Source organism: Myxococcus sp. AM011, assembly GCF_013372595.1.
Taxonomy (GTDB): Bacteria; Myxococcota; Myxococcia; order Myxococcales; family Myxococcaceae; genus Myxococcus; species Myxococcus eversor.
Genome location: NZ_JABXEM010000038.1, coordinates 1 through 54010, shown reverse-complemented (window position 1 = coordinate 54010; position 54010 = coordinate 1). Strand labels below are relative to the sequence as shown.

The 54010-nt window shown below is 69.4% G+C and carries 48 protein-coding genes and 1 pseudogene; 23 read left to right on the top strand and 26 right to left on the bottom strand.

The features are described 5' to 3' along the window. Nucleotides 1–269, bottom strand: a pseudogene (locus tag HUW62_RS10740) (hypothetical protein); the annotation flags it as partial. Further along, entirely contained in the window at nucleotides 266–1555 is a 1290-nt protein-coding gene (locus HUW62_RS10735) for an ABC transporter substrate-binding protein (protein ID WP_176434357.1), read from the bottom strand. The gene HUW62_RS10735 and the pseudogene HUW62_RS10740, both read right to left, overlap by 4 nt. Nucleotides 1556–1789: 234 nt before the next feature. Between HUW62_RS10735 and HUW62_RS10730 the strand changes: the two genes are divergently transcribed. The 4 genes from HUW62_RS10730 to HUW62_RS10715 all read left to right on the top strand — a co-directional run bounded on the left by HUW62_RS10730 (nucleotide 1790) and on the right by HUW62_RS10715 (nucleotide 5906). Next, nucleotides 1790–2209, top strand: a complete 420-nt coding sequence (locus HUW62_RS10730) for an STAS/SEC14 domain-containing protein (protein WP_163865927.1) — start codon at nucleotides 1790–1792, stop codon at nucleotides 2207–2209. Nucleotides 2210–2360: 151 nt separating this feature from the next. Beyond that, nucleotides 2361–2771 carry an STAS/SEC14 domain-containing protein gene (locus HUW62_RS10725; RefSeq protein ID WP_163865926.1) on the top strand — a complete coding sequence of 137 codons (411 nt, stop codon included), beginning with the start codon at nucleotides 2361–2363 and terminating at the stop codon, nucleotides 2769–2771. Nucleotides 2772–3209: 438 nt separating this feature from the next. Further along, nucleotides 3210–4514 carry a cytochrome P450 gene (locus HUW62_RS10720; protein ID WP_163865925.1) on the top strand — a complete coding sequence of 435 codons (1305 nt, stop codon included), beginning with the start codon at nucleotides 3210–3212 and terminating at the stop codon, nucleotides 4512–4514. A 411-nt stretch (nucleotides 4515–4925) separates the two neighbouring features. Next, nucleotides 4926–5906, top strand: a complete 981-nt coding sequence (locus HUW62_RS10715; protein ID WP_255203352.1) for a fatty acid desaturase family protein — start codon at nucleotides 4926–4928, stop codon at nucleotides 5904–5906. A 106-nt stretch (nucleotides 5907–6012) separates the two neighbouring features. On the opposite strand, the gene HUW62_RS10710 is transcribed toward HUW62_RS10715, so the two are convergent. Beyond that, the gene (locus tag HUW62_RS10710; protein WP_240356419.1) at nucleotides 6013–6822 is read right to left on the bottom strand and encodes a DUF4846 domain-containing protein; all 810 of its coding nucleotides are present in this window, start codon (nucleotides 6820–6822) and stop codon (nucleotides 6013–6015) included. A 388-nt stretch (nucleotides 6823–7210) separates the two neighbouring features. Between HUW62_RS10710 and HUW62_RS10705 the strand changes: the two genes are divergently transcribed. Next, a complete protein-coding gene (locus HUW62_RS10705; protein ID WP_163866225.1) occupies nucleotides 7211–7804 on the top strand; it encodes a CDP-alcohol phosphatidyltransferase family protein in 594 nt (197 codons plus the stop codon). A gap of 17 nt (nucleotides 7805–7821) precedes the next feature. On the opposite strand, the gene HUW62_RS10700 is transcribed toward HUW62_RS10705, so the two are convergent. Next, complete coding sequence (locus HUW62_RS10700) at nucleotides 7822–8040, bottom strand: hypothetical protein (RefSeq protein WP_163865922.1); 219 nt, start codon at nucleotides 8038–8040, stop codon at nucleotides 7822–7824. 66 nt (nucleotides 8041–8106) lie between these two features. Then, nucleotides 8107–8751, bottom strand: a complete 645-nt coding sequence (locus HUW62_RS10695; protein WP_255203351.1) for a hypothetical protein — start codon at nucleotides 8749–8751, stop codon at nucleotides 8107–8109. 221 nt (nucleotides 8752–8972) lie between these two features. Here HUW62_RS10695 and HUW62_RS10690 point away from each other — a divergent pair, with 221 nt between their 5' ends. Continuing rightward, a complete protein-coding gene (locus tag HUW62_RS10690; protein WP_163865920.1) occupies nucleotides 8973–10301 on the top strand; it encodes a thioredoxin domain-containing protein in 1329 nt (442 codons plus the stop codon). Between the two features lie 21 nt (nucleotides 10302–10322). Here the strand turns inward: HUW62_RS10690 and HUW62_RS10685 are convergent, their stop codons facing one another. The 5 genes from HUW62_RS10685 to HUW62_RS10665 all read right to left on the bottom strand — a co-directional run bounded on the left by HUW62_RS10685 (nucleotide 10323) and on the right by HUW62_RS10665 (nucleotide 19353). Continuing rightward, nucleotides 10323–11537 (bottom strand): murein transglycosylase A, encoded by a 1215-nt coding sequence (locus tag HUW62_RS10685; protein WP_176434354.1) that lies wholly within the window; start codon nucleotides 11535–11537, stop codon nucleotides 10323–10325. A gap of 112 nt (nucleotides 11538–11649) precedes the next feature. Next, the gene (locus tag HUW62_RS10680) at nucleotides 11650–13017 is read right to left on the bottom strand and encodes an amidohydrolase family protein (protein ID WP_176434353.1); all 1368 of its coding nucleotides are present in this window, start codon (nucleotides 13015–13017) and stop codon (nucleotides 11650–11652) included. Nucleotides 13018–13321: 304 nt separating this feature from the next. Continuing rightward, nucleotides 13322–14413 (bottom strand): isopenicillin N synthase family oxygenase, encoded by a 1092-nt coding sequence (locus HUW62_RS10675; protein ID WP_163865917.1) that lies wholly within the window; start codon nucleotides 14411–14413, stop codon nucleotides 13322–13324. A 131-nt stretch (nucleotides 14414–14544) separates the two neighbouring features. Beyond that, nucleotides 14545–18282, bottom strand: a complete 3738-nt coding sequence (locus tag HUW62_RS10670; protein ID WP_255203350.1) for an ATP-binding protein — start codon at nucleotides 18280–18282, stop codon at nucleotides 14545–14547. Nucleotides 18283–18531: 249 nt separating this feature from the next. Further along, nucleotides 18532–19353 carry an NAD(P)-dependent oxidoreductase gene (locus HUW62_RS10665; protein ID WP_163865915.1) on the bottom strand — a complete coding sequence of 274 codons (822 nt, stop codon included), beginning with the start codon at nucleotides 19351–19353 and terminating at the stop codon, nucleotides 18532–18534. Between the two features lie 132 nt (nucleotides 19354–19485). On the opposite strand from HUW62_RS10665, the gene HUW62_RS10660 reads away from it, so the two are divergent. Then, nucleotides 19486–20442, top strand: coding sequence for a protocatechuate 3,4-dioxygenase (locus HUW62_RS10660; RefSeq protein ID WP_240356379.1), 957 nt, complete (start codon nucleotides 19486–19488; stop codon nucleotides 20440–20442). Between the two features lie 23 nt (nucleotides 20443–20465). On the opposite strand, the gene HUW62_RS10655 is transcribed toward HUW62_RS10660, so the two are convergent. After that, nucleotides 20466–21356, bottom strand: a complete 891-nt coding sequence (locus HUW62_RS10655; RefSeq protein ID WP_163865914.1) for a LysR family transcriptional regulator — start codon at nucleotides 21354–21356, stop codon at nucleotides 20466–20468. Nucleotides 21357–21421: 65 nt separating this feature from the next. Between HUW62_RS10655 and HUW62_RS10650 the strand changes: the two genes are divergently transcribed. Next, a complete protein-coding gene (locus tag HUW62_RS10650; protein ID WP_163865913.1) occupies nucleotides 21422–22378 on the top strand; it encodes an MBL fold metallo-hydrolase in 957 nt (318 codons plus the stop codon). Nucleotides 22379–22446: 68 nt separating this feature from the next. Here HUW62_RS10650 and HUW62_RS10645 read toward each other — a convergent pair whose 3' ends face one another. After that, the gene (locus tag HUW62_RS10645) at nucleotides 22447–23457 is read right to left on the bottom strand and encodes a PHB depolymerase family esterase (RefSeq protein WP_240356378.1); all 1011 of its coding nucleotides are present in this window, start codon (nucleotides 23455–23457) and stop codon (nucleotides 22447–22449) included. Nucleotides 23458–23500: 43 nt separating this feature from the next. Further along, nucleotides 23501–24316: an alpha/beta fold hydrolase gene (locus tag HUW62_RS10640; protein WP_176434351.1), complete on the bottom strand. Its 816-nt coding sequence runs from the start codon at nucleotides 24314–24316 to the stop codon at nucleotides 23501–23503. A gap of 71 nt (nucleotides 24317–24387) precedes the next feature. Here HUW62_RS10640 and HUW62_RS10635 point away from each other — a divergent pair, with 71 nt between their 5' ends. Then, nucleotides 24388–25032, top strand: coding sequence for a TetR/AcrR family transcriptional regulator (locus HUW62_RS10635; protein WP_163865911.1), 645 nt, complete (start codon nucleotides 24388–24390; stop codon nucleotides 25030–25032). Nucleotides 25033–25170: 138 nt separating this feature from the next. Here HUW62_RS10635 and HUW62_RS10630 read toward each other — a convergent pair whose 3' ends face one another. The 5 genes from HUW62_RS10630 to HUW62_RS10610 form a co-directional block, all read right to left on the bottom strand. Further along, on the bottom strand, nucleotides 25171–26775 hold the full coding sequence (locus tag HUW62_RS10630) for a M56 and MltD domain-containing protein (RefSeq protein ID WP_176434350.1): 1605 nt from the start codon (nucleotides 26773–26775) through the stop codon (nucleotides 25171–25173). Next, a complete protein-coding gene (locus tag HUW62_RS10625) occupies nucleotides 26772–27170 on the bottom strand; it encodes a BlaI/MecI/CopY family transcriptional regulator (protein ID WP_163865909.1) in 399 nt (132 codons plus the stop codon). Before HUW62_RS10625 ends, HUW62_RS10630 begins: the two co-directional genes overlap by 4 nt. A gap of 64 nt (nucleotides 27171–27234) precedes the next feature. Beyond that, nucleotides 27235–27579: a protealysin inhibitor emfourin gene (locus tag HUW62_RS10620; protein ID WP_163865908.1), complete on the bottom strand. Its 345-nt coding sequence runs from the start codon at nucleotides 27577–27579 to the stop codon at nucleotides 27235–27237. 3 nt (nucleotides 27580–27582) lie between these two features. Next, entirely contained in the window at nucleotides 27583–28713 is a 1131-nt protein-coding gene (locus tag HUW62_RS10615) for a M4 family metallopeptidase (protein WP_163865907.1), read from the bottom strand. A 182-nt stretch (nucleotides 28714–28895) separates the two neighbouring features. Next, complete coding sequence (locus tag HUW62_RS10610; protein WP_163865906.1) at nucleotides 28896–30482, bottom strand: bifunctional 3-(3-hydroxy-phenyl)propionate/3-hydroxycinnamic acid hydroxylase; 1587 nt, start codon at nucleotides 30480–30482, stop codon at nucleotides 28896–28898. Nucleotides 30483–30732: 250 nt separating this feature from the next. Here HUW62_RS10610 and HUW62_RS10605 point away from each other — a divergent pair, with 250 nt between their 5' ends. Beyond that, nucleotides 30733–32805 (top strand): BTAD domain-containing putative transcriptional regulator, encoded by a 2073-nt coding sequence (locus tag HUW62_RS10605; protein WP_176434349.1) that lies wholly within the window; start codon nucleotides 30733–30735, stop codon nucleotides 32803–32805. On the opposite strand, the gene HUW62_RS10600 is transcribed toward HUW62_RS10605, so the two are convergent. Further along, nucleotides 32806–33789: a LysR family transcriptional regulator gene (locus tag HUW62_RS10600; RefSeq protein WP_176434348.1), complete on the bottom strand. Its 984-nt coding sequence runs from the start codon at nucleotides 33787–33789 to the stop codon at nucleotides 32806–32808. Between the two features lie 103 nt (nucleotides 33790–33892). Here HUW62_RS10600 and HUW62_RS10595 point away from each other — a divergent pair, with 103 nt between their 5' ends. Both HUW62_RS10595 and HUW62_RS10590 read left to right on the top strand, forming a co-directional pair. Beyond that, nucleotides 33893–34939, top strand: coding sequence for an NAD(P)-dependent alcohol dehydrogenase (locus HUW62_RS10595; protein WP_176434347.1), 1047 nt, complete (start codon nucleotides 33893–33895; stop codon nucleotides 34937–34939). Between the two features lie 141 nt (nucleotides 34940–35080). Then, on the top strand, nucleotides 35081–35371 hold the full coding sequence (locus HUW62_RS10590; RefSeq protein WP_176434346.1) for a FruA-associating protein, FapA: 291 nt from the start codon (nucleotides 35081–35083) through the stop codon (nucleotides 35369–35371). A gap of 54 nt (nucleotides 35372–35425) precedes the next feature. On the opposite strand, the gene HUW62_RS10585 is transcribed toward HUW62_RS10590, so the two are convergent. Beyond that, a complete protein-coding gene (locus HUW62_RS10585; protein WP_176434345.1) occupies nucleotides 35426–36652 on the bottom strand; it encodes an acyltransferase in 1227 nt (408 codons plus the stop codon). A gap of 150 nt (nucleotides 36653–36802) precedes the next feature. Between HUW62_RS10585 and HUW62_RS10580 the strand changes: the two genes are divergently transcribed. Then, a complete protein-coding gene (locus HUW62_RS10580; protein ID WP_163865900.1) occupies nucleotides 36803–37420 on the top strand; it encodes an RNA polymerase sigma factor in 618 nt (205 codons plus the stop codon). Next, nucleotides 37417–37920 carry a zf-HC2 domain-containing protein gene (locus tag HUW62_RS10575; protein ID WP_163865899.1) on the top strand — a complete coding sequence of 168 codons (504 nt, stop codon included), beginning with the start codon at nucleotides 37417–37419 and terminating at the stop codon, nucleotides 37918–37920. Before HUW62_RS10580 ends, HUW62_RS10575 begins: the two co-directional genes overlap by 4 nt. A 9-nt stretch (nucleotides 37921–37929) precedes the next feature. Here HUW62_RS10575 and HUW62_RS10570 read toward each other — a convergent pair whose 3' ends face one another. Both HUW62_RS10570 and glpD read right to left on the bottom strand, forming a co-directional pair. After that, complete coding sequence (locus HUW62_RS10570) at nucleotides 37930–39711, bottom strand: S8 family serine peptidase (RefSeq protein ID WP_176434344.1); 1782 nt, start codon at nucleotides 39709–39711, stop codon at nucleotides 37930–37932. Between the two features lie 227 nt (nucleotides 39712–39938). After that, nucleotides 39939–41636 carry a glycerol-3-phosphate dehydrogenase gene (gene glpD / locus HUW62_RS10565; protein ID WP_163865897.1) on the bottom strand — a complete coding sequence of 566 codons (1698 nt, stop codon included), beginning with the start codon at nucleotides 41634–41636 and terminating at the stop codon, nucleotides 39939–39941. Between the two features lie 1042 nt (nucleotides 41637–42678). Between glpD and HUW62_RS10560 the strand changes: the two genes are divergently transcribed. The 4 genes from HUW62_RS10560 (at nucleotide 42679) to HUW62_RS10545 (ending at nucleotide 47086) form a co-directional block, all read left to right on the top strand. Further along, the gene (locus HUW62_RS10560; protein ID WP_176434343.1) at nucleotides 42679–43098 is read left to right on the top strand and encodes a hypothetical protein; all 420 of its coding nucleotides are present in this window, start codon (nucleotides 42679–42681) and stop codon (nucleotides 43096–43098) included. Nucleotides 43099–43311: 213 nt separating this feature from the next. Beyond that, nucleotides 43312–45483, top strand: coding sequence for a TonB-dependent receptor (locus HUW62_RS10555; RefSeq protein ID WP_217911248.1), 2172 nt, complete (start codon nucleotides 43312–43314; stop codon nucleotides 45481–45483). After that, complete coding sequence (locus HUW62_RS10550; protein ID WP_163865896.1) at nucleotides 45480–46250, top strand: hypothetical protein; 771 nt, start codon at nucleotides 45480–45482, stop codon at nucleotides 46248–46250. The genes HUW62_RS10555 and HUW62_RS10550 overlap by 4 nt, the downstream gene beginning before the upstream one ends. Continuing rightward, the gene (locus HUW62_RS10545; protein ID WP_163865895.1) at nucleotides 46247–47086 is read left to right on the top strand and encodes a hypothetical protein; all 840 of its coding nucleotides are present in this window, start codon (nucleotides 46247–46249) and stop codon (nucleotides 47084–47086) included. The genes HUW62_RS10550 and HUW62_RS10545 overlap by 4 nt, the downstream gene beginning before the upstream one ends. 75 nt (nucleotides 47087–47161) lie before the next feature. Here HUW62_RS10545 and HUW62_RS10540 read toward each other — a convergent pair whose 3' ends face one another. Then, nucleotides 47162–47368 (bottom strand): hypothetical protein, encoded by a 207-nt coding sequence (locus HUW62_RS10540; RefSeq protein ID WP_163865894.1) that lies wholly within the window; start codon nucleotides 47366–47368, stop codon nucleotides 47162–47164. 217 nt (nucleotides 47369–47585) lie between these two features. Between HUW62_RS10540 and HUW62_RS10535 the strand changes: the two genes are divergently transcribed. After that, nucleotides 47586–48008 (top strand): hypothetical protein, encoded by a 423-nt coding sequence (locus HUW62_RS10535; RefSeq protein ID WP_163865893.1) that lies wholly within the window; start codon nucleotides 47586–47588, stop codon nucleotides 48006–48008. 4 nt (nucleotides 48009–48012) lie between these two features. Here HUW62_RS10535 and HUW62_RS10530 read toward each other — a convergent pair whose 3' ends face one another. Next, nucleotides 48013–49860, bottom strand: coding sequence for an ATP-binding protein (locus HUW62_RS10530; protein WP_176434342.1), 1848 nt, complete (start codon nucleotides 49858–49860; stop codon nucleotides 48013–48015). A 332-nt stretch (nucleotides 49861–50192) separates the two neighbouring features. Between HUW62_RS10530 and HUW62_RS10525 the strand changes: the two genes are divergently transcribed. Together HUW62_RS10525 and HUW62_RS10520 are read left to right on the top strand one after the other, a co-directional pair. Then, nucleotides 50193–50537: a hypothetical protein gene (locus HUW62_RS10525; protein ID WP_163865891.1), complete on the top strand. Its 345-nt coding sequence runs from the start codon at nucleotides 50193–50195 to the stop codon at nucleotides 50535–50537. Between the two features lie 39 nt (nucleotides 50538–50576). After that, nucleotides 50577–51578: a tetratricopeptide repeat protein gene (locus HUW62_RS10520; protein ID WP_163865890.1), complete on the top strand. Its 1002-nt coding sequence runs from the start codon at nucleotides 50577–50579 to the stop codon at nucleotides 51576–51578. 139 nt (nucleotides 51579–51717) lie between these two features. On the opposite strand, the gene HUW62_RS10515 is transcribed toward HUW62_RS10520, so the two are convergent. Further along, the gene (locus HUW62_RS10515) at nucleotides 51718–52017 is read right to left on the bottom strand and encodes a hypothetical protein (protein ID WP_163865889.1); all 300 of its coding nucleotides are present in this window, start codon (nucleotides 52015–52017) and stop codon (nucleotides 51718–51720) included. Between the two features lie 64 nt (nucleotides 52018–52081). Between HUW62_RS10515 and HUW62_RS10510 the strand changes: the two genes are divergently transcribed. Next, nucleotides 52082–52282 (top strand): SlyX family protein, encoded by a 201-nt coding sequence (locus HUW62_RS10510; protein ID WP_163865888.1) that lies wholly within the window; start codon nucleotides 52082–52084, stop codon nucleotides 52280–52282. A gap of 4 nt (nucleotides 52283–52286) precedes the next feature. Here HUW62_RS10510 and HUW62_RS10505 read toward each other — a convergent pair whose 3' ends face one another. Continuing rightward, on the bottom strand, nucleotides 52287–52733 hold the full coding sequence (locus tag HUW62_RS10505) for a hypothetical protein (protein WP_176434341.1): 447 nt from the start codon (nucleotides 52731–52733) through the stop codon (nucleotides 52287–52289). Between the two features lie 259 nt (nucleotides 52734–52992). Between HUW62_RS10505 and HUW62_RS10500 the strand changes: the two genes are divergently transcribed. Further along, complete coding sequence (locus HUW62_RS10500) at nucleotides 52993–53964, top strand: quinone oxidoreductase (protein ID WP_176434340.1); 972 nt, start codon at nucleotides 52993–52995, stop codon at nucleotides 53962–53964. Nucleotides 53965–54010: the final 46 nt, after the last annotated feature.

The window sequence follows — 54010 nt, the reverse complement described above, 5'->3', positions numbered from 1 at the left end:
GACCAGAACCGCGCGTCCCCGAGCAGGTACGCGTAGTTCCCCAACCCCACGAAGCGCCGCTCACCGAAGACGAGAATGAAGCGGTGCAGGCTCAGCCACACCGCCGCGAGAATCGGATACAGCGCCACCGCCGCGAGCACCAGCACCGCGGGCGCCACCAACCAGTACGCCTGTCTCCGCTCCCGCTCCAGCGAGCCTCGCGCGCGCCCCGGGCCCACCGGCCCTGGCACCTGAGACGTCATCGCGTCGTCTCCGCCCCCCGCGCTCATCGCCCCTCCCCCATCAAATGGTCCACCTGCTTCTGCGCGCGCCTCAGCGACTCCTCGGGCGAGCGCAGGCCCGCCACCGCCGCGGAGAACTCGCTCTGCAACACATCTGAAATCAGGTTGTAGTACGGCGTCACCGGCCTCGGCTTCGCGCGCTCCGCCATCTCCCGCAGGCCCGCGATGAACGGCGAGCTCTGTTTCAACCTCGCATCGTCGTACACCGCCGCCCTGGGCGGATTGCGCGCGTAGTGCACCGCCAGCACCAGGTTCGCCTCCGGCGACGTCAGATGCGCGATGAGCTTCGCCGCCAGCTTCCGCCGCTCCGGCGACACATGCGCATTCACGGCGAGTTGATACCCGCCCAGCGTTCCAAATCCCGGCTCGCCACTCACCGTGGGCAGCGGCGCCATCCCCACCTTGCCGCGAATGGGCGAGCCCTCCTTCTGCGCCTCGCTCCACGCATACGGCCAGTTGCGCATGAACACCGCGCGCCCCTCCTGGAAGATGCGCCGCGCCTCCTCCTCCCCAAACCCCATCACCGTCTCGGGCGACACCCCACTCACCAGCAACCCGCGCAGATACGCGAGCGCCTCGCGCGCCGCCTCCGTCTCCAGCAACACGCGCCCGTTCTCCCCCATCGCGTGTCCGCCGTGCCCCCACAGCGCTTCAAAGACATTGCAGCTCAAGCCCTCGTACTGGCGGCCCTGCCACACATACCCCTGGATGCCCGGCACCTTCGCCTTCGCGTCCAACGCGAAGCGCACCAGCTCCGCGTACGTGCGCGGCGCATGGGGCACCAGGTCCGTGCGGTAGTACAGGACGCCCACGTCCAGGTACCAGGGCACCGCGTACGTCCGCCCCTCCACGACGACGGCCTCCACCGGCCCCGGCAGGAACTCCTCGCGCAGCCGCTCCGGCGGGAACTCCGCCGACAGGTCCGCTATCCACCCCGCCCGCGCGAACTCCGGCACCCACACCACGTCCGCCACCAGCACGTCGAAGTCCTTCGCCCCACCCTCCAACGACGTGAGGAAGAACTGGTGCGCCAGGTCCGACGAGTTCGGCAGCGCCTCGGTGACCAGCTTCACCCCGGGGTTGGCCTTCTCGAAGCCCGCGAGCAGCTCCCGGAAGGGCTCCGGAGGTCCCCACAGCGGCTGATACTTCAGCACCAGCCGCGTGGCCCCCGCGCCGTCACGCCCATCCTCCGAGCCCGAGCCGCCACTCCGCCGGCACCCCACCGACAGCACGCAGACACCCAACACGAGCACGACGAAGAACGAGCGGACCATGGGTGCCGGCAGTCTCCAGCCCCCCACCCCACCGTCAACCCACGCTTCGGCCCACGGTTCTCACCCCAACACCCTGTTTCTCCTCGCGGCCAGCCCACACCGGGCAATTCGGGCCCATCTGGAGAAAAACGTCCCTCTGGAACTCCAGGGACCAAACCCAGTGCGTCCGTTTGCCTTCACCCCAGGAACGAGCGTTATCCTTCTGACAGGCAGGACTTCTGGGTGGGGGATGCAATGGCGGAGAAGCCTCGGGAGTGGAAGTACGGCGCGCATCGGGTTCGCATCGAGCCGCCAGACATCGCGGTGGCGACCTTCGAGGGTCCCATCACCATGGACGACGTGAAGCGCACCTCCGAAATCTACAAGGAGGTCTACGACATCCTCGGCCCCTACTACATCCTCGCGGAAATCGGCCGCTCCCAGATTGAGGCCGCCGGCCGCCGCTACCTCTCCGAGAACAACCGCTCCGAGTGGTTCAAGGGCTGCGTCTACGTCGGCGCCGACATCGTCCAGCAGACCTTCGGCAAGGCCATCTCCCTCGCCATGCTCTTCACCGGCAAGTCCAGCTTCGAGACCACCTTCGTCAAGACGCTCGACGACGCCCGCGCCTGGGTCCTCCAGAACCGCGCCCGCTCCCAACGCAAGGCCGGCTGAGACGCGTCTCACCGTCGTGTGAAGTCCGACCCCCTCTGTCTCCTTCCAGACCCGGGCCCCGCTGAAAGTCCTGGTTTGGGAGGGAAGACTGGATTCTCGCTCCCGGTGGCCCTGGGCGGTATGCTCGCGCGGTCAGCCCAAGGGAGCGCCCATGCAGCAACAGGAATGGAAGTTCGGTGCCCACCAGATTCGCCACGAGGCCCCAGACCTGGTGGTCGCCGTGTTCAGCGGCATGCTGAACCTGGAGGACATGAAGCGGGCCGTTGAAATCTACGGCGACGTCGCCAAGAGCGGCGGCTATTACATGATTGCCGATATCGGCAACTCGCAGCTCCAGGCCGAAGCGCGCCGGTACCTCTCCGACAACAGCAAGGCGGAGTGGTTCAAGGGCTGCGTCTATGTCGGCGCGGACATGGTCCAGCAGACCTTCGGCAAGGTCATCTCGCTGGGCATGTTCCTGACGGGCAAGTCGGAGTTCAAGACGGAGTTCGTCAAGACGATGCCCGAGGCCCACGCCTGGGTGGAGCAGCAGCGCCGCGCCAACGTCCGCAAGAGCGGCTGAAGCGGCCTCACTCCCGCCGTCGTCGCCATCCGCTTCACCCATCGCGGTGGCCCCTCCGGGGGCCCCGCCGCCTCTCCTGTCCCGCCCCGCATGTAACCGGGTTGAGCCCTTCCGAGGCGCTCCCCGCACGCAAAGTGTCCACTGGATTTCCCAGAGTCCGAGTCGATGCGACATTTGCGCCTTCGGCCAACCCCCTGAAATCACGCCCCTCCAGCCGACGCTGAGCCGCTCCAGTGACGCACAAGGCCAGTTTCACTGAAAAAATCGCACCCTACTGGTGCGATAACTGGAAATTGAGGTATAGGCGGTCATTCTGGAGCCCCCATCGCGCCCGGTTTTCCAAGTCGGGCTCCGGAACCGGCTGTGCCCCATGCCTCAACCAACCCTTGTCCGAGCAGTGAGCTGGGGGGGCCCGCGCTCGAACTGCCGAGTGAGTCCATGCCCGTAACGGTTCAGAAGCAGGAAGAGACCGGTGTTCCGGCCCATGCCCCCGCGGCGCCTCGCTGCCCTCACCTGGGCGCGCAGTACAACCCCTTCGCGGGACCCCACGTCGACAATCCCCACCCCTTCTTCGAGAAGCTGCGCAAGGAGGAGCCGGTCAGCTTCAACCCGATGCTGAACATGTGGTTGGTGAGCCGCAACGACGACATCCTCCAGGTCCTCAAGGACACGGCGCGCTTCTCCAACCGCGACATGCTGTTCAGCGGGACGACGCTGACGGAGGAGGCGAAGGCCATCCTCGGCGAGGGCTTCCCGCTGGCCCACGTGCTCTTGGGCATGGACCCGCCGGACCACACCCGGCTGCGCAGGCTGATGAACCGGGGCTTCACCGCGCAGCGCATCGCCGGCATGGCGCCGTTCATCGAGAAGCTGGCGCGAGAGATGGTGGGCAGCTTCGCCCAGGACGGCCACGCGGACCTGGTGGAGCAGCTGGCGTACCCGCTGCCCGCCCACGTCATCCTCGGCGTCATGGGCGTGCCGCAGGAGGACGTCTGGAAGATCAAGCGCTGGAGCGCGGACTGGCAGCAGCTCACCTTCGAGCACGTGCCGCCGGAGAAGCAGCCGGAGCTGGCTCGAGGCGTGATTGAGTTCCAGAAGTACTGCGTCCAGCTCATCGAGGCGCGCCGCGAGGAGCCCCAGGAGGACCTCACCAGCTACCTCGTCGAAGTCGAGGCGAACGGCGAGGCGCTGACGGTGCACGAGCTGGTGATGGCCATTGGCGCGTCCTTCCTGTCCGCCGGCCACGAGTCCACCACGGCGATGATGGCGAACACCTGGAAGCTCGCGCTGGAGCACGGCATGTGGAAGCGCCTGCGCGACAACCGGGAGCTCGTCCCCAAGTTCATCGAGGAGGGCTGCCGCTACGACTCCGTCCAGCACGCGATGATTCGCACCGCCCTGGAGGACGTGGAGGTGGGCGGCATCAAGCTCCCCGCGGGCTCACGGCTCCTCATGCTGTACGCCGCCGGCAGCCGGGACGAGTCGCTCTGCCCGCACTCCAACAAGCTCGACGTGGACCGCGAGAAGCCGCCCCAGCACCTCACCTACGGCCGTGGCACGCACTTCTGCCTGGGCGCGCCCCTGGCCCGGCTCCAGGCCCAAATCACCACCAACATCCTCCTGGACGCCCTGGAGGACCCGCGCATGGTGCAGGGACAGGACCATGGCACCTGGCAGAGCATCGTCCTGCGCCAGATGCGCCACCTGAAGGTCGAGTGGACGCCGTCCACGCCCAAGCCTTAGTCGCGGGTACGGCATTCGGCGCTTCCCGCGCACCCACATCCATGTCATGAGCCGGGCCCTGGAGACCTTCATCGTCTCCAGGGCCCTTCGCATGTCTGGGGCCTGACTTCAGTGGACCCGACCCGCCCACAGGCGGTCCACTCGCACCCGGCTTCCGGCAAAAGTCGGAGTCAGTGTCGACACCCATGGGGTTTCGGCGGACTTCACTTGGCTGTTTGAAACGGGCGTGCGTACGTTACGGAGAGAAATTTCTTGCCATACTGGCCGTTTTCGCGAGAAAGAGTCCTTGATTACCCCGCTTGCTCGTAAAGACGAAGGAGCCCCCTCATGTACGCCGAAGTCGTTGACGAAGCGGATGTGCAGTTTGCGCGACGCGTCGACAGGCAGGCCCTGGCAAAAAAGACCCGGGAGATGTCCCAGGTGAACAATGTGCGGGCGCTGTGCGCGCTCGGCACTCAGTGGCTCGTCATTGTCGCCGCGTTTGCCGCGGTGGTGTGGGTGGACCGGTGGTGGGCGTGGCCGATCGCCGCCCTGGTCATCGCCACGCGGCAGCACGCGATGCTCGCGCTGATGCACGAGGCCGCGCACTACCACTTCCTGTCGAACCGGAAGGTGGGCGACGTGGTGGCGGACTTGCTGTGCGCCTTCCCGCTGAACATGACGACGGCGGGCTACCGGCACCAGCACATGGAGCACCACCGGTATGTGAATACGGACAAGGACCCGTACTGGGCCTCCATGCAGCAGGACCCGTCCTGGCACTTCCCGCGCACGCCGGTGAAGGCGGCGGCGGTGTTCCTGGGCGATGCGCTGGGCCTGTACGCGCCGAGCCACCTCAAGGTGGTGATGCCCTGGACGTACTGGGGTCGGCTCCTGGGTGGCGCGAAGCCCAAGGTGTCCGCCGCCGAGCACGTGCGCTACGTCCTCTACGTCTCCGCGCTCATCACCGTGCTGGTGACGACGGGCGCGTGGCTGCACTGGCTGCTCCTGTGGGTGCTGCCGACGACGACGGTGATGATGGCCTTCTTCCGGATGCGCGCGCTGGGCGAGCACCCGCTGGACGCCGAAATCAAGGGCGACGAGACGCGCGAGACGCGCGACGTGAAGGGCACGCTGCTGGAGAACTTCTTCGTGGCGCCGCTCAACTGCAACTACCACCTCACGCACCACGCCTTCCCCTCCGTGCCCTTCTACAACCTGCCCGTCATGCACGAGGAGCTGGACAAGGCGGGCATGCTCGAGGACGGCGTGAATCGCTTCGACACGTACCTGGGCAAGCACAACAGCCTGGTGCAGTACCTCACGCGCAAGCCCGAGGGCTCCAGCGAAGAGACGCTGGCCACCACCACGCCGCCGCCGTCGCAGGGCGTGCGGATGCCGCTGCACTCGTAGGGAAGCAACGACGCGCGCATCGCCCTGGCGAGCGAGGCGTCGGTACCTGTCAGTCACGTCGGGGTGGGGGCCCCGAGGCGGATTGACGAAGGACCGACGGAACGCCTCACGGGAAGCGGCGCAGCGACGTCCACGGGAAGGGCTTCCAGAAGGGCGTCGTCACCGCGTCTGAGTCGAGCGGGAACCAGGGCCCCACGGAAGTGTCTCCCGAGGAGAGGACATGGAAGTCCTGGGCGGGCATGAAGCCTTGACCCAGCAGTGCCACGCGGCGGCCCCCCGCGTCGGCCGCCAGGTCCAACACCAGCACCGTGTGCCCCGGGCTGCCGCCCAGCACGAAGAAGTCCCCGGGACGCAGAGCGTCTCGCGCGGGATGATTCCTGGCGCCCTCCAGCGACAACGTGCCCGCGTAGGTGAAGACCAGGTCCAGATACGAACGGAACGCCGCGCGTGAGCTGTCCGCCGCCGCGCTCCGCGCCCACGTCACCTTCGAGCCGTTGATCCGCGCCCTGTCACCTTCCGCGTACTTCGGCCACGAGGCCAGGTGTCCGCTGGTGAAGCGGTAGGCGATGAGCTCGCGCTGCTTGCTGGACCACAGCCACTCCGCATGCAGCCGGATGATGGAGTCCGCGCACTGCTGCAGGTTGGCCGAGCCGATATCCAGCTCCGCCACCGCCGCCAGCCGCGCATCGTCTCCGGGCAACACCTCTCCGCCCCGGAAGTGCAGCACGGGCGTACCTTCCGCGCGCAGGGGAAGGCCGCGCAGCCACGCGCCGAACGAGCCCGCCTCCAGCGTCACCCGCGTGTAGCCCTCCGGCGCGGGGATGGCGGCGTCCAGTGGACGGACCTGGGCGTCCTTCGACAACCAGGCGTAGCGCGCCAGCTCCTCGCGCGTGGCGGCGCGAGGCTCCACGGGCACCGCCTGCTCGGGAGCCCGTGAGGCCGCCGTCGCGAGCACCGTGCCCCGCAGGCGAGTCTCCAGCGGGGCAGCGCCCGAGACGCCCGACCACAGCAGCGCCAGCAGGCAGGCCCGACCTGGCCAGGTGGAACCGGTGCGCGGTGGAGAGGACGGCTGGAGGGAGGGGCACTCGGGCGCAATCACGACGGGGAGACTCCAGGCAGGTGGGAGCGGCGCTCCGGATGGGAGGATTGTCGCCGCCCGAAGGTTCCCTCGTGGAGTCCATTTCAGGAAAGGCGCGCGCGCATGGTCGCCTGCCCTGCCGACGCGGCGATGACCGACGACTCGACGACACCCCGTCCCCCGCGGCAGGTGCGTGATGACGGCCGAGCATTACCTTCCAGAGAAGATGCGCCGCCAGGCGAGCCTCGTGCTGCTCAACATCCTGTCGCTGTCCCGCCTGCCCATGGCGGTGGCCTTCATCGTCGAGTCCGACGTGAGGGTGCGCGCGGCGCTCGTCATGCTGGCGGCCTTCTCCGACTTTCTCGATGGCTGGATTGCGCGACACAAGGGCCTGGCCACGCGACTGGGCGCGCTCATCGACCCGGTGGCGGACCGCGCCTTCATGGTGACGGCCATTGTCGTCTGCTACCTCGACGGCCTCATCGCCCTGCCGGAGGTGCTGCTGCTGATGGTGCGGGACATCGGCACCGCGGTGGGCTTCATCGTCACCCGGCTGGTGCCGAAGCTGCGGCAAGCGGAGCTCAAGGCGCGGATGCTCGGCAAGGTGGTCACCACGCTGCAACTGGTGACGCTGCTGTGCGTGCTGTTGTTTCCCCCCGCCGTGCGCCCGCTCGTCGCGCTCATCGCCGTGCTGTCGCTCGCGTCGGTGGTGGACTACACGCTCGCGGTGTTGCGGTCTCGAAAGGTGCCCCGGAGCGCCGAGCGGCGCCCGGATGAACACGGGCCGCGAGGCACGCCCGTGCCCACGGCCCGCGAGTAATCGATTCGGTGTGAGCTTCAGCCCGGCGGCGGCGCGGAGTCCTGCGACTCCGAGAGCCCCAGGGCCCTGTCTCGCTCGGAAGATGCGGCGGCGCGCTCGCCCTCACTCATCTCCGCCCAGACATCATCCAGGTCGTCCAGCAGCGCATCCTCCTCCGGTGAGCCACCTTCTGGATGCCGCGCACGCACATTCTCGAACTTGCGCAGCAACGCGCGGTATCGGTCAAAGGCCGTCATGACGGGAACCTCCCTTCGAGCGACGACGAACCTGAACGGGAGCGACTGACGCGCCGCTCCCACGCCTCACCTGTTCGGGTCCTCCTTCCGGACCACCGAGATTTCCACCGTCTCGTGCTCACCCACCATGTCCACCACCGCGTTGACCCTGTCTCCCGGGTCCAAATCCCTCAAGGCAATGCTCTTGCCGTTCCTCAACACGCGGGTGCGCGGAGTCACGTCCAATGTCAGCGCCTCGCCGTCGTCCTGCGCGAGGACGAGTTCGGGAGGCTCCACCGAGCGCACCGTCCCCGTGAAGGTGGCCAGCACCACCGCCGTCCCCGTGGGCGCGGGGACGTTGGTGCCCGCGGGCGGCACATCGTTCTCCACCTGCCGTGCCCCTGTCCCGGCCGTGCCCGAGCCTCCCGTGCCGCGCGCCTGGGCCTCCGAGCCGTTCGGCTCCCGCTGAGCCTGGGTGCCATTCCCCGCGCCGCCCGTGCCCCGCTGGGCCTGAGCGTTCACCTGCGCACGCAGCTTCGCGACGTCCTGCTGGAGCTGTCGCACCTCCGCGCGCAGGCCGGACACGCTGTTCCACAGCTCGGACACCTCGGCGGGTGTCGGCGTCTGCGCGGGCGCCTTCGCCGCTTTCGGCGCCTCCTGCTCCGACTGGGCCTTCGCCGTGCAGCCCTGCGCGCACAGCATCAGCGGCAGGCTCGCGACCACGACCGCCATCCAGGCAACCTTCCCTCGCATGTGTCACGGCCTCCCTTCGTCTTCACAAAGGTGGGGCCTGCCCGCTCACGGACAACCGGCACGGCGGCGGGCAAGCGCCCCAGGAGCAGGCCAGCGGGCCAGCGCTGGACGGCTCGCCTTTTCGGGCCTCCCGAAAATCACCCTGAAACTTTCCGAGGCCTGGCCGCACTCCGTCCGGTCATCATTTCCAGGAGTCGTGTGTGAGCAAGCCATCCGTCTGGGTGAGCCTCGTGGTGGGGCTCGTGTTGGGTTTCGTGGGAGGCCGCACGACGTCGGCGCCCGCGACCGCCGCCGCCGTCGCCAGGGGTGCCTCCGCCCCCGCCGCCGCGGCTCAGCCTCCCGCGCGCCAGCGCCCGCCCATCTCTCCCGTCGTCTACAAGGTGCCGGTGGATGGCTCGCTCATCCACGGCGAGGAGACGGCGCTCGTCACGCTGGTGGAGTTCTCCGACTACGAGTGCCCCTTCTGCGCTCGCGGCCACGCGACGGTGAAGCAGCTCCAGAAGCAGTATGGCGACAAGCTGCGCGTGGTGATGAAGCACCACCCGCTGGAGGACATGCACCCGCGCGCCAAGCCCGCCGCGCTCGCGGCCCTGGCGGCCGGAGAGCAGGGGAAGTTCTGGGAGTACCACGACGTGCTCTTCGCGAACCCGCGGGCCCAGTCCGACTCGGACCTGGAGCGCTACGCGAAGGAGCTGGGGCTGGACGTCGCGCGCTGGAAGCAGGACCTGGCGGCCCCGAAGCTGGCCGACCGCATCCGCCAGGATGACGCGCTGGCGAGGCAGCTCGGCGCCAACGGGACGCCGGGCTTCTTCGTCAACGGCCGATTCATCAACGGCGCCCAGCCGCTGGAGGTCTTCACCCAGGTGGTGGACGAGGAGCTGAACAAGGCGGAGGCGCTGGTGAAGGGCGGCGTGCCGAAGACGGAGGTCTACGCGCGCACCATCGAACGCGGCGTGGACCGTCCGCCCGCGCCTCCCGCGCCGGCGGAGCTGCCCCGGCAGCAGGTGGAGGTGGGCACGGCGCCCTCGCGCGGCCCCGCCAACGCGCCCGTCACCGTCATCGCGTGGTCTGACTTCGAGTGCCCCTTCTGCTCCCGCGCGGTGCCCACGCTGAAGACGCTGGAGAAGGAGTACGAGGGCAAGCTGCGCCTGGCCTTCAAGCACCAGCCGCTGCCCAACCATCCGCACGCGAAGCTGGCCGCCGCCGCGTCACTCGCCGCGCACGAGCAGGGGAAGTTCTGGGAGTTCCATGACCTGCTCTTCGCCAACCAGCGGCAGTTGGACCGGGAGTCGATGGAGGGCTATGCGAAGCAGGTCGGCCTGGATGTGACGCGCTTCAAGCAGGCGCTCGACTCCGGGAAGTTCGACGCGCGCATCGACGAGGACTCGAAGGAGGGCACGCGCGTGGGCGCGGGAGGCACTCCCACGTTCTTCGTCAACGGGCGCCCCGTCGTCGGCGCGATGCCCGTGGACCACTTCCGTCGCATCATCGACGAGGAGCTGAAGAAGGCGGGCGTGGCCCAGCGCTGAGCCACGCCTTCGAGCCTCGCGTCACCGGGCGGCTTCGGCCACCGGGACGCGAGGCTTGGGGACGAGGAAGAGCAGCCGGCCCTTCTGCTTCATCATGCCGGCGGCCAGCTCCGCCTCGGGGCCTCGGCCCCAGAAGACATCCACGCGCCCCGCGCCCTTGATGGCCCCGCCCGTGTCCTGGTTGAACACGAAGCGCGACAGCGGCCTCCACTGCACGGAGCCATCCGCCATCTTCACCGGGTGGTCCGTGTGGATGAAGGCCAGGCCGCCCTTGGGGAACAGGCGCGCGTCCGTGGCGATGGAGCGCCCCGGCGTCACCTCGCGACCCAGCGAGCCCACCGCCGCGCCAGGCAGGAAGCGGAAGAAGACATAGGACTCGTTGTAGTCCAGCACGCGGTCCTGCTCGGTGGGGTTCGCGGCCAGCCATGCGCGCAGCGCCTGCATGGACATCTGCTCGCGGGGGATGACGCCCTCCTGGATGAGCAGCGCGCCGATGCTCCGGTAGGGCCGGCCATTCGACGCGGCGTAGCCCACGCGCCGCTCGCCGCCGTCATTGAGCCGCAGCGTGCCGCTGCCCTGGACCTCCATGAAGAAGAGCGACACCGGGTCCTTCACCCACGCCAGCTCCAGCTTGCGCGGACTCAGCTTGCCGCCGCGAATCTCCGCGCGGTTCCAGTAGGGCACCACCTTCTTGCCCTCCAGTCGTCCGAAGACGCGCTCCGAGGCGAAGCGCTCCGCGAAGGGCTCCAGCGGCACCTCGATGAGGTCATCCGGCGCGGAGAGCACGGGGACGCGGTACTCGTCGGTCCGCGTCAGGCTCCCTTCGAGCACGGGCTCGTAGTAGCCCGTGAAGAGCACCGTGCCGTCCTCGCCTCCGGCGGACTCGAGCAGCTCGAAGTCCTCCATCACCGCCTTCGACACGTCCAGGGACGACATGCCGTCGGTGAGTCGCCCGCGCAGCCGCTCCAGCGCGGACACCAGCGCTCCGGCTGTCACCTCGCGCGGACCGTAGACGAAGCGGTGGTCCACCGGCCGCGTGCGCAGCCAGATGAGGCTCTGGTCCAACGCGACTCGCAGCGACGCGGACGCGCCGTCGTCCACGAGCTGCACATTGCTGGAGAGCTCCACCAGCGCGTCCTGCGGACGGGTGACCGCCGGACGTGGCGCGTGCGCGCAGGAGACGCCAACGAAGAGGAGGACCGTGAGGAAGACGCGTCGAGCGGACCGGGTAGGCATGGCCCCTCGTACCTACTCCAGCCTCCGCCCTCGCGACAGCTTCAGCGCGGCGGTGCCGGGACATGCCGTGCTCCCCGTGCCGTCACCACCGCCCTTGGCCCTCGCGACAGCTTCAGCGCGGCGGTGCCGCCACCGGGGCCCGCTGCGCTTCCCTCGCGTCCACCACCACCTGGCCGTCCTTCATCACGAAGCGCACCTGTCGCAGCGCCTTGAGGTCCTTCAACGGGTCGCCCTTCACCGCCACCAGGTCCGCGAGCTTGCCCGCCTCCAGCGTGCCCACCTGGTCCTGCATGCGCAGCAGCTCCGCCGCGTTCGCCGTCATGGAGCGCAGCACATCCACCGGAGGGACTCCCGCTTCACCGGAGGCACTGAGCGCGCGCACCGTGGTCTCGCCCCGCGTCATCCCTGGCACGGCGAAGTACATGTCCGAGCCCGCCGCCAGTCGCACGCCCGCGGCCAACGCTCGACGGGTCCGCTCATATCCCTTCACCGCGAGCTTCCGGCAGCGCTCCGCCATGGCACGCCGCGTCTCCGCGTCACCCAATTCAGGGGGGAACTCGTCACAGACCTCCAGCGGCCCCACGGTGGGCACCAGGAAGATGCGCTTGCGCACCATCGGCGTCAGCACGTCATCCGGCATCGAGTACCCATGCTCGATGGAGTCCACGCCCGCCTCCACCGCCGCGCGGATGCTTTCGTCCTTCGTCGTGTGCGCGGCGACCGGGCGCTTCATGCGGTGCGCCTCCTCGACGATGACCTTCAGCTCCTCCACCGAGAGGAAGTTGTAGCCGTTGTCGACGATGACCTTGATGCAGTCCGCGCCGTCATACACGGCCTGACGCACGGCACGCCGCGCCTCGTCCACGCCCGTCACCGTCACGTATTCCTGCTCGATGAGCCCCTGCACCGGCTGCTGAATCACCCCGAACTGGCCTCCGTGCGCCGCGAGCGCGCGCGTGCACGCGGAGATGCGCGGCCCCTCCACCCAGCCTCGCTGGATGGCATTGCGCAGCGCCAGGTCGCCATTCACTCCGGAGTTGCCCACGTCGCGCACCGTGGTGACGCCCGCCTCCAGCAGCTCACGCCCCATCTTCGCGCCCAGCAAGGCCCGCTCGGCCGTGCTCATCCGCGCGATGATCAACTCCATGCTCGACCCCTCTCCGCCGTTCCCCATCTCGACGTTCAGGAGCAGGTGCGAATGGGTGTCGATGAGCCCCGGCATCAGGGTGACGTCTCCCAAATCCAGCACCCGCGTGCCCTCGGGAATGGCCAGATTGGAGCCCACGGCCTGGATGCGATTGCCCTCCAGGAGCACCACGGCGTTCGACAGGGGCTTGGCGTTCTTGCCATCGAACAGCCGCGCCGCGCGCACCGCGACCTTCGCCGGACCGGGCGCCTGGGCCCTCGCGGGAGCGGCCAGCCCCGAAGACAGCAGGACACCCACGACCAGCCACACCGCACGCCAGGAACCGAAGGTCATCGCGCACCGCTCCAGAGCGACAGGGAAGCCCTACGCTCGCCTTGCCGGAGTGCAAAAGGCAAGCACCCGCCCTTCACGCCGAGCCAGGGGTCCGCGCGCCAACAAAGCCCTCACGCGGGGACCCTCGTCGCGGCTGCCCGAGGGCCTCCACCTGGACGCGCACGTCACCGTCGAGTTGGAGCTGACCCTCGAAAAGGCTTGCCCTGGGGCCTCCACCTGGACGCGCCCGTCGCCGTCGAGCTGGAGCTGACCCTCGACGAGGCCGGCGAGGCCCGCCTCGTGGGCGAGCCCCGCGCGCCACGTGTCACGCGTAGGGGTTGTAGAACTTCGCGAACGTAGCGCGGGCGAAGTCGCCGAACGTCATGCCCGGCTGGAAGGCGCCCACGCGCAGCTCCGCCGGGTCCGTTCCCTCGGGCGGACGCAGGCGCTCCTCGTTGTCGGGCTGCATGAAGACGGCGAACGTCGAGCGGGAGATGTTGCGGCTCGCCGGGTGCGCCAGCGCCTGCACCGCGTGCGGCGTCGAGCGCAGCAGGCCGCCCGTGACAATCTGCGCGCTCTCGCCAATCTGGAACGCGAGGCAGTCCTTGGGGATGACCACCTTGCGCTCCTCGCCGCCACGAGTGCGCACGTAGAGCCCCGCCTCCGGGTCCGGCACCGCGATGTCCTGCCGCGTCGGCTCCGAGGCCCCGGGCTCCGCGTCGAAGTACATCGCCGGACACAGGCCCGTCAGCGAGCCGTGGTCGCTGTGCCAGCCGCACCAGGAGTCGCGCGTGCGCGGCGTCGCATCCTCGTTGATGGCGAAGTAGTAGAGCAGCCGCGCCTTGCACGCGCGGGACTCGCGGATGGTGCGCTCCAACTGCGCATCCGGCGAGAGCTTGGCACCCAGCCGCGCCGTCACGTACCGGTCGCACTGCGCCGCGACGAGCAGCCCCACGTCCACCATCTTCCGCCCCAGGGCCTGGAAGGCCGGGCGCAGCGCTGGGAAGTCCGGGTCCGGCCACACGTTGGGCAGGTAGTTCTCCGGGTACTTCTCCACCAGCGCCGCGTCCACCTGGGGCGAGTCGTACTGGGGATTGTTGTAGTAGGAGCCCTTGAATTCGTCGAACTGGCCGGGCTTGAGCACTTCCTTGCCGTGGCTCCAGCCGAAGGAATAGCTGCTGCGCTCGTGGACGTAGCGGTCCTTCACCTCATTGGGCAACGCGGCGAACCGGAAGCCCAGCGGCAACAAGCCCTGGCGCAGCTCCACCAGCCCGGGGATGCCCCGGACGATGAGCAGGCCAATGCCGTCATACCCATACGCGCGCTCGATATCGGCGGACAGGTCATCGCCGTCCACCAGCTTCGCGTAATCGAGCACCACCACTCCGTCCTTCGCTCCAGCCACTTCGCCGCTCATCCCGAACGCCTCGTCTGTTCTCCCCGGGCCACGAGGGAGAGGGAGGCGGCGCGCGCCGTGCCCCTCCAGGGCCATGCGGAGACCCCCAGCATAGCCGACGCCGAGCCCCGCCGCGCGCTCGGCGGGGTGCGTCAGTTCGACTGGGCCGAGCCCAGGCGCTTGAGCAGCGAGCCCAGCGCCGCGAAGTCGATGGGCTTCACCAGGTGCGCGTCGAAGCCCGCCTCCTTCGAGCGCTGCCGGTCCGACTCCTGGCCATACCCCGTCACCGCCACCAACTGGAGCCCTCCCTCCGGCCGCTGGGTGCGCAGATGACGCGCCAGCTCATAGCCGTCCATCACCGGCAGGCCGATATCCAGCAGCGCCAGCTCCGGGCGGAAGGACGGCGCCACCTGGAGCGCGCTCGGGCCGTCGTAGGTGACGCGCGTCTCGCAGCCCAGCATGTCCAGCGCCTCGGCCAGCACGTCCGCCGCGTCGCGGTTGTCGTCGACAATCAACACCCGGTGCGGCACCGGCGCGGATTCCTGTACCTTCTCCACGCTCTCGGGCACCGCGCTCGCGATGGAGAGCTGGGTCTCCACCGCGGGCAGGCGCACGGTGAAGGTGCTGCCCTGGCCCCGGCCCTCGCTGTGGGCCTGGATGGAGCCGTCGTGCTGGGCCGCGAGGCTCCGGGCAATCGCGAGCCCCAGCCCCAATCCCCCCTGCGAGCGGTCCAGCTCCTGCCGCTCCTGGAAGAACAGGTCGAAGATGCGCGGCAGCATCTCCTGGGTGATGCCGGTGCCGTTGTCGCTCACGGAGGCCACGACTTCGTCACCCTCGCGCGCGCCGGAGATGGTGATGCTCCCCCCGGGCTCCGTGTACTTCGCGGCGTTCGTGAGGAGGTTGGAGAACACCTGTCCCAGGCGCGTCGCGTCCGCGTCCAGCAGCAGGCCGTGGCGAGGCACCTCCACGGACAGGTGCTGGCCGCGCTGCTCCAGGAGCGGACTGGCCTGTTCGATGGCCTTCGCCACCACCTCCGCCAGCTCCACCCGCTCGCGGCGCAGGACGACCTTGCCGCGCGTCACGCGAGACACGTCGAGCAGGTCATCCACCAGTCGCACCAGGTGATGCACCTGCCGCTCGATGACGGTGCGCTCACGCTCCGCGCCGTCGGCTCCGCGCAGCCGCATCAACTGGAGCGCGGTGAGGATGGGCGCCAGCGGATTGCGCAGCTCGTGGCCGAGCATCGCCAGGAACTCATCCTTGGCGCGGCTGGCGGACTCCGCCTCCCGGCGCGCGTTGGACAGGTCCGTCACGTCGAAGGCCACGGTGACGATGGAGTCCACCCGGCCCTCGTCATCCAGCATCGGCTGGTAGACGAAGTCGAAGAACACCTCGCGCGGAGGGCCTCCCTCGCCGGAGACCATCATCAGCCGCAGCGAGCGGCCGATGTACGGCTCTCCCGTGGTGACGACCCTGTCCAGCAACTCGAAGATGCCCTGGCCCTCCAGCTCCGGCAGCGCCTTCGCGATGGGCTGGCCGACGACGGGGCGGTTGGCGACGAGCCGCAGGTAGTTCGCATTGGCGAACTCGAAGATGTGCTCGGGCCCCCGCAGGATGCAGATGCCCACCGGGGCGTACGTGAAGACGCGCGTCAGGAGCCGGGCATGCGCCTCCTGGGTGGCTTGCAGTCGCGCCTTGGTGAGCTGTGTCTCCACCCGCGCCAGCAGCTCCCGCGCGGAGAAGGGCTTCACCAGGTAGTCGTCGACGCCAGCGCGCAGACCCTCGATGCGCGCCTCCTCGCCAGCCCGCGCGGAGAGGACGGTGACGGGGACTCGGCGCGTGCGCTCGTCGGCGCGCAGCTCTCGCAGGAGACCAAAGCCATCCAACCCCGGCATCATCACGTCCGTCAGCACCAGGTCCGGCGGCCGGGCTCGCGCGGACTCCAGCGCCGCGAGGCCGTCCGCCACCGCCTCCACCTCCCAGCTCCGCGACAAGAGCGACGTCAGGTACGCGCGCATGTCGGCGTTGTCGTCCGCCAGGAGGATGCGCGCGCCCTTGGCGACGTTCTCCGCCTCGGGCACCTCGGCCCCCAGCTCCAGCGACTTCACCTCCAGCCCGCCCGGCAGCCAGCGCAGCGCCTCATTCACATAGGGCGCGGCGCCCAGCGCCGTGACGGACCGCGAGTCGCGCGCGCCGACATGGTCCTTGGGCAGATGGTCCGCGCCGGAGGGAATGCGCAGGGTGAACGTCGTTCCCGCGCCTTCCTTGCTCGTCACGGCCAGCACGCCGCCGTGGAGGCGGACCAGTTCGTGCACGAGCGCCAGGCCGATGCCGGAGCCCTCGTACGTCCGGGCACGCGCGCCCTGGACGCGGTGGAAGCGCTCGAAGACGCGAGGCAGCTCCTTCTCGGGAATGCCGATGCCCGTGTCGGAGACCTGGAGCTCGACCTGTCCGTCCACCCACCGCTGGGTGATGCGGATGGTCCCCTCGAAGGTGAACTTCAGCGCGTTGGAGAGGAGGTTGAGGACAATCTTCTCCCACATGTCCTGGTCGACGTAGATGTCCTCGGGCAGCGGCGCGCAGTCGACCTCGAAGCGCAGACCCGCGCGCTCCATCGCGGAGCGGAAGGCACTCGCCAGGCCCGCGGTGAGGGCGGGCAGCTTCACCGGCTCGTACCGGGCCTCGATGCGCCCCGCCTCCAGGCGGGAGAAGTCGAGCAGCGAGTTGACCAGCTTCAAGAGCCGCTGCGAGTTGCGATGAACGGTCTCCAGCGGCTCGCCGGAGAGGGTGCGCGAGGGCGAGGCCAGCGCGTCCTCGGTGGGGCCGAGCATCAGCGTCAGCGGCGTGCGGAACTCGTGGCTGACGTTGTTGAAGAAGGCCGTCTTCGAGCGGTCGATGGCGGCGAGGGCCTCGGCGCGCTGGCGCTCCTCCTCGTAGGCGCGGGCATTGGCGATGGCCGTCACCACCGGGTCCGCGGTGAGGCGGAAGAGGCCCAGGTAGCGGTCATCCAGGATGCGGCGCGGGCTGACGCCGGCCACCAGGAAGCCATACGGGTGGGACTGTCCCGAGCGCGCCAGCGGCAGCACCACCGCGCGAGTCGGCGCCGTGCCCCAGCGGCCCCCGGGAAGGTCCCCGAAGCGCGAGGCCAGGTCATCGACGAGGACCTCCCGTCCGGTGCGCGCCGCCTCGGCGAAGGGCCAGGTGCCGGGCGCATCCAGGGAGGGGGTGAAGGGGGCGCGCTTGGGCCTGGCGAGGCCCGAGTAGCCGTCCATTCCACTGGAGCCCACGCACCGCAGCTCGGTGCCGTCCTCGTCGAGCAGGTAGAGCAGCGTGAAGGGCAGGTCCAGGTCGTAGCCGGAGAAGATGGACGCGGCGGTCTGACAGGCCTCCTCGGCCGTCTTCGCGGCGGCGGAGCTGGTGGCCAGCTCTCCCAGCATCTTGAGCTGGCGGTTGTCCTGCACCTGCTCGGTGGTCTCCTGCACCGTGACGAGGACGCCGCCGACCTGGCCGACCTCGTCATAGACGGGGCTGTACGAGAAGGTGTGGAACGTCTCCTCGACGAAGCCGCGGCTGTTGATGAAGAGCTGGAGGTGCTCACTCCACGTCGCGGGGCTACCGCTCAGCACGCCCTGGGCCATGGGGCCAACGACGTCCCAGATTTCAGCCCAGACGACGGAGGCCGGAGCGCCGAGCGAGCCCGGGTGTTTCAGGCCGAGCACGGGCCGGTAGCCGTCGTTGTAGATTTGCAGCATCTGGGGTCCCCACCACAGGAGCATGGGGAAGCGGTTGCCCAGGACGACGCCCACCATCGTCTTCAGGCTGGTGGGCCAGCCGGAGAGGGGGCCGAGCGGCGTCGAGGACCAGTCCTTGGAACGGACCAGCTCCGCCATCTCGCCGCCTCCTCCGAGGTGGCCCTCCTGGAAGCCAATGGTTCGCGATGTGGGAAGGTCCGACGCGGACATCAGGGCTCGTGGGAAAAATGGAAGTGACCTGGGCTTCTAGTGTCGCGTCCACAAGCACGCAATCACCGCAGCAGCGTCCCTCCTCTCCCGAACATTTTACCGGTGGTGTGGCCGGACCCAGGGCAGGCGGGCCCGCCGTCCCAGTTGGAACAGCGAGCAGGTTTTACAGCCCACCCCTCAGATGAAGTAGTCGGGGAACAGCTCCGCGCCGGGCACGGACTGATACTTGTCGAAGTTCGTCACGCCGTCCGCGCGCAGCACGTCCTCGTCGATGCAGAAGTTGCCGGTGAAGCTCTTGCTCGGCTTGGTGAGGATGGCATACGCCGCGTCGGCCATGATGTCCGGCGAGCGGCTGCCGCGAATCGTCTCCTCACCGCCCAGCAGGTTCTGCACCGCCGCCGTCGCGATGACCGTGCGCGGCCACAACGCATTCACCGCGATTCCATCCGAGCGCAGCTCGTCCGCCATGCCGAGCACGCACATGCTCATGCCGTACTTCGCCATCGTGTACGCCACGTGCGGCGAGAACCAGCGCGCCTCCATGTTCAACGGCGGCGAGTTGTTCAGGATGTGCGGATTGCTCGAGCGCTTGAGGTGCGGAATGCACGCCTGCGAGCAGGCGAATGTCCCGCGCGTGTTGATGCCGTGCATCAGGTCATAGCGCTTCATCGGCGTGTCCTCCGTGCCGGTGAGGCTGATGGCGCTCGCGTTGTTGATGAGGATGTCGATGCCGCCGAACGTCTCCACCGTCTTCTCCACCGCCGCGGCAATCTGCTTCTCGTCGCGGATGTCCACCGCGAAGGGGAGCGCCCGTCCGCCCGCCTTCTCGATTTCCTCCGCCGCCGTGTAGATGGTGCCCGGCAGCTTGGGGTGCGGCTCCGTCGTCTTCGCGGCGATGACGATGTTGGCGCCGTCGCGCGCCGCTCGCAGGGCAATCGCCTTGCCGATTCCTCGGCTGGCCCCGGTGATGAAAAGCGTCTTCCCCTTGAGTGTCGTCATGCGGCCGGTCTCCCTGGGTGCCACGTAAGGTCTGCTTAAGAACCCCCTGGGTATAGCGATTCTCGGCCCCAAGAACACGGGCGACATGGACCGGACCCTCCCAACTCGCACCGGCCCAGGAGAGGACTCGCGATGAGCGACCACGACAGGAAGGACACCCTCACCTCGGTGATGTCCCGCCGGAGGGTGCTGCGCGGCATGGGCCTGACACTGGCGGCGATACCGCTGGTGCAGGTCCTCGCCTGCGGCACGGATGACTCGGGCACCCCAGGAACCCCAAGCTCTGGAGACACCGCCGACTCGGGCACCAACCCCGACTCAGGAACCGCCGCCACCGCCTGGGCCACCGGCGGCACCGCGGTGATGGCCGGCAACTACGCCAACCCCTTCACCGACGACAGCGGCACCACCTGCGCCCTCACCTGCGCGGCCACCCTGGGTCCCTGCTACGCGGAGACACTGGTCCGCAAGGACATCAGCGAGGGCCACGACGGCCTGCCCGTGCGGCTCGCCTTCCGCGTGCTGGACGAGGCCTGCGAGCCCATCCAGGGCGCCTCCGTCGACATCTGGCACGCCGCGCCCGAGGGCCTCTACTCGGGTGAGGACGCGAGCACCTTCTGCACCGGGGACGACCCGACGGCCACGTCCGCCCGATGGTTCCGAGGCGTGCAACTCACGGACGCCGACGGCCGCGCGGACTTCGATACCTGCTTCCCCGGCTGGTACAGCAGCCGCACCGTCCACATCCACTTCACCATTCGCGTGGGCGACGCGGAGTACGTGACGTCACAGCTCTTCTTCGACGACACGCTCAACGACGACGTCATCAACCACCAGCCGCTCTACAACACGCGCGGACCGCGAGACACGACGAACGCCAACGACAACGTCGTCTCCGCCGAGTCCGTGGGCAACTACCTCTTCCAGACCTCGCGGCAGGAGGACGGCGCCATGCTCGCGTGGAAGACGCTCATCATCCGCTCCTCGCTCGACACCGCGCAGTGCCAGATTCCGGGCGGCGGTGGAGGCGGTGGCGGCCCCGGTGGCCCTCCGCCAGGCTGGGACGGCGGCATGCCTCCCATGCCGTAGTCCGCTTCAACGAGCGCGCGGAGTCACCGAGGCTTCGCGCGCTCCAGTTCCTCCACCAACAGCTCCGACACCTTGCGCACGCGAGGGATGTCCAGCGCCGACTTCGCGCAGATGAGGTGGAGCTGGCTCTTCTTGTACGGCCCCAGGTCGACGTCGAGCGGCACCAGGTTGCGCTCCCGCTGCTGACTGAAGCGGTGCGGGGTGTTCGCCAGTGCAATCGCACCCACGCCCGCCTCCGCCGCCGCCAGCAGCACCAGGAAGTTGTCGGCGGTGAAGACGGGGGCGAAGTTCGGGATGAGCGATTCGAGCTGGGGATTGGGCGGCATCGCCTCGAACGGCGGAGCCCATGCCACCCAGGGCAGCTCCTGGAGCGTCGGCCGCTTCGGCAGCGTCGCCTTGAGGGACTTGGAGACGAAGACGCCGGTCTCCACCTCCAGCGTGTACACGCGGGTGAGGTCCGCGTGCCGCGTGGACTTCGTGCGCAGCGCGAGGTCCGCCTCCCCGCGCCCCAGGTCCGCGTAGCTCACCGACGACTGCACCTCCAGCCGCAAACCCGGGTGCTTGCGCGCCACCTGGCCCGCGAAGGGCGCCAGGAAGTCGAAGCTGACGAAGGGGCTCGCCGTCACGCGCACCAGTCCCTGGGGTGACGAGTCCGCCGACTCGGCGGCGCGCTGAAGCTCTCCGGCCCACTCCGCCATCTTCCGGGTGGGAGGCAGCAACCGCTCGCCCGCGGACGTCAGCGTCGCGCCGTCCACGCTCCGACGGAACAGCTTCGCCCCCACCTCGTACTCCAGCGCCGCCAGCCTGCGGCTCACCGTCGGCTGGCCGATGCGCAGCCGCTTCGCCGCGGCACTGAAACTGCCCGTCTCCGCGATGGCCAGGAACAGGCGCGCGTCATCCCAGGGAATATCCATATCTGGATGGCTTCATACCAAAATGGCCATTTCCCATGCACCTGCGCATCGGTACCTTGGCGTCCATGAAGAACGCCAAGCGCATCAGCCTCGCCGTCGTGTCCGCCCTCGTCGTCGGTGCCGTCGTCCTGGGAGTCGTCGGCGTGGCGTCCACCTCACACCCCCATCAGCCTTCGTCGCTCGGCACGGCGCGGCCCGTGAATGACCTGCTCGCCGTGCTGGACGAGCCCGGCCCCGTGGAGCTGGAGTCAGTCGTGTCCTCCGACTGGGCCGTGGACCGGAGCGGCCTCATCAACCTGAAGCACCCCACCGCGAAGGCGGCGAACCTGGAGGACGGGGACGAGCCCATCCAGGTCTTCTTCCACGCGCTGCGCCACCCGACGAAGGGCCTCTTCATCGTCGACACCGGCATCGAGACGGCCCTGCGGGACGCGCCGGAGAAGGCGGCCATGCAGGGCATCGTCGCCAGCGCCATGCACATGGAGAAGCTCAAGGTGCACCAGCCCCTGGGCGAGTGGCTCGCGAAGCAGCCCCAGCCCCTGGCCGGCGTCTTCCTCACGCACCTGCACCTGGACCACGTCACCGGCATGGCCGACGTGCCCGCGGGCACCCCCGTCTACACCGGCCCGGGCGAGGCGGAGGCCCGCGCCGTCCTCAACGTGTTGCTGAAGCCCAACACGGACCGCGCGCTGGCGGGCAAGGCCGCGCTGTCCGAGTGGACCTACGCCGCCGAGGCGAGCGGCCTCTTCGACGGCGCGGTGGACATCTTCGGCGACGGCTCCGTGTGGGCGCTCTGGGTGCCGGGCCACACGCCGGGCAGCACCGCGTACCTGGTGCGCTCGACCAAGGGCCCCGTGCTGCTCACGGGCGATGCCAGCCACACCCGCTGGGGCTGGGAGCACGACGTGGAGCCAGGCACCTTCACCGCCGACGGGCCGCGCGGCGTGGACAGCTTCAAGAAGCTGCGCGCCTTCGCCGCCGCGCACCCGAACGTCGCGGTGCGCTTCGGCCACCAGCACTGACGAGCAAGAAACAGCCCGCGCCCCTCCTCGAATCGAAGAGGAGCGCGGGCGAAGAAGCTCCAGCGCTGCTACGGCAGGTCGAGCGCGTGCTGCTTGAAGAAGTCCCACATGAACGTGGTGGCGTCGGGGCCGGACGGGTCGGCGAAGGGGTAGCTCGCATTGCCTCCCGGCCACGCGTGGTCCATGCCGCGAATCTCGTACTTCTGCGCCACCAGCTCACCGCCGTAGACGTAGTCCTTCACGACGTAGGTGCGGCCACCGGGGACGCTCAAGGTCCTCGTGCTCGTCGGCGTGCCCTTGATGCTGTCATTGGCCACGCCGTCATCGCCGTAGTCGCTCGTCTGGAGGAACTGCTTCACCGCCTGCTCGCCGTTGAGCGGATTGACGACGCTGTCCTCGGTGCCGTGCACCACGAGCACCGGCACCGTGCGGCGCGGCCGGCCCGAGCAGACCCACGCGTCCTTCCCCTTGTCGTCCGGCGAGTAGATGCTGCCGAAGAGCATGGCGAAGGCCGTGCCCGACACCGTCGTCGCCGCCTTGTACATGGCGCCCGCGCCCACCATGCCCGCGGCGAACACGTCCGAGTAGCAGGACATCAGCGTGGTCGTCAGCACGCCGCCCGCGGACACGCCGCCCACATAGACGCGGCGCGCGTCCACCGAGTAGCGCTGCTTCATCAAATCCACCATGCCGACGATGAGCGAAGGCTCGCCCGTGCCGCGCTCCTGGTTGTTGCCGAGCATGAAGTTCCAGCACTGCGTCGCGTTCACGAACGTCGCCTGGTTGGGATAGAGGACGAGGAAGCCTTCGGCATCGGCCTTCTCGTTCAGACGCGTCAGGCCCGCGAACTGGTCCGGGTTCTGGAGACAGCCGTGTAGCGCTACCAGCAGGGGGCGAGGTGTCCCCGGTTGGTAGCCGGTGGGGACCCAGAGTTGATAGCCCCGGGCTCCCCATGCGCCCACATAGTTGCCATGGACCCACGAGCCAGCGTAGGCGGGGGCTCCCGTGGAGAGCACCAGCCACATCGTGAGCAGGAACAGCGACCGCGAGAGTGCGACACCACGTCGATGCATCGACATCGTCCAGCCTCCTGGGTTGTGGAGCTCGGGTTCGCTGCTCGGCTCAGGCGCCGAGCGAGGTGCCGGGTGCGGCGCTGTCGACGGCGCGGAGGAAGTCCTCCACGGCGTCGGTGAGCGGACCGGGCTGGTCCAGCGGAGCGGCATGGCCGGAGTCCGCCAGGACCTGGAGGCGCGCGTTGGAGAGCAGGTCGACATAGACCTGCTTCGCGGACCGGGGCGTGTAGTCGCGCTCGGAGTGGAGCACGAGCACCGGACAGGTGATGTCCTTCAGCCGCGCCATGACGCTCCAGCCCAACAGCCCGCGCGTCGAGCGCAGGTAGGCATCCGGGTCATTGGCGGAGAACGTGGCGATGGCGCGCTGACGCAGCCCTTCCTGCTCCGGCTTGGGGAACAGCTTGGGCGCCAGCACCTTGGCCATGGCCTTGGGTCCGAAGAAGCGCAAGAGGAAGAGCCGCAGCGCGAAGTCGAACTTGCGGCGCGCCGTGCGGGCGACGAGCTCCGGGCCGCTGTTGACGATGACCAGGCTGCGCACCAAATCTGGCCGGTCCACCGCGAGCTGGAAGCCCATCATCCCGCCCATCGACAGGCCGATGACATGCAGTTGCTTCAGACCCAGCGCGTCGCAGAGCGCGGCGATGTCCTTCGCGAAGAGCGGCACGCCGTAGGCACCCGCCGGCTTCCCGCTGCGCCCATGCCCCCGAGCATCCGGGACGACGACGCGGTAAGCGCTCGCCAGCCGTGGTGTGACGAGCTCCCAGTCGACTCCGGAGGAGCCGAGCCCGTGAAGCAGCAACACCGGAATGCCCTGGCCCGACTCTTCGTAGTGGAGAGTGAGGCCTTCGAGCTGCAACGTGGACATCCTCGGACTCCAGGCGCGGAAGTGACGCAATCCACCCTATCTGAACGAACGTTCGTTAAGCAAGAGCCCACATGAGCACACCGACTCTCTCCCGGCTTCGCGCCCAGCCGGCGAGCCTTCCGCCGTCAGCACCGTCGGATGGCACCCGGCGTCGCATCCTGGAGACGGCCCTCCAGCTCTTCGCGAGTCGCGGCTACCACGACACGTCGATTCGGGATCTGGCCAAGGTGCTGGAGCTGCAGCCGAGCGCGCTGTACGCGCACTTCGCCTCGAAGGAGCACGTGCTCGCGGAGCTGGTGCGCATCGGCCATGAGGCCCACCACGAGGCGTTGCAGACGGCGATGAAGGAGTCCGCGCCCGAGCCCAGGCAGCAGGTCCAGGCGCTGGTGCGCGCGCACACGCGCACGCATGCGATGCATCCCCAGCTCGCGGTGGTGGTGAACGAGGAGCTGTATGCGCTGACGCCGGAGCTGGCCGCCCCGGCGGTGGCCCTGCGGGACAAGTCCGCCGCGCTCCTGGCGGAGGTCATCGAGCGCGGGGTGGCGCAGGAAGTCTTCTCGCCGCCCCATCCTCGCATCACCGCCGCCGCCATCTCCGCGATGGGCGTGCGCCTGCCTTATTGGTACGACCCCGCCAGCGCGCTCGACGTGGAGACCCTCGCGGATGTCCACGCGGAGCTGGCGCTGCGCATGTTGGGAGCGACGCCGGAGCGGTGAGGTTTCACGACAGTGCCGAACTCACGGCCTTCAGTCGCGCGGAAGGTTCCTGGGCGTCGCGGCTTCACCTGCTCCACCGATGTCGGGGCCTTTCGTCGACCACACCGCGAGGTCATCGCGGTGGCGCATGGAGCGCACTCAGTCCAGCAGGTGCGGATTGCGGACGATGAGCAACCCGGCCTGCACGGTGGCCACGTAGTCATTGAGGTGGCCGCCCGCGATGAGCGCGGACACGTCTCGGCTGCCACCCTCGGCCAGGGCCTGGTCCACCTTCTTCTCGCCCTGGTTGTACGCCGCGAGCGCCAGTCGCCAGTCGCCGTAGCGCGTGTGCAAGTCCGACAGCAGGGCCGATGCGGCCTGCGTCTCGCGCGCCACGTCCAGCCGTTCGTCGCGGGCCTCGCTCACTTCCAGCCCATAGCGACGCGCCGTCTCGGGAATGAACATCCACACCCCCGCGCCCCGCATGCCCGGAGCGAGTGACGGTCGACCATCCGTCTCCGCCATGTTCGTCACCGCCGACTCCACCACCGCCACCGCGAGCAGTCCCTCGGGCAGGCCCTTCGCCTTCAGCGTCGACGCCAGCGCGTCACGATGCGTGCCCAGGTTCGTCAGCGCCCGCTTCATGAATGCACGGCCCTTGTCAGTGCCGACGAGGCGGTTGAGTTGCTCCAACACCTTCGCATCCACCACGACGGCCAGGTCGCCCTTCGGCTGAGTCGTCCGGGCGAGCGCCTCCGCATCGGCTTGCGTCACCGTGCGTCCCTTCGCAGCGCCTTGCGCCAGCACGGCCACGGGGAGCAGGAGCAACGACAGCGCGGCGAGCAGCGCGGGGACGGCATGGGTGCGACGGGGACGCGGCTGGAACAGCATGTGAATCCTCCTCTGTGTGGGGTGAGACATGCCGGTGGCACCGGCGGGAACGGGCGGAGCGCCCGGGAGACGAAGCGCCGCCTGGAGCAGACAGCGCGCATACGCTTGAGCCTGGGCACGGCCACTCATGACGAGCGCCTCGTCACAGGCGAGCTCCTGGAGCGACGCGAGCCACGCCGACAGGCCATGCGCCGCCGGATGCCAGAAGAAGGCCCCCGTCAAAACCAGTCGCCCCAGGGCCAGGTGCGTGTCGCGCTGACGGTGGTGCTGAAGCTCGTGCAGCACGGTGAGCCGGAACGCCTCCGCGTCCTCCAGCAGCGCGGGAGGCACCACCACCCACGCCGACGGACGCCGTCCAAAGCGAGGGAACCACGAGGAGAACGCCGGAGTCCCCTCCTCGCCAAGCACCACCACCACGCGCCCCACCGTGCGGACCCGAGGCAGCGCCTCCAGTCGACGCAACAGCCTCCGATGCCGAACGAGCGCCCGCCCGATGAAGCACCCCGCGCCCACGAGCCAACCCAGTGACAACAGCACTCCAATGGACACAGGCACGGAAACAGCCCCGCGACTCACAGGCGCGGACGCACGCACCCCACCCGTCCACACGGCGGAGGGAAGCCGCTCCGCTTGTCTCGCCACCGAGCGCTCGAAGGTGAACAGCGGCCCCGCCGGAGTCAGCGCCCGCGCGCCCATCGCCAGGAGCGGCAACAGGAACACCAGGGCCAGCGCCCCGCGCCCCACTCGCAAGGCCTGCCTGGAGGACAACGCCAGGCCCAGCCGCGCCAGCAGCGCCAGCGCACCCCACGCGAGCAGCAACGCCACGGGCAACAGCAGCGCCACCGCGAGATAGAACGACACCAGAGCGCTCATGGCTTGCCTCCCTTGGCCTTGAGCAGCTTGCGAATCTGCTCCACCTCGTCGGGCGCCAGCGGCACCGCCTCCACCAGTCGCGCCACCAGCGCGGACGGCGTGCCATCGAAGACGGTGTCCACCAGGTGGCGCAGACTCTGGGCCTCGTACGTCTCACGCGGCAGCGTGGCCGAGTACAGGTGTCCCCGCCCCTGCTTGCGGCTCACCACCACGCCCTTCTGCTCCAGGATGCGCAGCACCGTGGAGACGGACGTGTACGCCAGCGCGCGCTCCGGCGGCAGCGCGGCCAGCACGTCCGCCACGCTCACCTCGCCCTGCTTCCACACGATGTGCATCAGCTCGAGCTCCACCGGCGTCAACGGCCGGGGCGCCTCGGGCTCGGGTTGTCTGGCCATGGAGGTCCTCCGTGGCCAGCATTACTACTAAGACCTTAGTTCTTCGTCAACTAAGCCCTTAGTTCTAATGTCCACCACCGCGTCGGCGTGTGGCGCGCTTCACCAGGGACAAGAGCTCTCGCAAGTGGGGGTCCTCCACCGGCTCCACCAGCTTCACGGAGTGTCGCCGCGGTCCCTCCTCCACGGTGAGGGTGTAGCGGCGCTGGTCGGCGCCCTTCGACGCGGAGCCACCACCACCCACCACGGCTGGCAGCTCACGGAAGCGCGCGTCGCGCAGGCCGTGCTCAATCGCCTCGGCCTGCTCGGTGGGAAGCTCGCTCAGCTCCACGCTCCTCGGGCGGGCAAGCCCCGGGAAGGCGGCGAGCCCACCCTCCTGCGAGAGTTGGATTCGGACGTGCTCTCTCGACACGGCTCAAGCTCCCGGCTGGACGCTGCCCCACTGCGGCACGGACACCCTGTCTCGCGAGACGCGGATGCCCACCTCTTCCCAGGCCTCCTTCACGGCCGCTACCTCCTCGCCGGTGCCGTACAGCCGGGTGGCGGACATGACGGTGATGCGCGCGAAGTCGGAGAAGTGGGTGTCCGGCGTGATGCGCGGGTCCCTCACGGCCTCGTACCAGATGCGGCCCGCGCGCTCCCACGCGTTGCCTCCCAGTCGCGTCGCCGCCCCGTAGAAGGCGCGGTTGGGGATGCCGGAGTTGATGTGCACCCCGCCGTTGTCCTCCCACGTGGTGACGTAGTCGCGCATGTGGCCGGGCTGCGGGTCCTTGCCCAGCACGTCGTCGTCGAAGGCCGTCCCAGGCTCCTTCATCGAGCGCAGCGCCTGGCCCTCGACTCCGTCCGCCAGGAGCCCCGCGCCGATGAGCCAGTCCGCCTGGTCCGCCGTGTGTCCGAGCAGCCGCTGCTTCACCAGTGAGCCGAAGACATCCGACATCGACTCGTTCAGCGCGCCCGCCTGCTGGAAGTACCAGAGCGGCCCCTCGTCCTCCGTCACGCCGTGGGACAGCTCGTGCGCGATGACGTCCAGGGCGATGGTGAAGCGGTTGAACAGCTCCCCATCCCCGTCGCCGAACACCATGCGGCGCCCGTCCCAGAAGGCGTTGTCGTAGCCCCGCCCGTAATGGACATACGCCTGCAAGGGCATCCCATCCCCGTCGATGGAGTTGCGCCCGAGGACTTCCCAGAAGAAGTCATACGTGGCGCCCAGGCCATCGAAGGCCTCGTCGGCCGCGAGGTCTCCGCACGGCCCCTGTCCCTCCGAGCGCACCAGCGTCCCGGGGAAGGCCTCCTCGCCCTTCAAGTCGTAGATGCTCCGCTGCCGCTGGGACTCCACCATCATCGCCGGCAGCCGGCGGACGGATGAAGACGACGCGGCCACCCGACCTCCGGCGAAGCGCAGGGCGCGGAAGGTGGTGTCCGTGGCCACCGTGCGCAGGGCCTTCACGCGCTGCCGCGGCGTGCCGTTCTCCGCGATGGAGCGCAGGAGATACGGAGGCAGGATGCAATGAATGGAATGAACGTGCCGTCTTCGCCGCGTCAACATGGGTGTCCCCCCTCGAGAACGTCTCGGTCCTCAAGGTGGAGCCACCCTCACCGCGATATGACACCCGGCACCGGGACTCCCTCGCCCCGCCAACGACAGACGTCACGCTTCACCCCGCCCCCGGGGACCGAGGGGCCCGAGCGCCCCTCGGATATCCACGAGGCCCTCGGGCGAGGGGTGCGTCAGACCCCCAGCGCGTCACGCAGCTCCGGCAGCCGCTCCGCCTTCACCGCGCCGAAAACGAAGCGGTCCGGCCGCAGCACCACCACATCCGAGTCATGCCGCGAGAACCAGTCGCCCAACTTCCCGGTGATATCCTCCACCGCCGGCACGTCGCCGCCGTCCACGCCCGTCGACTGGACGGCGAGCAGCCGCCCACCCAGGGCCTCCGCCAGCCCGCGCGCCGCCGCCACCTGCGCGGCCGGAGCGTTGGCCCGGCACAGCACCGCGAAGTCATTGCCGATGGCGTCGTCCAGGAGCACCTCCTGGCCGGTCGGCAACCGCACCTTGGGCTGGATGAAGAACGTGCCCTCCGGCGACTCCGAGGTATGCCCACCGCCCAGGTAGTAGCCGCGCTCGTGCATCGGTGGCTGCTTGAACTCGAAGTCCTGGATGAAGCGGCGCACCCGGGGGATGCGCTGCAGCGCGCGCATCACCATGTCGCGCGCGCCGGCCACCCAGCTGTTGCGAGCGAGGAACAGGTGCCCCACTCGCACGCACAGCTTCTGCACCGCCTCCACGTGCGGACGACGCTCCTCCTCGTAGGTGTCCAGCAGCGACGCCGGCGCCAGGCCCCGGACGACGCGCTGAATCTTCCACGCGAGGTTCGACGCGTCGCGCATGCCGGACACCAGGCCCTGGCCCATGAAGGGCGGCATGGTGTGCGCCGCGTCACCCAGCAGGAACACGTTGCCGTCGCGCCAGCGCGCCGCGTTGAGGCAGTGGAACGTGTAGACCTGCGCGCGCTCCACGTGGACGCGCTCGGGGTCGATGTAGGGCGCCAGGAGCTTCTTGATGGTCTCCGGACGCTCCATCTCCTCGCGCGTCTCGCCCGGCATCAGCATGAACTCCCACCGGAACTGGCCCACCGCGCCCGTCGCGACGAAGGCGGGGCGATTGGGGTCGCACACGAAGCGGCACAGCTCCGGCGCGTCACCCTCCACCCGACCGGACACCGCCAGCCAGGGCTCCCCGTAGGCCTTCCCCGACATCTTGATGCCCAGCGCCTTGCGCACGCCGCTGCGCGCCCCGTCGCACGCCAGGAGGTAGCGCCCGCGCACCGTGCGCACCTCGCCCGTCTGCGACAGCCGGTAGCGCACCGTCACCCCGGTGCCGTCCTGCTCCAGCGCCTCCACGCCCGCCCCCACCTGGAGCTTCACGTGGGGGAAGCGCGCCATGCCGTCGCGCAGCACCCCCTCCACCAGCGGCTGGTGGAAGAACCACAGCGGCGAGTAGCCGAAGCCGAAGTCCGCCGTGCCGGTGTGCACCTCCGCGAAGCGCTTGCCCGTCTCGCCCACGTACTCGGCGAAGCGGTTCTCCCTCATGTCCTTCTGGAGCTCCGGGCCCAGCCCCGTGGCCTGGTAGATGCGCAGCGCCTCGTCATCGCAGGAGAAGGCGCGCGGCTGTCCATGCGGCGCCAGGTCCTGCTCCAACACCAGCGTCCGCACTCCCAGGGAGCCCAGCAGATTGCATGTCAGGGCTCCCACAGGACCGCAGCCGCTGATGATGACATCAACCTCCATGTCGGCCTGCTGCTTGTCACAAACCATGAGAGCCCCCGGGTTCATTCAGTCTGGAGCAATCAATAACGAATGAGGTGTGACCAGGGTGTGACCGCACGAAAGGTTTCGCAACGTCGTCCGTTCGTGACGGCGAGCTGCCGTGTCCTGGAAATTCGAGAGGGAAAGCGGCCGGTACCTCGGACCCTGCCTGGGGTCATCCCTACCCGCGAGGGAGCATCGGGTGCGACGTGTTACGTTGCGCGAAACGCTCTCTCTCATTCTTGGAACCTCGGAGGCCATGGCAGGCGACGACGCGGCAGGGACGCAAGTCTTTCACCTGGAGCTGCTCGGCGAGGCGCGCCTGCGGCATGACGGCGCACACGTGCCCCTGGAGCGCCGCACCGCCGCGGTGCTGGCATGGTTGGCATTGGAAGGTCCCCATCCGAAGTACCGCCTCGCGGGCCTCTTGTGGGCCGAGTCCAGCGAAGTCACCGCGCGTAACAACATGCGACAGCTCTTGCGTCGGCTGCGTCTGTCCACGGGCGCGGAGCTGGTGCAGGGCGGGGATGTCCTGTCGTTGGCGGAGGGAATCACCGTGGACGCCTCGCAGCTCCAGGCCCACGCGCTGGCCGGGCGCCACTCGCAGGTGCTGGAGCAGGAAGGCGTGCTGCTGTCCTCGCTGGAGTTCGACGACTGCCCGGAGTTCCACGCGTGGCTGGAGAGCGCGCGCGAGCGGCTGGACAAGCTGCGACGACGCGCCGCGTCCGCGGAGTCGGAGGCGCGCGAGCGCGCGGGGGATTTGTCCGGCGCGCTCGTCCTGGCGGAGAAGCTGCTGGGCATGGACCCGTACTCGGAAGAGGCGTGGCGCCGGCTGATGCGGCTGCACTACGTCTCCGGAGACCGGGGCTCCGCGCTCAACGCCTTCGAGCGCTGCCGCCGCTTGCTTCGCGAGGAGCTGGACACCCAGCCCTTGCCCCAGACGGTGGCGCTGGCGCGGGAAATCGAGCGGGGCCCCACGACGTCGCATGCCGCGCGCGTACAGCCCGCGAAGCTGCCCCTGTCCGTGCTGCGCCCGCCCGTGCTGGTGGGGCGCGAGCGGGTGTGGGCGCGGATGGAGGAGGCCTGGGAGGCGGGGCTGACCATCTTCCTCAGCGGCGAGCCCGGGGTGGGCAAGACGCGGCTGGCGCATGACTTCGCCGCCTCGCGCGGCGGCCACATCACCCTGGAGTCGCGGCCCGGGGAGATGCACGTGGCCTATTCCTCTCACGTGCGGCTCTTGCGACAGCTCCTGGCCCAGCGTCCGGACGCCAGGCTGGAGCCGTGGGTGCGCCGGGAGCTGGCGCGGCTGATGCCGGACATGGCCGGGCCGGAGGGCCTTCCTCCGCCCATGGTGGACGAGGCGGACCGCAGCCGCTTCCTGGAAGCCAACTGTCAGGCTGTCTACCAATTGTGCTCGGGGCTGGACGCCATCGTCGCGGATGACTTGCACTACATGGACGCGGCCACCGCGGAGTTCGCGCTGCTCATGCTGTCGCGTCGCCACGACACGCAGCCGGGCGGCGCCTTCCCCCACTTCGTGGACACCTTCCGCAAGGGCGAGCTGACGCCGGTGGCCATCGGCTGCATCCAGCAGCTCGTGGAGGCGGGGCTCGCCATCGTCATCGAGCTGGAGCCCCTGGAGACGGACTCGGTGGGCGCGCTCCTGGGGAGCCTGGAGCTGGCGGGCGCGGAGAGCCTGACGGACAACGTGATGCGCTACACGGGGGGCAATCCCCTGTTCATCATGGAGGCGCTGCGCCACCTGCTGGAGTCGGGCGGACTGGAGCGCGGCTGGCCCGAGCACGTCCACCCCTCTGGCCGGGGCCGGGACTTGATTCAGCAGCGGCTGGAGCGGCTGTCGCCCCAGGCGCTCCAAGTGGCCCGGCTGGCGGCGCTCGCGAAGACGTCCTTCCAGTTGGAGCTGGCCGTCGAAGTCCTGGAGATGACGCCGCTGACGCTCGCCCAGCACGTCTCGGAACTGGAGGCCGCGCACGTGCTGCGCGGAGAGCGTTTCACGCATGACCTGCTCTTCGAGGTGGTGCGGGAGACGATTCCCCCCTCGTTGATTCCCCTGCTCCATCGCAGGCTGGCCAGCGCGCTGGAGCAGCGCAAGGCCGCCCCCGTCGTCGTCGCGCAGCACTGGTTGGAGGGCAAGGAGCCGGAGCGCGCCGCGCCCCACCTCGTCGCCGCCGCCAACGCGGAGGCCTCCGCCTTCCGGCACATGGAGGCCGCGCTGCTCTACTTCCGCGCCGCCACCGCGCTGGAGGAGGCCGGCGCCTTCGAGGAGGCCGCCCGCGTCAGGGCCCGCGCCCGAGGCATCCCCAGCGCCTGACTACCCACCGGCCTGGCGGCCGCGCGTGGGACGCCCGCCAGGGGCCACTCCGGGCCGCGACTCCGTGCGGGCCTCGGGCGCCCGGTGCTCCGCCACCACCTCGCGCGCCACGTCCACGAAGGCGCGGAACGCGGGGGACACGCGGGAGCGGCTGGGGAAGTAGAGGTAGAAGCCGTCCACGTGGGCCGCGTAGGGCTCCAGGACGATGCGCAGCGCGCCCCGCTTCACCCGGTCGGCCACCTCCGGCTCGAAGGCATACATCAAGCCCACGCCCGACTCCGCCATCTCCATCAACGCGTGGTGGCTGGAGGTGACCAGCGGCCCCCGCACCGGGACGCGCCAGCTCCGGGAGCCGCGCTCCAGCTCCCACTGGTAGAGCGCCCCGGTGGTGCCGGAACGGATGCAAAGGCAGTCATGTGCCAGCAGGTCCCGCGGCTTCTCCGGCGTCCCCCGGCGCTTCAGGTACGCGGGCGAGCCCACCACCACGAAGCGGAAGCCCTCCGACAGGCGCACCTGCACCATGTCGCGCTCCAGGGACTCGGAGAAGCGGATGCCGCCATCCAGCTCCTCGGTGACGATGTCCACCATGGAGTCCTCCACCCGCAGCTCCACCTCCACGCGGGGATGGCGGGCCAGGAAGCGCGTCAGGATGGGCGCGACGACGAGGGACACGGACACCGTCGGCACGGTGAGCCTCACCAGGCCCGTCACCTCGCCCGGCTGGGCCACCGCCACCTTCAGCGCCGCCAGCGCCTGGTCCACCGCTGGCCCGGCGCCCTCGAGCAGCCGACGGCCCGGCTCCGTGAGCGCCACGCTGCGGGTGGTGCGCGTCAGGAGCGGCACGCCCAGCCGCGCCTCGAGCTGGCGGACGGACTGGCTCAGCGAGGAGGCGGAGACGCCCAGGTCCGCCGCCGCCGCCGCGAAGCTGCGCCTGCGGGCCACCGCGAGGAATGCATTCAGCGCGTTGAGCGGGGTGAAGGCCATTGCGAAGTTTTTCTACATGACGTGTCCGGATTCCATTTGTTTCGCGAACGGGGGCGCCTTCGCATATTCCACGCGTTCGCTCACCCCCATCAAGGACCTCCCCATGATTCCCGCCCGTGGCTACGCCGCCCAGGACGCCAAGTCCCCGCTGGCCCCCTTCACCTTCGAGCGCCGCGAGCCCGGCCCCGACGACGTCCAGTTCGACGTCCAGTACTGCGGCATCTGCCACTCCGACCTCCACCAGGCCCGCGACGAGTGGGGCGGCTCCATCTTCCCCATGGTCCCCGGCCACGAAATCATCGGCCGCGTCACGCGCGTCGGCGCCAACGTGACGAAGTTCAAGGTCGGCGACTCCGTCGGCGTCGGCTGCATGGTCGACACCTGCCGCGCCTGCAAGGCCTGCAAGCAGGGCCTGGAGCAGTACTGCGAGCGCGGAGCCACCTACACGTACAACTCGCGGGAGCGCGAAAGCCAGCAGCCCACCCAGGGCGGCTACTCCAACGTGCTCGTCGTCGACCAGGCCTACGTCCTGCGCGTCCCCGGGAACCTGGACCCGGCCGCCGCCGCGCCCCTGCTGTGCGCGGGCATCACCACGTACTCACCGCTGAAGCACTGGAACGTGAAGGCCGGCCAGCGCGTGGGCGTCGTCGGCCTGGGCGGCCTGGGCCACATGGGCGTGAAGTTCGCGCGGGCCTTCGGCGCGCACGTCATCGTCTTCAGCCACACCGACAAGAAGAAGCAGGACGCGCTGCGCCTGGGCGCCCATGAAGTCGTCGTCTCCTCGAACGAGGCGGAGATGAAGGCCCAGGAGGGCACCCTCGACTTCGTGCTCGACACCGTCTCCGCGCCCCACGACATCAACGCGTACCTGCGCCTGCTCCGCATCGACGGCAGCCTCGTCCTCGTCGGCGTCCCGGAGAAGCCGCTGCCCGTCCAGCCCTTCTCCCTCATCGGCCAGCGCCGGAGCTTCTCGGGCTCCAGCATCGGCGGCATCCAGGAGACGCAGGACATGCTCGACTTCTGCGGCGAGCACGGCGTCGTCTCCGACGTGGAGGTGATTCCCATCCAGCAGGTGAATGACGCCTACACCCGGCTTCTCAAGGGTGACGTGAAATACCGGTTTGTCATCGACATGAAGAGCCTGAAGTAAAGCCTGACGCGGCGCACAGAAATCGCACCGTCCGGAAGTTTCCGCTCCGAGTGGTTCCTGGGCGCCGCGTGCTCGCTACAAGACAGACACCTGCCCGAGCGGACAGGTGCCTGCTCGGCGCTCGGTTCACATTCTCAATGCATGACTACGACACTTGAGCATACCGGTTACAACAAGATGACGGTGCTGTATCCCGAGGAGCACGAGCTGCTGACGCCTGGTCAGTCGCTGAGGGACCCTCACGCGGCGGCCAAGCTGCGCCTCCAGGCGAGCCTCTGGCTCAGCCGTGCGCAGCGCGAGCTGCATGACGCCATCTTCCTGCGGGACGGCTCCGACGAGAGCATGGACCGCTACTGCAGCGCCCGCGCGGAGCTGGACTCCGCCGAGGCGTGGGCCCTGATGGTGGCCAAGGCGCTCATCCAACCGGACTGACGGCGCGCACGACGGCGCGCGGGACGCAATGACTCCCGCGCGCGTGTCTGTGCTTCAGCTCGCGGCGCCCGGAGAGCTGCTCGGGGCAGGCGCGGGACTCGGAGCCGGACGCTCGCTGTACGGGAAGTAGTCCTTGAGCTTGAGGAAGTGCTTCTCGAAGAGGTTCCAGCTCACCAGGGCGATGCCCAGCGAGAGCGACGCGGCCACCACGTAGAAGAGCAACTGCACGGGGAAGTCGGAGCCTCCCACCTGCGTCAGCGGCGTCTTCAGCACGGTGCGCCGGAGGATGGCATCCAGCGGCGAGTGCACCAGATAGATGGCATAGCTGTACTTGCCGTACATCAGGAGCACGCGGTTGGAGAAGAAGCGGTGGAGCAGCGTGCCCTGCTTCGCGGCCACCACGCGGTACACCAGCACCGTGTAGAGGATGCCCACCGCCGTGTAGCCGCCGGTGCGCAGCACCGTCTTGAACGCCGGGCCCACCGGCAGCGCAATCACAGCCGCGACCACGGGCAATGCCAGCCACGGCGCCCAGCGCATCCACGGGAAGGCGGATATCCCCTTGCCCTCGGGATGTCGCAGCGCCAGGGACAACAGCGCGCCCAGCGCGAGCGAGTCCACGCGGCAGAGCGTCACCACGTACGTGCTCTCCTCGCTGGCGCCGTACAGCGTGAGGCCCACCCGCACCGCCACCGCCATGGCGATGGTGCCGAGACACAGGCGGATGGCGCCCTTGTACGAGACGGCGGCGATGAGGAAGGGCCAGACGATGTAGAACTGCTCTTCAATCGCCAGCGACCACACCACGCCCAGGATGGGGTGCGTGGTGTCTGTCCACAGCTGGTAGAAGTTGGAGAGGTAGAGCAGGTACCAGACGGCGCCATCCGTGGTGATGCGCTCGTCCAGGTTCAGCCGCCCCACCAGCGACGGCAGCACGAGGAACGAGACGGCCAGCGCCGCGTAGTACAGCGGGAAGATGCGCAGCACGCGGCGCGCGTAGAAGTTGCGGAAGTAATACGTCTGCCCCTTCGCCTCCCACAGGATGCCGGTGATGAGGAAGCCGGAGAGGACGAAGAACAGGTCCACGCCCGTCCAGCCCGCACCGGCCAGCCACCAGGTGGCGCGCCCCGCGACGCTCTGGTCGCTCAGGTGCGTGGTGTGGAAGAAGACGACCAGCAGGACCGCGAGGCCCCGCACACCGTCGAGCACGGGGAGGTGGCCGTGCAGACGCGGAGCGTGCGCCGCCGGAGCCGCGTCCGGACGGGCGTAATCGGAAGACATGGGATTCTCATACCAACAACGCCAACTTCCCAACAAGGTTGGCTCCCGGCCCTTGGGAGAAGACCAGGCGGGCATCCCGTGACACCCCCACCCGTGAGGGATTCGACGGGGCCGCTGAAACTCCCGGGCCTCTCGTGACACGGTAGGGCCGTGGCTCTTCTCTCCGCCGTGAAGATGGTCCTGGTGGGTACGCCTCCATCCGACACGGATGGGGAGCGCGGCCTGCTGCGCCGGGCGCGCACGGGGGACCCCGCCGCCTTCCGGGTGATTTTCGAGCGGCACTCCCCCGCCGTCTGGCGTTTCTTGCGAGACCTCCTGCGCGACGAGGCGGCCGCGGACGAGGCCACGCAGGAGACCTTCGTTCGGGCCCATTCGCGGTTGGGCGCGCTGCGCGACGAGGACCGGGTGGGCTCGTGGCTGTTGGGCATCGCCCGGCATGTCTATCTGGAGTCCCGCCGCACCCGGGGGGTTCACGTGGATGTGGCGGACGAGGAGCACGCGCACCAGGTGGAGGCGGTGCTGCCCACGCCGTCGCCGGAGGACCTGTTGCTGGACCAGGAGCTGGCGGGGCTTTTGACGGAGGCCTTGGGGATGTTGCACGCGGAGCGCCGGGCGGCGCTGCTGCTGCGCATCGACCATGGGCTCGCCTATGAGGAGATTGCCTCGGTGATGGGCTGGTCGCTGCCGAAGGTGAAGAACGAAATCCACCGCGCGCGCCTGCGCCTGCGCGAGCAACTGGCCGCCCACGTCGGAGGAGGACGCCCATGAGCACCTGCCGCGAGAGCGAGCTGGACGCGCTGCTGGCCGGAGAGCTGGCACCCGAGGACGCCGCGCGGGTGCGCGCGCACGCGGAGGTCTGCGCCGCCTGCAAGCACGCGTTGACGTGGCAGCGGCTGGAGCGCGGGTGGATGACCCAACGCGCGCGCCGGGAGCCTGCCCGCCCCGCGCTGAGCTTCTCCGCGCTGGAGGCCCGGCTCGCCGTCGCCCAGAAGGCCCCGGCGCCCGTGCGTCACGCGCGGCGAGAGGGACAGTGGCGGCACTGGGGGAAGATGGCGATGGCGGCCGCGGCGGCCGTGGCCTTCGTGGGCCTCAGCCTTCCTCGGGGCGGCACCGGTGTCGGCGTGGGCGTCGGGACGGAGGAGCCGTGGAGTCGCGAGCTCCTCGTCGTCACCGGCGTGGAGGCGTGCGAGGACGCCGCCGCCGCGCTGGAGGCCCGGGTGGGCGCGTGCCTCATCGCCTCACCCATGCTGGCCCTGCGCGCGGACTGACTCGCGCGGTTACGGCGCGGGCGTCGGGCAGCGCTGCTTCGCCAGGTCCACGGCGGCCTTGGCCTGCACCAGCCCGTAGCCGAACCTCTGGTCCTTGCCGGTGTCGCCCAAATCCCTCGCGCTCTCCTGGAGCACCGCGCGCACCTGGTCGTTGGTGAGCGCGGGGCACGCGCTCCACACCACCGCGGCCACTCCGGCCACGTGCGGCGTGGCCATGGACGTGCCCGACTGGCGCAGGTAGTCCAGGCCGGTGACGTCCACCGTCGCGTCCTGTCCCGCCAGGCCCTTCAGGGTGTTGGTGGAGGCGAGCGTGACGGACGTCGTCGGCACCCAGTGGGTGGAGGGCGTGGTGAGCGTGAAATTGCCCGCGCCGTCCTCGGTGATGTTGTTGCCGACGATGATGGCCTTGGCGCCCGCGCGGATGGCGTTGCGCGCCTTCTCCTCGAACAGGATGCCGCCGCCCCGGTCCACCAGCGCGACGAAGCCCTCGCAGGTGGCGCCCGTGCCGCAGGAGGCCACGCGCTCGCCCAGGCCGCAGTACACCATCTTCCCCGTGTAGACACCGACACCGGTGTACTCGAGCGGCTCGGAGGCGTAGCGCGTGCCGGCGACCTGGACGTCGCCATACGGCGCGCCACCGACGATGGTCGCGCTCAGCACGCCCACGCCCGGCGCCACCAGCGACACGAAGTCGCCGAACTGCGAGAAGGGCGCCCACGCGCTGTTGTTGTCCACCGCGCCCACGGCAATCACCGTGTCGTAGCCGGCGGGATAGGACGTCTCATTCGTGCCGCGGTTGCCCGTGGCCGCGATGGCCACCATGCCCTCGTCGTGCGCTTTCTTGAACGCGAGCTCCTCCGCATCCGACTTGACCGTGGAGCCCAGCGACAGGGAGGCGATGTTCGCGCCCTGCTCCACGCACCACTCCATGGCGGCGATGACGTTGCCGGTGTTGCCGTCACCGTTGACGTTCAGCACACGGGCCACGAGCAGCGACACGGTGGGCGCCACGCCCGCCACGCCATTGGGCTCCTCGCCGGGACGCACGCGCGCGCCCGCGCCGAGCTGCGCGGCGATGGTGGCCGCCGTGTGAGTGCCGTGGCCGCCGCCCCACTGCAGCACGCCGTCCACCGTGCCCCGGTCCAGCGGCTCGGCATCGTCGTCGAGGAAGTCCTTGCCGCCGATGTACGCCGCCGCCAGCTCCGGGTGCCGGTTGTCCCAGCCGCTGTCGATGATGCAGACCTTGATGTTCGTGCCCGACGGAGCGCCGGTGTCCAGCTCACCATCGTTGTTCGCGTCCCAGACCTGGGTCGCCTGCACCGCCTTCAGGCCGTCGGTGTATTCACCGATGGAGCCGCGCGTGTTCGGCAACGCGGCCTGCCAGAGCGAGGGAGACAGGCTCGGCAGGGCGAACGCGTGCACGGGGCGGTTGGGCTCCACCCGCAGGACGTCGGGGTTGCTCTCGAGCGCCGCGCGCGCCTCGGGCGTCACCTTCGCGACCACGGTGTTCAGCCGGGGGAAGCGCCGGCTGACCTGGGCGCCCACGCGCCGCGCGTCCTCGGCGAAGGCGTCCGTGTTCGCCATGGCGCTGGCGGACATGCGGGGGCGGAAGGTGATGAGCACCGACTCCGAGCCATCGTCCTGCGCATCGAGAGACGACTGCGCGCGCGCGGGAAGCGACATCTCCTCCGTGCCGGGACAGACGTCCTCGGTCTCCACGGGGGGACGGTCTGGCACCTTGGTGCACGCCACGGCCCCACCGAGCAACCCGAGCCAGACCCAACGCTTCATCGTCATTCTCCTTGAGCATCCCGGCCAGCGGATAGGTACGTCACCTGCGCCGGCGTGGATCCACGGCCGGGGTGAACGAGAGCACATCGCTTCGCGTTCCCCACGTGCAAGTTAAGCATGCTGGCCGTCCGGCTGCTCGCGGGCCTGTCAGGCGGAGGACGACTCTCTCAGGAGGTGAGACATGCGGGCGTAAGCAGGCGAACGCTGGGCGCGGGCTTTCGACCGGCTCAGGACTCCGCGCTGTCGATGCCGAAGATACGCAGCGCGTCGGAGGCATAGGTGTCGAGTTGTCGCTGTGTCTCGGCGGCGTCCCACCCCACGCGGGGGGCGATGACCTCGGCGGCCACCTGGGCGGCACCTCGGCCCAGGTCCCGTGTCTCGAAGGCGACCTTGAGTCGGCGGATGAGCAAATCCGAGAGCGAGTGGACGAACTCGTGGGTGACGCCCCACACGGCCTCGGCGGCGCGGTACGGCAGACCTTCGGCGAGCGGACGAGCCAGCGAGGCGTCCTCGCGCGTGAGGGCCCACACCCGGCGCCAGCGGCTGCCGTAGGCGCGCACCAGGTGAGCGGCGGTGGCCGCGTCGCCCACCGTCTCGCGCGCGGCGGCCAGCTCCGCGTCCATGCTGGGGATGTCTCCGCCGGGCAGCGGGAGCGTCTCGGTGGGCGACTTGCGACGAGGCTGCCCGAGCTGACGCTCCACGGCGTCCACGACATCGCGAGCCATGACGCGGTAGGTGGTGAGCTTTCCGCCGCTGATGGCGAGCACGCCGGTGGGGCTCACGTCGATGTGGTGCTCGCGGCTGGCGCTGCCCGGGTCTGCCTGGGTGCCATGGTAGCCGGTGGCGGAGAGGGGGCGGATGCCGGCCCAGGCGCTGACGACATCGGCGCGGGTGAGGTGGGCTTCGGGGAAGAAGGCGTTCGCGGACTCGAGGAGGTACGCGACGTCGGTCTCACTGGCGCGCACCTCGGCGGGGTGGGCTCGCGTGTTCGTCTCCGTGGTGCCGATGATGGTGAAGTCGTCGGCGGGCAGCACGAACATGACGCGGCCGTCCTTGGGGGACAGCAGGGTGAGGGCATCGCGGTTGCCCAGCCGTTCGCGAGGGACGGCGACGTGGACGCCCTTGCTGCCGCGCACCGCGTGCACGTTGCCGCCGGAGGCGTCGAGCTTGCGAATCTCATCGCTCCACGGGCCGGTGGCGTTGACGATGGCGCGAGCGCGCACCGTGATTTCCTGGCCGGTGAGGTGGTCGACGACGACGGCGGCGCGGGCGTGTCCGTCCTCGACGATGAGGCGTTGCACGGAGGCGTGATTGAGGACGACGGCGCCGGCTTCGGCGGCGCCCAGGGCGTTGGCCAGGGTGAGGCGGGCGTCGTCGGTGGCGGCGTCGTAGTAGCGGGCGCCGCCCTTGAGGGCGTCGGTGCGGAGGGCGGGCTCGGCGGCGTGGAGCTGCTCGCGGTTGAGGCGCTTGTAGCCCTTCACGTTCCGGAAGAGGGAGAGGGCGTCGTAGAGCATGAGGCCCGCGTTGAGCTTCCAGCGAGGCACGCGAGCGCCGGCATAGACGGGCCACACGAAGGCGAGCGGGCGCACCAGGTGGGGCGCGAGCCTCAGCAGGCGCTGGCGCTCGATGCTGGACTCGAAGACGAGGCCCAGGTGGCCGTGCTCCAGGTAGCGCAGGCCGCCGTGGATGAGTCGGGACGAGCGGCTGGACGTGCCGCTGGCGAAGTCCTCGCGCTCGACGAGGGCGACCTTGAGTCCTCGGAGGACGGCATCGCGCGCGGAGCCAGCGCCGGTGACACCGCCGCCGATGATGAGGACGTCGAACTCCTCGGTGGCCAGGGACTTCAGCCGCTCGGAGCGAGGCTTCGTCGGTGGGATTTCCCCTTCGGTGGACAACTGGCGCAGCGCCGCGGATTCAGAACGCACGTGCTGATTGTAGTGACGGACCGCCCTCGGTGACACGGGAATCAATGCGCCGCGTCAAGCGGGCTACAGCACCCACATCCCCGAGGGGGACTGGTGGACAACCTCCTGGGTGGAGTGACGAGGCGACGGCGGAAGGCTCGTCCCAGGGGGAGGACGAGGGCGAAGGAGCCCAAGGACCGTGGAGTCGACCTCAGGCGGGCACACCGGGCGACGGTGGGCACGTTCCTGAACCACGGAAGAGGTAGGCGCAAACTACGAGGGCGAAGCATCCGAACGGTGGGCGCTGTACCGCCCCATGGGGGCCGGGAGCGCCATGACTCACGGGCCTCACACACCCAAACGAGGAGTTCAGTGCGGCCCCTTGAGCGCACGACGCGCGGGCCTCACACACCCAAACGAGGAGTTCAGTGCGGCCCCGCGAGGCGCCGTGAGCGCAACGACTCGCGGGCCTCACACATCCGAACGAGAAGCTGAGTGCAGCCCTCCGCGAGGCGCCGTGAGCGCACGACGCGCGTGCCAGGCCACGCGGGCCGCACAGCCTCCGGCCGGCGGGCGCTGCTTTCCGGGCGTTGTGAGATCACACACGGGCCACACATCCGGACAGCGTGCCCTGTCCGTATAGAACGCCGACATGGGTCCATCAGCACGGGTAGAGCACCGGGACGACCACTCCCGGGCAAGGACATCGAGGCGTCATCGTCGCGCCTGGCCCATCGACATCCGCGCGGCACAACGAGCGACACGCGCGGGTGAATCGCCGACTCCAGCGGCCTGGCGAATCACTCCAGCGCCGTCGTCATCCGAACTCCCTGGTCAGGAGAAGCGGTGCGCGAAAGCCGCGCGGTCCGAGCACGAGACTCGACTGCTGAGTCCTCGAGTGAATCGGGCTCCACGCCGCGAAGCCACCCGGGTGCACCCGAGCGAACGCGCCTGCATGTCATTGATTGCAGTAACTCGTGGACACCCAGACCGCGGTTGCCTTGCGCGCACGGAGGAAGCCGGGTAGGAGGCGGCCACCGTCCCCTGCTCCGCTGACCACTCCTTGCTGAATCCCCACGACCGACGAGACCTCGCGAGCCTGGGCCTGATGGTCCTGGTGTACGGGCTTGCCGTCGCGCCGGTGTTGCACGCGGTGGTGGGCCACGCGGGTGGGCTGGGTGGTTCGGCGCATGTCCACCGTCATGGCGGAAAGGCCCACTCCCACGAGGCCCGAGCCGAGACCTCTTCCCTGTCGCCAGAGCAGCCTCGGAAGACCGACGGTCAGAAGAACGAGCGGCACGGTCAGGAGGGGCACAAGCACCTGACCGGCTCGGTGGAGCACCTGAGCGCGGTGGCGACGACCTGGGCCGTGGTCCATGTGCCCGTGGTGCGCTGGGTCTCCTGGACGACTGAAGTCGCACGCGGGCCCGCTGTCGCGCCCGGAGCCTCGCCGAGACCCACGGCGATGCCACAGGGCCCGTAGTCCAGCCCCCCATCACCACAATCCATCGAGCGTGAGCCCGGTGCTCTCGCGCACGTGTGCGCGGAGTGAGCACGAGGTCTTTCACGCGTCATCGCACATCGCTTCCCGTCTCCACGACGGCGGGCTGTCACGGCGATGCGCCAGCGGTGTCACGCGAGCAGTCCGCGTGAGCGAGGGCGCAGGAGCGTGAGCTGTCCCGCCGTGGGTGCCTCCATGTCCGTGCGTGTCCTGGCAGTGCTGTCGACATGTCTTCTCGCGTGGTGTCTGCCCTGCGTCGCCAAGGCGCAAGAGGCCGACGCGCGGCCGGAGCACCAGCCCCGCGTGACGAACACGGAACCCACGAGTGAGCACGAAACCAACCCGAAGGAACAGGACCCCACCACCGCGGACGCACCGCTCCCCCCGGAATCACAGCCCGTGGGGAACACGGTGGTCCAAGGCACGAGGACCCCACGAAGCGCTTCAGAAGTCACGCTCGGCCGAGACATCCTGGATGCGGCCCCGCGAAGCAGCGCCGTCGACCTGTTGCGCGCCATCCCGGGGATGGTGGCCTCGCAGCACAGCGGTGAAGGCAAGGCCCACCAGCTCTTCCTGCGCGGCTTCGATGCGCTGCACGGCCAGGACGTGGAGCTGGACGTCGCGGGCCTGCCGGTGAACGAGGTGAGCCACATCCACGCGTTGGGCTACGCGGACACCAACTTCGTCATCCCGGAGGTCGTCCAGTCGATTGAAGTCACGGAGGGTTCGTATCGCGCGTCGCAGGGCGACTTCGCGGTCGCGGGCACGGTGCGGATGGACCTGGGCGTGAAGGAGCAGGGCGTCCACTTCGCGGGCACGCTGGGGCAGTACCGTCAGCGTCGCCTCGTGGCCACGGTGCGGCCGGGAGACGACCCGGCAACCTTCGCGGCGGTGGAGCTCGGCGAGGGCAAGGGCTACGGCTCGCAGCGAGGCTACGGCCGGGCGTCACTGCTCGCGCAGGCGACGACGCGCCTCGGAGACGGGCTCACCGTGCGAGCACTCGGCGCCAGCTACGTCACGCGCTTCGACTCACCGGGAGTCGTGCGAGAGGACAACCTGCTCACGGGCAACAGCGACTTCTTCTCCGCGTCCACGCCGCGCCAGGGAGGCACGGTGTCGCGACACCAGCTCCTGCTCGGAGTGGACCTCCCCCGAGCAGGCAAGGGTCGCACGAAGCTGGAGCTCTTCGGCGTCATCTCCGACCTGCGCCTGCGCAACAACTTCACGGGCTACCGGGTGGACGACCGGGGCGACGGACTGGAGCAGACGAATGACGCCACGGTGCTGGGAGCGCGAGCGGAGCACCGCCGCAACGTGACGACGTTCGGTCGCCCCGTGACGCTGGAGCTCGGCCTGGGCGCGCGGCGGGACGGCGTGGAGCAGTCACAGCGTCGCTATCGAGAGTCGGACGGCACGTTCTTCTCCGACGAAGTGGACGCGCGCTTCACACAGACGAACGTCTGGGGCTGGGCGGAAGGAAGGATGTCGCTCGGCCGCTGGGCGCTGCGGCTGGGAGGCCGAGCGGACGCGTTGGGCGTGGAGGTCTTCGACGCGCTCGCGTTCCGGGACCCGCGTTTCTACGACGGGCAGGGCTATTCGCGCAGTGCCTTCGGCATGCACCTGGGCGCGAAGGCGGGCCTGGAGTACGCGCTGTCCGATGGCGCGGAGTCGTGGAGGTTCTTCGCCAGCTATGGAGACGGCTTCCGCTCTCCCCAGGCGCGAAGCCTCTCCGAAGGAGAGCGAGCCCCCTTCGTCTCCGTGCACGGCGCGGAATTAGGAGCGAGGAAGGACGGCGAGCGATGGGCCGCGCAGCTCAGCGCCTTCGGCTCGCAGGTGGAGAACGACTTCTTCTTCGACCACACGGTGGGCACCACCGTGTACACGGGCGAAACGTTGCGCTCGGGGGTGACGGCCTCGCTCCAGGCGCGTCCCCTGCCCGGCTTCGTCGCGGCGCTGAGCGGCACCGTGGCGCACGCGTACGTGACGGCGACGGACACGCTCTTGCCCTACTTCGCGCCGCTCGTCGCCAGGGCGGATGTCGGCTGGGAGCGGCCGGTGGAGTGGCTGGGAGGCGAAGGCACCCTGTTCTCCATCGGCACGGGCCTGACGTTCCTGGGTCCACGTCCGCTGCCCTTCGACGAGCGCAGCCAGGCGGTGTTCCTCGCGGACGCGGAGATGGCGCTGCGTCGAGGGGAGCTGGGCTTGCGTCTGGAGGTGCGCAACCTCCTCGACTCGCGCTGGAGGGATGGCGAGTTCGTCTACAGCTCGCGCTTCAACCCGAGCGCCCCGGCCAGCCTCGTGCCAGCCAGACATTTCACCGCGGGGTCGCCTCGGATGGCCTCGCTCACCTTGGAGGTCCATCTATGAAGCGCAGAAACATGCTGAGAGGCGCATTGGCCGTTGCCGCCGCGTCCTCTCTGTCGTTCTTCGGCTGTGGCAGCGAGGCGGAGCGGCGCGCCTTCCCCGTGGAGGTGACGGCGACGACGTTGTCGGAGGAGCGCAATGAGCGCGGGTGGCGCATCGTCCTCGACTCCGCGCACGTCTCCGTGGGCCCGGTGCGTTTCTTCGAGGGCCGCGTGTTGCTGTCGAGCCGCCCCACCCCGCGCTTCGACTGGTACTCGCTCATCGGCGGCACGGCGCACGCACACCCGGGCCACTACATACCGGGCGACGCGCTGGGCGAACTGCTGGAGACGCACACAGTGGACCTGCTCGGCGCGGTCAGCGTCCTGGGCACGGCGAGCGCGGTGACGGGAGAGTACGGCTCGCTGGAGCTGACGCTCACGACACCCATGGAGACGCAGGGCGCATTGCAAGGCCACGCGGTGCGAGTGGTCGGCACGGCGACGAATCCGGATGGAGGCCAGGTGCGTTTCGATGTGAACGCGGACCTGCCCAAGCCGGTGGCCGGCGTACGCTTCGAGAAGTCCCTCGGGATGGAGACGGGCCGGGTACGCCTCACCGTGGACCTGAGGAAGTGGCTGGACCGCATCGACTTCGCCACCGCGACCGACCCGGACGCGGATGGCGTCTACACCTTCCCCGCCGACAGTCAGGCGCGCAATGCGCTGCTGCGCGGCGTGGAAGACACAACCGCCTACGTGGTGACGTGGGAAGAAGGAGCCATGCAATGAGGAACTGGATGCTGGGGTTGTCGTGCCTGGGGCTCGTCGCGTGCAGCGATGGCACGGGCAACGTGACGTTCACCACCTACGGCGAGGACTTCATCGAGAAGGAGATTCCCGCCGCGGTGGGCGAGGAGGCGGGCTTCGTCGATGGCTGGACGGTGCGCTTCCAGAAGTTCGTCGTGGTGCTGAGCGAGGTCAAGGTGGAGACGCACGACGAGGTGGCCGCGCAGCAGTCGCAGGCCCGTGTGTTCGACGTGCACAAGCCGGGGCCCGTGGTGGTGGAGTCCTTCAAGGACCTGGACGCGAAGGAGTGGGACCGCATCAGCTACGCGATTGCGCCGGTGGCGAGCGCGGTGACGGGCAACGCGGACGCGGCGGACGTCGAGCGGATGAAGACGGATGGCCTCAGCGTGCGCGTGGTGGGCACCGCGACGAAGGGCGGCGTGACGAAGCAGTTCGACTGGGGTTTCACGACGAACACCCTCTACGAGCACTGCGAGAGCCCGGAGCTGGGCGCGGGCGTGACGGTGCCCAAGGACGGAGAGGAGACGGTGCAGCTCACCATCCACGGCGACCACCTCTTCTTCGATGACCTGCAGTCGCCGGACGCGAAGATGCGCTTCGACGCGATGGCGGCGGCGGACAAGCTGGGCATCGCCGGGGCGGACGGCGTGGTGACGCTGGAGGAACTGGCGGCGGTGGACCTCACGGAGCTGCCGGCGGAGCAGTACGGCACGGGGGGCGCGGGCAACGTGCGCAACCTGCGCGACTTCGTCACGGCGCTGGTGCGCACGGCCGGCCACTTCCGGGGCGAGGGCGAGTGCTCGCCCAAGTCCCGCTGAGCTGAGCTTCCGTCATTCCATCTCCGGTGCTCTGGTCCGGCCGGAGATGGGATGACGTTTGGGCGAAAACGGACTTCAGTGCTTCGAGGGGTCCGGACGTCCGCCGCCGCTGGACGAGCCACCCGGCGTGGTGGACGGCGGGTTCTTGCTGCCTCCGTGGTTCGGGTTCATCGTGTTGGAGCGGTTGTCCTGCGCGGACTTCTGCGAGGGGTTGTTGGGATTCTTCGAGTCGGAGCGCTGGTCATTCGCGCTCGGCGTCTTGCCACTTCCCTTGTTGCCCATGGGCGAGGCCTCCAGATGCTCGAGTAAGGAGTGCTCGAGCGGGACGCACCGTAGAGAGTGGCTCGCGAGGGAGCACTCGACCGACGGGCTCGCCACGCTGTCCTGAAGCGTACGTCCGCGCGGTGCGTGCCCCGCGTTGCGCGCCTCCGTTCGCACGTGCGGGGATGGCGATGCGCGCCCGAGTGCCTACCTCCCATCCACGGAGGTGATGGGCGTGATGAGGACGATGACCTATGAGCGCAGCGGCCGGACGAACACGGCGGCCCAGGCACTGAAGGTGGAAGGACTCAAGCACCTGTGGGTCCTGGAGCAGGGAGAGGTGGTGTCGGAGCGAGACCTGACGCCCCACGAGGCGCGGAGCCTCGGGCCCCTCCTCGAGGAAGCGACGCGGCAGCCGGCGCCCGCGGTGCTGGTCCCCCAGGCGGGAGGGCCGGACGGCCTCGCGGTGACGCTCGCGTTCGAGGACGAGGAGTCCCCTCGGGTCCGCCTGGCCGCGGAGCGACTGCCCGCGCGCGGAGCGGGACCGCACTACGACGCGCTGCTCGGCGAGCTGGACGCGCTGCTGACGAGCGAGCTGCACGCCCGGGCCCCACGGCACGCGCACGTGGTGCTGCCGCATCAGCTTCGACAGGAGGAGTAGCGCCTCACGCGGAGGCGTCGACGGTGGCGGCGCTCTCCAGGGGCAACCGGACGATGAAGGAGGAGCCGGCGTCGGGTCGGCTCTCCACGCGGATGTCGCCGTGGAGGGCCTCGACAATCTGCCGGACAATCCACAGGCCCAGGCCGAAGCCGCTGTAGTGGCGTTGGGACACGGCGCGCTCGAAGCGGTGGAAGATGCGGGCCTGGTCCTCGGGAGCGATGCCGATGCCGTGGTCCTTCACGCACAGCCGCGCGAAGTCTCCTTCGCGGGTGACGTGGACCTCCACGGGCCGCTGCGCGCCGTACTTGAAGGCATTGGAGAGCAGGTTGGTGATGACCTGCTCCACGCGCACGCGGTCCCAGGAGCCCACCAGGGGCTCGTCCACCATGAGGCGCAGCGAGCACCGCGCACCCGCGGCATCCTCCTGGACTCGGGAGACCAGGTCCTGCGTGAGGGAGGACAGGTCCACCGGCTCGCGACGCAGGTCCAACCGTCCCGCGCGGATGCGCGACACGTCGAGCAACGTCGAGACGAGCTGATGGAGCTGCGTCATGGAGCGCAGCGTGCTCTCGACGCGGCGGTGCACGAGCGACACGGCGCCCTCGGGGTCCGTCGCGGGAGCGGCGCGCAGGAGGAACTGGAGTTGGAGTTGGACGGAGGTGATGGGCGTGCGCAGCTCATGGCTGGCGATGGAGAGGAACTCGTCACGGGCCTGGACGGCCTCGCGCAGGTCACGAGCCAGGTCTTCGGCGGCGCGTCGAGCCACGACCAGCCCCGTGACTTCCACGGCCACGGCCATGACGCCCTGGATGACTCCGCGAGCATCACGCCAGGGTTGCCAGGTGAAGTCATGGAACCGCTGCTGTCGGGAGAGCGCGGGGGTGACGTAGGGAGAGGTCGACGCCAGGGGCACTTCACGTCCGGAGAAGGGCCGCCCTTCGCGGTAGACCTCATCGAGGAGGCTCAGCATGCCCGGGTCCATGGCCGGCTGGACGTCGCGCAGGGGCTTGCCGATGGCGCCACCGTCGACATCCAGCAGGGCGCGCGCCTGGGGGTTGAGCAGCGAACAGACGTGGTCGGGACCCTGGAAGACGGCGATGGCGGCGGGAGTCTGCGTGAAGAGGGACTCCATGCGCTCGCGCTGCGCCTGGGCTTCTCCCAAGGCGGCGTGTTCGCGTTCGAGCAACCGAGAGCGCTCCAGTTCGAGCTGCCGGCGTGACGTCGCATCGCGGAACATCCACACCGCGCCAGGGTCCTCGCCGTCGCGGCCCTTGAGTGGGGCGATGCACTCCTCGATGGGCAGCTCCCCCCCGTCACGTCGCTTCAGGGCGCGGGGCCACTGGGACCAGGTCGCGAGCGGCGTCGGGGGTCGGATGGTGGGGAAGGAGCCGGACTCGGGGCGGGAGCGCAGCACCTGGGACAGCGGCGCGCCGATGGCTTCTTGTTCCGGACATTGGAGCAGTTGAGCGGCGGCGGGATTGAGGTAGCGCACGACGCCATGGGCATCCGTGGCGAGGACCGCGTCGCCAAGGCTTCTCAGCAGGCGGGCCTCCAGCGGCTCTCCGGGAGGCGCCACGGTTCCATTCGAACGCCGTCCCGCCAGGAGGGCGACGAGCCCGCCGACGGAGAGGAACAGGGCGATCTCCAGGACGGCGGTGGCGACGGGATTCGCGGAGGTATGGGAGACAACGGCGAACGAGCCCAGCAACGTGGCCACCCACGCGGGGCCGGCGCCACCGACGAGCGCGGCGACGAGGACCGCGGCGATGGAGAGGAGGACCCCCAGGGACGTCGGGAGGGGCCCCAGCAGCCACGGGACGGCCCAGGCGGCGCCCGCGCAGAGTACGGCCACGCCATGTCGGGCCCACACCGGGCGCCCGAAGGCGGACGTACTGATATGGAGAGCGTGCGCACGCATCGGACGGCGTCTCGCTTCCTGGACAAAGGCTTCACACACCGGATGACAGGAGCGGGGGGAGGCTCTCGAGCCGACAGTCTGTCGGTGCTGATCTTCACCTGGACGCGCGGTGAAAGGCAAACACGGGGGAGGCGGGGAGATCTGCTTCCGCGCCACTTGTGACAAAGCATGAACAATAAGCAGACGAGCAGGCAGCGGTGAGTGGAGGCACGAGGAGGAAGGCAGGTGTGGTTGCCGAGTGCCTCGCGTTCTGTGAAGAGGGAGACATGACGCGAGTGCGGTTCTCCGTGCACCGCACGGTAGGAGAGGCGCGGTTGCTGGCGGGAACGCTGGAAGCCGAGGGAATGTCCGTGGAGGTGCGTGGCGAGGCCCTCGTGCCACTGAGCGGAGAGATTCCGAGCGGTGAGACGTGGGTGGAGCTATGGCTGCTGCCCGGCGACGTGGAGCACGCCCAGGGCGTGGTGGCGGAGCTGAAGAAGGACGAAGAGGAAGCGTCGCGCACGGTGGAGTGCCCCGGCTGTCGCGAGGAGAACCCCGGCAACTTCGAGCTGTGCTGGAGCTGCGGGGTGGAGTTGCCGAGGGGTCTTCGGACGAGACTTCGCGCGGTGTGAGCGGCGGCGCCTGCCCGGGGAGATGAAGAGGTGCGGAGGATGGAAGCCGAGCAGCCAGCGCCGGTGGAAGACGCGCGCGAGGGGCATGTGGACAACTTGGCCAGGCCGTCGCCCAGGCGTCATCGGGGTCTGCGCGGCATGGGGGTCGTCTGCGCCGTGGCGGTCCTGCTCCACCTCATCCCGCTCCTGCTGCCCAGGAACATGCCGGAGCAGGAGCTGGCCATCGCGCGGGTGACGCAGGGGGTGGACACGCGGGTGAAGCTGCTGCTCCCGCTGCGAGCGCACCCGAAGGCGACCCCCGCCGAGCTGCGTGAAGCAGCCGAGTTGCTCCTGGCCGGAGCGCCCGCCGAGGCGCGCGAGCTGGCGCAGGAGGCGGAGCGACGCGAGCCGGCGGCGGTGGAGACGCAGTTGTTGCTCGCGCGAATCTGTGACGCGGAGCGGATGGAGCGGTGCGTCCGCACCTCGCTGGAGCGGGCCGCGCAGGTGGCACCGGGAGACCCGAGGCCGGAGGTCTTGCGAGCGGAGTTGAAGGAGAAGAGTGGAGACACGGTGGGAGCCGCGGAGGCGATGGGCGTCGCGCATGGCAAGGCGCCGGCGGACCCGCTCATCGGCTTGCGGTATGCGCGGCTCTTGAGCGCGGCCGAGCGGCCCACGGAGGCCCTGGCGGTGCTCGCGGGGTTGCAGGGGAAGGTGCCGCGAGCGCGGCTGCTGGTGGAGCAGGGGCTGGTGTTGAGCGCGGACCGGAAGGACAGCGAGGCGGTGGCGGTGTTCCGCAAGGCCACGCAGGAGGACCCGAGGCTCTCATTGGCGTACTACGAGCTGGGCCTGGCTTTGTTCCGCGTGGGGGACGTCGAGGCCGCGCAGGAAGCCTTGAGACAGGCGGACCGGCTGGACCTGTCGAGCCCCAAGTCCCTCGCGGCGCTCTGCGCGCTTCAACTTCAAGCCAGGCTCATTGACGAAGCACGACTGACGCGGATGGACCTGGAGCGACGCTTCTCGGGGCGGATGGAGCTGATCCGCCAGTCATGCAGCATCCCCTGATGCCGATACATCGAGCCGGTTGCCGAGGCTCGGTTCCTCCAGTCACGCAGCATCTCCCCTGAGCCGAGACATCGAGCGCGTCACCGAGGCTCGGCTCCCCCAGCCTTACGACATCCCCCCGAGGCGATACATCGAGCCGTCACCGAGGCTCGGTGCCTCGAATCTGACGAAGCATCCGCGCGGAGGCCTTGACCTCGGAGTCCACCGCGCCGTCGACCCGCTCGGTGCGGACGACGGCCTGGAGGTAGGCAAGCGCCTCGTCATCGCGCTGCTGCTGGAAGAGGAACTCTCCGAGCGCGAAGCGGGCACGGGTCAGCAGGATGAGGTCGTCCGCGGCGACGGAGGCGTCGATGGCATCACCGAGGGCGGACTCCGCCAGCTCGGGTTGCCCGCGAGCGAGGAGGTCTCGAGCCCGCTGGAGGTGTTCCTGGACGTTCATGGCGAGACGGGAGCGTGTGGCGAGGGGGGACGACGAGGGCTTCTCCAGGGTAAGGGTAGGCCCCATGGACGAGAAGCGCATCGCCGAGCTGGAGATCCGCTACATGCAGCAGCAGGAGACGCTGCAGGAGCTGAGCGACGTGCTCTATCAGCAGCAGCGTGTCATCGAGGCGCTGCGGGTGGAGCTGGACATCCTGAAGAAGAAGCTGGAGGCGGAGCCCGGGCTGGTGGATTCCCGGCAGCACGAGCGTCCGCCCCACTACTGAGGCCTCAGAACTTGTAGGCCAGGCGCAGGCCGATGACGGGGTCGGGGTCCAGGTAGCCCACCTCGACGCCGATGCTGGCCGCCTTTCCCTGCAGGCCGAAGCCGAAGGCCGCGTGGGCTCGGAGTGCGTCTCCCCGGTCGATGACAATCCAGGGGCCGACGAGCCCCTCCACGTAGATTTTCGCGCTGGCGATGTTGGCGCGAATGACGAGGTCCAGGGGGATGCCCACGTCATTGCCATCGGTGATGAGTGACGCGCCGAAGCGGGCGCCAACGGAGACAGGCCCCGCGATTCGGCCTTCCACACCGAGCAGGAAGCTGAAGGCCGCGCTCTGGTCAATCCAGTAGTCGGCTCCGAGACCGACACGGACCGTGGCGGCTTCCGAGCTCATGGGCGCGACGGAGAAGCCAGCCGCGAGCAGAACACCGAGCGAGGGACGAAGCAGCTTCATGCGGGAGGCTCCTCTGCCTGAGGGGGGCCACCCACTCAAGCAAGCCAGGCGGAGCGAGGCCAGTCACACGAGAGGTTCCTTCCGTCATTCCGTCGCTTTTTCCGCGCAGTGAACCAACGTCAACGGAACACCGACAGCCTCAACGGACCTGCCGTCGCTGGGCGGAATGCAGATAGCACCCCGTTCACGTGTGACGGCCCAGAGCGCCGTGCGGTGAGAGCGGCGGCATGAAGCAAGGTCCGCCGTTAGGAGGCTCCGCATGAAAGCCATTCGCTATCACGAGGTAGGGGGGCCGGAGGTCCTGCGCCTGGACGACGTGCCCGAGCCGACGCCAGGTCCCGGTGAGGTCCGCATTCGAGTGAAGGCGGCGGGAGTGAACTTCGCGGACACGGAGCGTCGTCGTGGCCTGTACGACGCGAAGTCACCGTTGCCCAGGATTCTGGGAAGCGAGGCCGCGGGAGTCGTCGACATGGTGGGGCCGGGGGCCGACGCGCAGTGGGTGGGTCGCCGGGTGGTGGCCCTCGCCCTCCAGAGCTATGCGGAGTTCGCGACAACCTCGGAGCAGGAGTTGCTGGAGCTGCCCGAACATGTCTCCTTCGAGGAAGCGGCAGGGCTTCTGGTGCAGGGGCTCACGGCCTGGCATTTGATTCACACCTCGGCCCAGCTCCGGCCCGGACAGCGAGTCCTGATTCACGCAGCGGCAGGAGGCGTCGGGCTCCTCGCGATACAGCTCGCGAAACAAACAGGAGCCACAGTGCTCGGAACCGTCTCCACGGAGGGGAAGGCCAGACTCGCGCGCGAGGCAGGAGCCGACGACGTCTTCGTCTACGGAGGAGCCAGCTCGGTGGCGGAGTGGGTTCGCAAGCTCACTGACGGAAGCGGAGTCGAGGTGGTGCTGGATTCCGTTGGAGCCAGCACCTGGGAAAGCAGCCTCGAGTCTCTCGCCCCCTTCGGTCACCTGGTGGCGTACGGAAGCGCGAGTGGACACCCGCCCCTCGTGGACGTAGAGGCGCTGTATGCAAGGTCATTGAAGATCAGTGCCTACTGGCTGCGCACGCCGCACCCACCGGCCCTGCAGCGCCGGGCGCGAGAGGCCCTGGGCCAGGCATTGGGGAAAGGGCAGCTGCGGGTGACGCTGGGACTGGTGGTGGGGCTGGGAGAGGCGGTGCGGGCGCACCAGCAGCTCGAGTCACGCGCGACGGTGGGCAAGGTGGTGCTGCGGGTGCCCTGAAAGCCAGGCGCGGGCTACCGGGCACGAAAGAGGCGCCTCGAGTCCC

Excerpts from the sequence above, each read along its gene's own strand:
- HUW62_RS10670 (WP_255203350.1), bottom strand. The coding sequence starts at position 18,282 with ATGGCGGAGCTGGTCCGTTCCAAGGACTGGTCCTCGACGCCGCTCGGC.
- HUW62_RS10640 (WP_176434351.1), bottom strand. The coding sequence starts at position 24,316 with ATGTCCACGTTGCAGCTCGAAGGCCTCACTCTCCACTACGAAGAGTCG.
- HUW62_RS10725 (WP_163865926.1), top strand. The coding sequence starts at position 2,361 with ATGCAGCAACAGGAATGGAAGTTCGGTGCCCACCAGATTCGCCACGAG.
- HUW62_RS10590 (WP_176434346.1), top strand. The coding sequence starts at position 35,081 with ATGACTACGACACTTGAGCATACCGGTTACAACAAGATGACGGTGCTG.
- HUW62_RS10545 (WP_163865895.1), top strand. The coding sequence starts at position 46,247 with ATGAGGAACTGGATGCTGGGGTTGTCGTGCCTGGGGCTCGTCGCGTGC.
- HUW62_RS10655 (WP_163865914.1), bottom strand. The coding sequence starts at position 21,356 with ATGGATATTCCCTGGGATGACGCGCGCCTGTTCCTGGCCATCGCGGAG.
- HUW62_RS10660 (WP_240356379.1), top strand. The coding sequence starts at position 19,486 with ATGAGCGACCACGACAGGAAGGACACCCTCACCTCGGTGATGTCCCGC.
- HUW62_RS10505 (WP_176434341.1), bottom strand. The coding sequence starts at position 52,733 with ATGAAGCTGCTTCGTCCCTCGCTCGGTGTTCTGCTCGCGGCTGGCTTC.
- HUW62_RS10715 (WP_255203352.1), top strand. The coding sequence starts at position 4,926 with ATGTCCCAGGTGAACAATGTGCGGGCGCTGTGCGCGCTCGGCACTCAG.
- HUW62_RS10500 (WP_176434340.1), top strand. The coding sequence starts at position 52,993 with ATGAAAGCCATTCGCTATCACGAGGTAGGGGGGCCGGAGGTCCTGCGC.
- HUW62_RS10595 (WP_176434347.1), top strand. The coding sequence starts at position 33,893 with ATGATTCCCGCCCGTGGCTACGCCGCCCAGGACGCCAAGTCCCCGCTG.
- HUW62_RS10520 (WP_163865890.1), top strand. The coding sequence starts at position 50,577 with ATGGAAGCCGAGCAGCCAGCGCCGGTGGAAGACGCGCGCGAGGGGCAT.
- HUW62_RS10510 (WP_163865888.1), top strand. The coding sequence starts at position 52,082 with ATGGACGAGAAGCGCATCGCCGAGCTGGAGATCCGCTACATGCAGCAG.
- HUW62_RS10650 (WP_163865913.1), top strand. The coding sequence starts at position 21,422 with ATGAAGAACGCCAAGCGCATCAGCCTCGCCGTCGTGTCCGCCCTCGTC.
- HUW62_RS10540 (WP_163865894.1), bottom strand. The coding sequence starts at position 47,368 with ATGGGCAACAAGGGAAGTGGCAAGACGCCGAGCGCGAATGACCAGCGC.
- HUW62_RS10700 (WP_163865922.1), bottom strand. The coding sequence starts at position 8,040 with ATGACGGCCTTTGACCGATACCGCGCGTTGCTGCGCAAGTTCGAGAAT.
- HUW62_RS10570 (WP_176434344.1), bottom strand. The coding sequence starts at position 39,711 with ATGAAGCGTTGGGTCTGGCTCGGGTTGCTCGGTGGGGCCGTGGCGTGC.
- HUW62_RS10720 (WP_163865925.1), top strand. The coding sequence starts at position 3,210 with ATGCCCGTAACGGTTCAGAAGCAGGAAGAGACCGGTGTTCCGGCCCAT.
- HUW62_RS10575 (WP_163865899.1), top strand. The coding sequence starts at position 37,417 with ATGAGCACCTGCCGCGAGAGCGAGCTGGACGCGCTGCTGGCCGGAGAG.
- HUW62_RS10625 (WP_163865909.1), bottom strand. The coding sequence starts at position 27,170 with ATGGCCAGACAACCCGAGCCCGAGGCGCCCCGGCCGTTGACGCCGGTG.
- HUW62_RS10610 (WP_163865906.1), bottom strand. The coding sequence starts at position 30,482 with ATGGTTTGTGACAAGCAGCAGGCCGACATGGAGGTTGATGTCATCATC.
- HUW62_RS10685 (WP_176434354.1), bottom strand. The coding sequence starts at position 11,537 with ATGCCTACCCGGTCCGCTCGACGCGTCTTCCTCACGGTCCTCCTCTTC.
- HUW62_RS10735 (WP_176434357.1), bottom strand. The coding sequence starts at position 1,555 with ATGGTCCGCTCGTTCTTCGTCGTGCTCGTGTTGGGTGTCTGCGTGCTG.
- HUW62_RS10635 (WP_163865911.1), top strand. The coding sequence starts at position 24,388 with ATGAGCACACCGACTCTCTCCCGGCTTCGCGCCCAGCCGGCGAGCCTT.
- HUW62_RS10695 (WP_255203351.1), bottom strand. The coding sequence starts at position 8,751 with ATGGCGGTCGTGGTCGCGAGCCTGCCGCTGATGCTGTGCGCGCAGGGC.
- HUW62_RS10675 (WP_163865917.1), bottom strand. The coding sequence starts at position 14,413 with ATGAGCGGCGAAGTGGCTGGAGCGAAGGACGGAGTGGTGGTGCTCGAT.
- HUW62_RS10585 (WP_176434345.1), bottom strand. The coding sequence starts at position 36,652 with ATGTCTTCCGATTACGCCCGTCCGGACGCGGCTCCGGCGGCGCACGCT.
- HUW62_RS10615 (WP_163865907.1), bottom strand. The coding sequence starts at position 28,713 with ATGTTGACGCGGCGAAGACGGCACGTTCATTCCATTCATTGCATCCTG.
- HUW62_RS10600 (WP_176434348.1), bottom strand. The coding sequence starts at position 33,789 with ATGGCCTTCACCCCGCTCAACGCGCTGAATGCATTCCTCGCGGTGGCC.
- HUW62_RS10605 (WP_176434349.1), top strand. The coding sequence starts at position 30,733 with ATGGCAGGCGACGACGCGGCAGGGACGCAAGTCTTTCACCTGGAGCTG.
- HUW62_RS10555 (WP_217911248.1), top strand. The coding sequence starts at position 43,312 with ATGTCCGTGCGTGTCCTGGCAGTGCTGTCGACATGTCTTCTCGCGTGG.
- HUW62_RS10730 (WP_163865927.1), top strand. The coding sequence starts at position 1,790 with ATGGCGGAGAAGCCTCGGGAGTGGAAGTACGGCGCGCATCGGGTTCGC.
- HUW62_RS10665 (WP_163865915.1), bottom strand. The coding sequence starts at position 19,353 with ATGACGACACTCAAGGGGAAGACGCTTTTCATCACCGGGGCCAGCCGA.
- HUW62_RS10535 (WP_163865893.1), top strand. The coding sequence starts at position 47,586 with ATGAGGACGATGACCTATGAGCGCAGCGGCCGGACGAACACGGCGGCC.
- HUW62_RS10630 (WP_176434350.1), bottom strand. The coding sequence starts at position 26,775 with ATGAGCGCTCTGGTGTCGTTCTATCTCGCGGTGGCGCTGCTGTTGCCC.
- HUW62_RS10645 (WP_240356378.1), bottom strand. The coding sequence starts at position 23,457 with ATGTCGATGCATCGACGTGGTGTCGCACTCTCGCGGTCGCTGTTCCTG.
- HUW62_RS10550 (WP_163865896.1), top strand. The coding sequence starts at position 45,480 with ATGAAGCGCAGAAACATGCTGAGAGGCGCATTGGCCGTTGCCGCCGCG.
- HUW62_RS10680 (WP_176434353.1), bottom strand. The coding sequence starts at position 13,017 with ATGACCTTCGGTTCCTGGCGTGCGGTGTGGCTGGTCGTGGGTGTCCTG.
- HUW62_RS10525 (WP_163865891.1), top strand. The coding sequence starts at position 50,193 with ATGACGCGAGTGCGGTTCTCCGTGCACCGCACGGTAGGAGAGGCGCGG.
- HUW62_RS10705 (WP_163866225.1), top strand. The coding sequence starts at position 7,211 with ATGCGCCGCCAGGCGAGCCTCGTGCTGCTCAACATCCTGTCGCTGTCC.
- HUW62_RS10515 (WP_163865889.1), bottom strand. The coding sequence starts at position 52,017 with ATGAACGTCCAGGAACACCTCCAGCGGGCTCGAGACCTCCTCGCTCGC.